Origin of the sequence: Mycolicibacterium brisbanense, assembly GCF_001570425.1 — a bacterium.
In the GTDB taxonomy this organism is placed as follows: domain Bacteria; phylum Actinomycetota; class Actinomycetes; order Mycobacteriales; family Mycobacteriaceae; genus Mycobacterium; species Mycobacterium brisbanense.
The window spans coordinates 57,672-113,116 of record NZ_BCSX01000034.1; the positions used below are offsets into that span (position 1 = coordinate 57,672).

Consider the following 55,445-nt stretch of genomic DNA (forward strand, 5'->3'; position numbering starts at 1 on the left):
CGTGACTGACATGCGTGGCGCCGGGGCAGGGCTCAACCTTGTCGACTCGGTGTACGAGCGACTGCTCTCCGAGCGGATCATCTTCCTGGGCTCCCAAGTTGACGACGACATTGCCAACCGGCTGTGCGCGCAGATTCTGCTGCTGTCGGCGGAGGATCCGACCAAGGACATCCACCTGTACATCAACTCGCCCGGCGGCTCCATCAGCGCCGGCATGGCGATCTACGACACCATGGTGCTGGCGCCGTGCGACATCGCGACCTACGCGATGGGCATGGCCGCGTCGATGGGGGAGTTCCTCCTCGCCGCGGGTACCAAGGGCAAGCGTTACGCGCTGCCGCACGCCCGCATCCTGATGCACCAGCCGCTCGGCGGTGTGACCGGTAGCGCGGCCGACATCGCGATCCAGGCCGAGCAGTTCACGGTCATCAAGAAGGAGATGTTCCGCCTCAACGCTGAGTTCACCGGGCAGACGATCGAGCGCATCGAGGCCGACTCCGACCGCGACCGCTGGTTCACCGCGCCGGAAGCCCTGGAGTATGGGTTCGTCGACCACATCATCACCAGCGCCAACGTCAACGGCACCGGACCGGGAGCAGGACTAGACAAATGACCGACCACACTGATCCCCGCCTGCAGCCGCAGGCCCGCTACATCCTGCCGTCCTTCATCGAGCACAGCAGCTTCGGTGTCAAGGAATCGAACCCGTACAACAAGCTGTTCGAGGAACGCATCATCTTCCTCGGTGTCCAGGTGGACGACGCGTCGGCCAACGACATCATGGCGCAGCTGCTGGTGCTGGAGTCGCTGGATCCCGACCGCGACATCACCATGTACATCAACTCGCCGGGTGGCTCGTTCACCTCGCTGATGGCGATCTACGACACCATGCAGTACGTGCGGGCCGACATCCAGACCGTGTGCCTGGGTCAGGCCGCGTCGGCCGCAGCGGTGCTGCTCGCCGCCGGAACCCCCGGCAAGCGTCTGGCACTGCCCAACGCCCGGGTGCTCATCCACCAGCCCTCGCTGGGTGGCGTCATCCAGGGCCAGTTCTCCGATCTGGAGATCCAGGCCGCCGAGATCGAGCGCATGCGCACCTTGATGGAGACCACGCTGGCGCGCCACACCGGCAAGGATCCCGAGGTCATCCGCAAGGACACCGACCGCGACAAGATCCTCACCGCCGAGCAGGCCAAGGATTACGGCATCATCGACACGGTGCTGGAGTACCGGAAGTTGTCGGCGCAGAAGTCGTAAGCCCGACCGATCGTCTCCGGCAGCGACACGCCCGCATAACAGTCAGCGCACTGACGGGTGGTGAGCGGCCGGAGACGATATGTTCTCCTGCACAGGTAAATATCACCGACGCGATTCGGCTTTATCGGTCGCACCGCGGAGGAGCGAACGGGTAGCGTCGGGTTTAACGCCCGGGGAAACCCTCGAAATGGCGAAACGACCGACCGTGAACAGGAAGTAGGACCCCCCGAATGGCGCGCATCGGAGACGGCGGTGACCTGCTGAAGTGCTCGTTCTGTGGAAAGAGCCAAAAGCAGGTCAAGAAGCTCATCGCGGGTCCCGGCGTCTATATCTGCGATGAGTGCATAGACCTGTGCAACGAGATCATCGAGGAGGAGCTCGCCGACGCTGACGACGTCAAGCTTGACGAGCTGCCCAAACCCGCGGAGATCCGTGAGTTCCTCGAGGGCTACGTGATCGGCCAGGACACCGCGAAGCGAACCTTGGCGGTGGCTGTATACAACCACTACAAGCGCATCCAGGCCGGCGAGAAGTCCCGCGACTCCCGCTCGGAGCCGGTGGAGCTGACCAAGTCGAACATCCTCATGCTGGGGCCCACCGGCTGCGGTAAGACCTATCTCGCGCAGACGCTGGCCAAGATGCTCAACGTCCCGTTCGCCATCGCCGACGCGACGGCGCTCACCGAGGCGGGGTACGTCGGCGAGGACGTCGAGAACATTCTGCTCAAGCTGATCCAGGCCGCGGACTACGACGTCAAGCGGGCCGAGACCGGCATCATCTACATCGACGAGGTCGACAAGATCGCCCGCAAGAGCGAGAACCCGTCGATCACGCGCGACGTCTCCGGCGAGGGTGTGCAGCAGGCGCTGCTGAAGATCCTCGAAGGCACGCAGGCCTCGGTGCCCCCGCAGGGTGGTCGCAAGCATCCGCATCAGGAATTCATCCAGATCGACACCACCAACGTGCTGTTCATCGTCGCGGGTGCGTTCGCCGGTCTGGAGAAGATCGTCTCCGACCGGGTCGGCAAGCGCGGCCTGGGCTTCGGCGCCGAGGTGCGGTCCAAGGCGGAGATCGACACCCAGGACCACTTCGCCGAGGTCATGCCCGAGGACCTGATCAAGTTCGGGCTCATCCCCGAGTTCATCGGCCGGCTGCCTGTTGTGGCGTCGGTGACCAACCTCGACAAGGAGTCGTTGGTCAAGATCCTCTCCGAGCCCAAGAACGCGCTGGTCAAGCAGTACGTGCGGCTGTTCGAGATGGACGGCGTCGAGTTGGAGTTCACCGACGAGGCACTCGAAGCCATCGCCGACCAGGCGATCCACCGCGGCACCGGTGCCCGTGGCCTCCGCGCCATCATGGAAGAGGTGCTGCTGCCGGTCATGTACGACATCCCCAGCCGCGACGATGTCGCCAAGGTGGTTGTCACCAAGGAGACCGTGCAGGACAACGTGCTGCCGACCATCGTGCCGCGCAAGCCCACGCGTGCCGAGCGCCGCGACAAGAGCGCCTAACCGACATAAAAGCGAAAAAGCCCCGCTACGGCGGGGCTTTTTGCATGTGCGGGCCATCCGCGCGGGGGTTACCCAATCTCGGCGAGCAGACGCTGCGGTACCCGACACGCGGCGTTTCAGGTGCCGCAGTGTCTGCTCGGCCAATGGACTGCATGTTGCCTCGAACATCAAACGAACAGAAAATCGAACAAATATCTTGACTCTGAACATATGGACAGTGAGACTGTTCACCACAGATGTTCAACCGAACACTGGTCCTGTGAGTCTGGAGGCCAGATGGCAAGTACGGATGTGAAGGTCGTGCACACCGATCTGCGAAGAGGGTCGATCGGCCTCGCCGGCGTGCTGATGCAGTCGATCGCGCAGATCTCGCCGACGCTGGGCATCTTCTACACGATCGGTTTCGCCACGAGCCAAGCCGGTGTGTCCGCTCCGCTGACCTACCTCGCCGCATTCCTGGTCTGCTCCACCATCGCCGTGCCGATCACCGGTCTGGCGCGTCACCTGCCGTCGGCGGGTGGCTTCTACACGTACATCTCGCACGGCATCGGGCCGCGCTGGGGTTTCCTCACCGGCTGGCTGTACGCCGTCATGGTGACCGTCGTACCCGCCGCCCTCGCCGCGTTCACCGGAGCGGTACTGCACGACGAGCTCGCGGCCAAGTACGGCATCGGTCTGCCGTGGTGGGTCTACGCCCTGGTGATCCTGGCTGTCTGTTTCGCCTGCGCCTACCGCGGCATCGTGATCTCCATCCGATTCCTGGTGGTCATGACGATCTTCGAAATCGCTGTCGGTCTGGGACTTTCGCTCACCGGTGTGATCAACCCCGGACCTGGCGGGGTCAATCTGGATGGCTTCAACCCCGCGCACATCGGCGCCGGCTCCGGGTTCTTCCTGGCGATTGTGTTGTCGATCTTCGCTTTCACGGGCTTCGAATCCGCGGCCGCGGTCGGCGAGGAGTCCCGTGACCCCAAGCGGCTGGTGCCGATGGCCATCGGCGGCTCGCTGGCCTTGATCGGTCTGTTCTATGTGATCTGCGCCTGGGGCCTGCAGATCGGGTGGGGCACCGACAACCTTGCCGCACTTGCTGATTCGCCGACCGCTCCGGCATTCGTCCTGGCGGACCGGCTCTGGCACGGCGGCTCGGTGATCGTGCTGATCGCGTTGGTGAACTCTGGTCTCGGGGTGTGCATCGCATGCACGACCAGCGCGACCCGGACGATCTTCGGCATGGCCCGCACCGGTGCGTTGCCCGAATCGCTGGCCCGCGTCAGCAAGTCCTACGGCACCCCGGTGTCGGCCGTCTACCTCGCCACGATCGTCGCGGTCGTCATCACAGTGTTCGTGGGTCTGCCGCTGGGCCCCTACAACCTGTTCAACATGCTGGGCACCACCGGGACCTTCGTCTACATCCCCATCTTCATCCTCGCCAACATCGCGGCTTTCCTGTTCTTCCGCCGCAAGCATCCCGAGGAGTTCAAGGTCGTGCCCTTCGTGGTGTGCCCAGTGATTTCGACTGCCGCGCTCCTGACCATCGGCTACAAGAGCATCGTCCCGCTGCCGGACCCGCCTGTGGCGTATGCGCCCTTCATCGCGGTGGTCTACCTGTTGCTCGGTGTCGCCGTGCTGTACGGCCGTAATCTGCGACCGGGGCGGCGCGACTGGATGGCCAACGCCGGTGAGCTGCCTGACGTCAACTGACGGCCACGACACGAAGGACGATATGCGATGAATGCGACCGAACGTCAGCAGCGCATCCTGGAACTGCTCGACAACCGCGGACGGGTCACCATCGCGGAGCTGAGCACGCGGTTCTCGGTGTCGGACATGACGATTCGGCGTGACCTGGCCCAACTCGAGGATGACGGGCTGTTGCGTCGCACGCATGGCGGCGCGGTACGCACGCTGAGCGGCAATTTCGAGCCTCCCTTCGCCATGCGCGCCCGGCTCAACGCGGACACCAAACGGGCGATTGCGGTCAGCGTCGCCGCGGCCCTGTCCGACGGGGAGACGGTGATCCTCGACGGCGGCACCACCGGGGTGGCCATCGCCGAGGAACTCGTCGGCCGCAACCTCACGGTGTGTGCGCTCAACACCCGCGTCGCCGAGATTTTGGTGGCCTCGCCCGCGACCCGGGTCATGGTGCCGGGTGGCCTGATTCGTCACGGGGAGCAGTCCCTGGTCGGCCCGGCCACGGAGCGCACGTTGGCCGACTACCGGTTCGACACCTACGTCATGACGGTGTCCGCTGTCGACATCACCGCGGGCTTCACCGAGTGGAACGAGGACGACGCCGCCGTGAAACGGGCCGCGTTGCACGCCGCGACGCGGTGCGTGGCCGCGTGCGATTCCACCAAATTCGGTCAGACGGCGTTCGCCAGGATCGCCGCCGTGGACGCCGCAGATCAGATCCACACCGATGCCAACTTGCCCGAGGACCTGCGCGAGCAACTCGCCGTCGCCGGCATCGCCCCACATATCGCTTAGATCGGAGTACATGCATGAGCAAGACCCTGCCGGCCGAGGTCGACATCGTCGTCGTCGGCGGCGGCACCGGAGGCGCCGCATGCGCCGGCATGCTGGCCGCAGCAGGTTCGGAGTCGGTTCTACTGCTGGAGGCCGGACCCGACTACGGGAGCTATGCCGACGGTGGCTGGCCGGCTGACATGCTGAGCGCCAAGGAGATTCCGCTGTCGCATGACTGGGTGCTTCGGTCTCCTGACGGTTCTGAGCTCGATCTGCCCAGGGCTCGCGTCATCGGCGGGTGCTCGTCGCACAACGGCTGCACCGTGGCCCGCGGCGCCCGAGCGGATTACGACGGCTGGGCCAAACAGGGCAACGCCGGGTGGGAGTCCGATCTTGTTGTGTCGCTGCTGGATTGGGGCCACGAGCGGTTTCGGGTACGCCGCTACCGCACCGATGAATTGACCAGTGCTCAGAGGGCTTTCGTCGCGGCCGGGGTGCGTGCCGGGCTGCCGTGGGCCGACGACCTGGACGACATCGCCGCCGGCCCGGGTATCGGTCCGATGCCGGTGAACATCGTCGACGGCATCCGGTGGAACGCCGCGTTCGCCTTTCTCGACCCGGTGCGCCACCTGGACCGGTTGACGATCGCCGGCGACAGCCCGGTGCGCCGGATCCTGTTCGACGGCAATCGCGCCGGCGGTGTGGAGCTCACCACCGGCGAGGTGGTGCGGGCCGGCCGGATCGTGCTCGCGGGTGGCGCGATCCACTCGCCGGCGATCCTGCAGCGGTCCGGGGTGGGGGCTGCCGACGCGTTGCGCGCGGTCGGTGTGGCTCCGGTGCTGGATCTGCCGGGAGTGGGGGAGCACCTGCTCGACCACGCCTGTGTGCAACTGGACTTCCACGGTAAAGCGGGGCTGCTCGACGATCTGGCCGAGCTGGAGTGGAATCCCGATGAGCAGAGCCTGGGCCGCGCCAGGTCGTCGCGGTGTGACAACGGGCCCTACGACATCCATGTGTTCATGGTTGCCGGCGCCAACAGTGGTCACCCGGGATTGCCGCCGATCAGCCTGTACGGCGGTGCGATGCGCGCCAAATCTCAAGGCGTGGTGAAGATCTCGGGCCCTGATCCCGACGCTGCGCTGCGCATCGACCACCGGTACGCCACCGACCCGGACGGTCATGACAAGGTGGTGCTCGGCGAGGCGCTGGAACTGTTGCGCACGATGACCGCCGACAGCGAACTGGCTGCGGTGTTGGGCCCACCGGCCAATGACGACCGTGATCCGCTGGCGCACATCGCCAGTTACTGCCATCCCGCCGGGACATGCAAGATGGGGCCGAGCTGCGACGCGGATGCCGTCGTCGACGGCAGCGGCGCGGTGCACGGTGTCGACGGCCTGTACGTCGCGGACGCCTCGGTGATGCCCGATATCACCCGCGGAAACATCAACCTGCCGACCGCGATGATCGGCGCCCGGATTGCGGCAGGCCTGCTCGGCCTACACCCGGCCGACGCGGTCGCCCGTTACCTCGACACCACCAGCTAGGAGCACACATGACGCCGTTCGAATCCGATATCGCCGACCAGCCCGACGCCTTGCGGGCATTTCTGGCCGGGGCCGAGCCCGACGGATTGGCTGCCGCGCTGACCCGTGGCCACGACCGAATCATCTTGACCGGCATGGGTTCTTCGCACTACGCCGCGTTGCCCACTTGGCGCCGAATCGTGGCGACCGGGCGGCCCGCGTGGTGGGTGGACAGCGGTCAGTTGCTCGATTCGCCCCAGCTCGTCACCGGCGACTCGCTGCTCGTCATGACGTCGCAATCCGGAGCCAGCGGCGAGGTGGTGGCGCTGCTCGACGAATGCCGCCCCGCCACCTTGATCGGCGTCACCAACGACACCGACAGTCCGCTCGCCCGGTCGGCGGATGTCGTGGTCGCATTGCGCAGCGGTGCTGAAGCCACCGTCAGTACCAAGAGCTACCTGAACACCCTTGCCGCACACCAAGTATTGGCTGATGCGATGACCTCGACGCCGCCGGTCATGGGCCTCGATACGGTGACCGCGGTGGAACGCTTCGTGGTTCCCGGCTTCTTCGGCGACGTCGCTGAGAGCATCGCGGATCGCGACGGCCGGCTGGTATACGTCGGCTTCGCCGATCATGCGGCCACCGCGCTGTACGCCGGTCTGATCACCAAGGAGGGAGCCAAGATTCCCGCCGACGGTTACATCGGTGGCCAATTCCGGCACGGCCCGCTGGAACTCGCCGGGCCGCGGCTGACCGCGGTGCTGTTCAACGGCGACACCGAGAACGCCTCGCTGAGCCAACTCGCGGCCGATCTGCTGGCCACCGGATCGACGGTCATCACCGTCGGCGCCGCAAAACCTCTCGGCCATCACATTCCCGGCCCGGCCGGCGTGCTGTCACAGTTGGCGCACGGTGCGCTTGTCGCACAACACCTTACGGTGGCCGTTGCCAGGGCGCGGAGCATTGTTCCGGGTGCCTTCGCCTATGGCAGCAAGATCACCGCATCGCTATGAGTCGCTACCTCGGGGTCGACTTGGGCGGCACCGGAACCCGCGTCGTTGCCATCGACGACGACGGACGGGTGCTCACCGAGATCACCACCCCCACTGCGCGGGATGTGCGTGGCGGGGAAGCCGTTGCTGCGCTGGTTGCCACGCTCTCCGGCGTGGCGGCCGGGGCGCCGATCGGAGGTGTCGGGATCGGCGCGAGTGGGCCGGTCGATCCGACGGGCGTGATCCGCAATCCGGCGACCTTACCGGCCTACACCGGAATACGGCTGACCCGTTTGGTGGGCGAGCGACTCGGTGTGCCGTGCATGATCGACAACGATGCCGTCACCGCGGCGATCGGCGAACACCGGTTCGGCGCGGGTACCGGGTGCGCCTCGATGCTGATGGTCACTCTGGGTACCGGCATCGGCGTGGCCATGCTGGAAGCGGGGCAGCCGTACCGTGCTGCCGACGGCGGCCATCCCGAGATGGGGCATATGAGTGTGAAGGGCGCTGCAGCACAATGCTATTGCGGTCTGACCAGCTGTTGGGAGCAGGTGGCATCACGGTCCGCGCTGGACGAGCTGACCGGTGGACGCAACGCCGAACTGGCTGCCGCTGCCCGCTCGGGCGATGGTGCCGCGCGCACGGTTTTCCACACCTACGGCGCACAGGTGGGCCTCGGGATGGCGACCCTGCTCGGCATGTTCCGGCCCGAACTGGTGGTGGTCGGCGGGTCTGCCGCGCAGTATCTGGACCTGTTCGGCGACGGCTTGCGGGCGCAGCTCAGGCGGTCGCCGGAATTCGCGTGGAACGCGAACGTCATTGCTGCCCGGCTGGGAAACCTCGCGGGCGCGATCGGTGCGGCCGCGATGATGCTCCCGTCATCTGCCGTCGGCGGTCAGGCGATCACCCGGTCAGGGCGGGTGTAGACGTTCATCGAGTCGCCCCGCAAGAACGCGACCAGCGTCAGGCCGGATTGACTCGCGAGGTCGACGGCCAGCGAGGATGGCGCCGACACCGCGGCCAACACCGGGATGCCAGCCATCACGGACTTCTGGGTGAGTTCGAACGAGGCCCGGCCGCTGACCAGCAGCACGGTGCCCGTCAGCGGTATCCGGTTCTGCTCGAGTGCCCAGCCGATCACCTTGTCGACGGCGTTGTGCCTGCCGATGTCTTCGCGGACCACCAGCATGGTGCCGTCGCTGGTGAACAGGGCGGCCCCGTGCAGCCCGCCGGTGCTGGCGAACACCTTCTGTGCTTCCCGCAGCCGCGGCGGCATGGCCGAGAGGGTGTCGGCGGCGACGGTCGACGGGTCATCGCCCGGACAGTAACGGCTGATCAGCCGCACCGCCTCCAGCGACGCCTTGCCGCACACCCCGCAGGAGGATGTGGTGTAGAAATTGCGGGTCACATCGACGTCGGGCACCGGCACGTCGGGGGCCAACGTCACGTCGAGGACGTTGTAGGTGTTGGTGCCGTTCTCGGTGGCGCCCCGGCAGTACCGCACGGTCAGCACGTCATCACGGGTGCCGATGACACCCTCGGTCAGCAGAAAGCCCTGGGCCAGCTCGACATCTGAGCCCGGTGTGCGCATGGTGACGGTGATCGGCGTGCCGTTGACCCGGATTTCCAGCGGTTCTTCGACGACGAGCGTCTCGGCCCGCTTCTCGGCGCCGGTCGCGTCCAGATGGGTGGCCCGGCGTCGCGTCGTCACCCGGCCCACGGTTGCCGCCTCCCGGTCATGACTCCAACTTAGTCCGTTGCTCGGCCATCGGTTCACTGGCGGATGACTACGACCGTTACCAGCGTTAACGCCGGTATTGCGCCCTTGACGCGCAGGTAACACTTCCGCCATCGAGCTTTCCTACTGTGGGCCGGTCACGCACATGTAGCGATAGGGAAGTCCATTGAGCGGAAATGCGGCCCGTCTGCAGGCCATCACCAGTGTCGAGGCCTACGTACCGCCGGCGATCAGTTTCGTCCCAGGTGAGGCGCCCGGCTCGATCTTCGGCGCCAACGTGTTCACCAAGGCCGAGATGCAGGCACGGCTGCCGAAATCGGTGTACAAGTCTGTCGTCGCGACCATCGAGAAGGGGGCCAAGCTCGATCCGTCGGTGGCCGATGCAGTTGCCGCGGCGATGAAGGACTGGGCGATGGAGATGGGTGCCACCCATTACGCGCACGTCTTCTATCCCATGACGGGGCTCACCGCCGAGAAGCACGACTCCTTCCTCGAGCCGGTCTCCGACGGACAGACCTTGGCAGAATTCGCCGGCAAGACCCTCATCCAGGGTGAGCCCGACGCGTCGAGCTTCCCGTCGGGCGGCTTGCGCAGCACCTTTGAGGCCCGCGGGTACACGGGCTGGGACGTCACCAGCCCGGCCTACATCTTGGAGAACCCGAACGGCAACACGCTTTGTATCCCAACGGTTTTCGTGTCGATGACCGGTGAGGCCCTGGACTACAAGACCCCGCTGCTGCGCAGCCAGCAGGCCATGGGTGTGCACGCCGAGCGCATCCTGAGGCTGTTCGGCCACGAGAACCTGGGCAAGGTCGTCTCGTTCTGCGGTCCCGAGCAGGAGTACTTCCTGGTGGACCGGCACTTCTTCCTGGCTCGACCCGACCTCATCAACGCCGGCCGTACGCTGTTCGGCGCCAAGCCGCCCAAGGGACAGGAATTCGACGACCACTACTTCGGTGCGGTTCCCGAGCGGGTGCTGGGATTCATGATGGACACCGAGCGGGAGTTGTTCAAGCTGGGCATCCCCGCCAAGACCCGGCACAACGAGGTGGCACCGGGACAGTTCGAGGTGGCGCCGATGTTCGAGCGGGCCAACCTCGCTTCCGACCACCAGCAGCTGCTGATGACGGTGTTCAAGGCCGTCGCCAAGAAACACGGGATGGAATGCCTGTTCCATGAGAAGCCGTTCGCGGGCGTCAACGGGTCCGGCAAGCATGTGAACTTCTCGATGGGCAACGCCGAACTCGGATCGCTGTTGGTGCCCGGTGACACCCCGCACGAGAACGCCCAGTTCCTGGTGTTCTGCGCGGCGGTCATCCGCGCGGTGCACAAATATGCCGGGCTGCTGCGTGTTTCGGTCGCGTCGGCCACCAACGACCACCGGCTGGGTGCCAACGAGGCGCCGCCGGCCATCATCTCGATCTTCCTCGGAGACCAGCTGGCCGACGTGTTCGAGCAGATCGCCAAGGGTGCAGCGACGTCGTCAAAAGGCAAGGGCTCGATGATCATCGGTGTTGACACCCTGCCGGTCCTGCCGACCGATCCCGGCGACCGCAACCGCACGAGCCCGTTTGCCTTCACGGGCAACCGTTTCGAATTCCGGGCTCCGGGTTCGGGGCAGACCGTCGCGGTGCCGATGATCATCCTCAACACCATCATGGCCGACTCGTTCGACCATATCGCCACGCTGCTGGAGCAGGCGGTGGCCGACGGGGAGGACTTCGACACCGCGGTACAGAAGCTGCTCACCGACATCATCACCGAACACGGTGCGGTGGTGTTCAACGGCGACGGTTACTCCGAGAACTGGCAGATCGAGGCCGCCACCCGCGGCCTGCCCAACTTCAAGACCACGCTGGACGCGTTGCCTGCGCTGATCGCACCGGAGTCGGTCGAATTGTTCGAGAAGTACGGGGTGTTCAACGAACGCGAGTTGCACAGCCGCTACGAGGTCCGGTTGGAGCAGTACGCGCTGACGATCGGGGTCGAGGCCAAGCTGACACTCGAACTCGGGTCGACCGTGATCCTGCCGGCCGCCATCCGGTACCAGACCGAGCTGGCCCAGAATGTCGCGACCCTCAAGGCCGCCGGTGTCGAACCGGATATGACATTGCTGCAGCAGGTTTCGGAGCCGATCAGCGCGTTGTCGGCCGCCTTGGCCACTCTGAAGGCAGGGCTGTCCCACGACGGCGCCACTGCGCTGGAGGAGGCAGGCAACGCGCGCGATACGCTGCTGCCCGCGATGGCGCAGGTGCGCGCCGCGGCGGATGAGTTGGAGGGTGTGGTGGCCGACGACCTGTGGCCGTTGCCGACCTACCAGGAAATGCTCTACATCCTCTGAGGTGGTCGTCGCCGGGTGTGGGGTTGGTCCCGTCCGGGACCCCGGTAACCGCAGCCCCACATCCGGCGATCCGCCGGGTCAGAGCACCGAACGCGCAGAGTCGGCCGCCAGTTTGAGCGCTTCGCGAACCGGCAGCTTTCGGAATGGGGCCGACAGGATCTCCACCCCCCACGGACCGTCGAAACCGCGGTCGCGTAACACCGCCACCAGGCCGGCAAGGTCGAATGTGCCTTCGCCGCAGAGCAGCCGGCGCTCGACGGTGTCCTCGAACAATGATCCGACAACGGTGGCGGCGGCATCGTCGAGCTCGACCCCGAACACCATCCCGGGTGACAAGGCGCTGCGCAGCTCGTCCAGGGACGTGCCCGCGCGGAACACGTGCCAGGCGTCCACCAGCAGCCCGACGCCGGGATGGGCTGCGGCCGTGACGATGTCGGCTCCCATTGGCACCGTCGAGATGAGCGAGAACGGCATGGTCTCGATGGCGATGCGAGTGCCGTGTTCGGCCGCTTGATCGGCGAGTTCCCGAAGCGGGTCGATCAGCGCCTCGGGATGTGCTGTGCGGGAGCCGAGTTCGGAGCCGATCTTGATGAATGCCGGGCCGAGCGTGTCAGCGGCCTCGAACAACAGCTCGCGGACGTCGTAGAAATCGCCGGCCGTCCCGCGGGGCAGCCACCACCGCTCGAGCAGTTCGATCTCGATGTGGGTGAGCCCCGCCTCGGCGATCAGATCACGAAGACCCGGGTAGCCCAACGTATCCCGGATCACACGCAAATCGTCGGCAATGAGGCCGAGGCCGGTGTACCCGGCTTCGGCCGCGGCCGCGACGCGTTCGGCGATGGGCACGGGGCTCGTCGCGGGACTGTGCATCGGTGAGGTGTCGCCGGCGCTGGTCCATGCCGTTGCCACCAAGCGCGCTTGTGTCACTGTCGTCTCCCGTGAGTGTGCGCAAAATGCCGACCGCAAGCGGCGTGTCGGGGGACAGACACGCACGCTCGCGGTGCAGGGGTGCAGGGGTGGGGGCTAGGCGCCGGGGATGGAGGCGCGGTCGACCATGGACACGTCGACCGGCTGGCCGGACTGCAGGGATTCGACGCCTGCGGCGCAGACCGCGGCAGCGGCATAACCGTCCCATGCGCTCGGGCCGTCGGTGTAGTCCCCGGTGGCTTGCCCGCGCCGCACCGCGTTGACCCATCGCTGGAACTCGGTGTCGTAGGCCCGGCCGAACCGCTCCCGGAAGCCGGGCGTGATCTGGCCACCCCACGTGCCGGGGCCTGCCTGTCCTCCTTTGCGGATCAGCCCGACGTCGAGTCCGATGAACGCCGAACCCATTTCACCGACCAACTCGGTGCGCACCTCGTAGGCCACGCCGGTGGTGACGAACAGTTCGACGTCGACGTGCTTGCCTGACGTGGTTCGCATGATCGCGATTTGGGGATCCTGAATGCCTTGCGGTGCACCGGGATTGGTCGCTGGCTTGATGATCTGGATCGAGGCGATCTCCTCGTCGAACAGGAACCGCGTCACGTCGACCTCGTGGACCAGCGAATCCTTGACCACCATCGAACTGTCGAAACTCGGCGGCACGGCCGGGTTGCGGTGCACGCAGTGCAGCACCAGGGGCTGCCCGAACTCGCCGGCGTCCATCAGCGCTTTCAGCTGCATGTACTCGTCGTCGAAGCGGCGCATGAAGCCGACCTGGATCAGTCGCCTACCCAGTTCGGCTTCGCGCTTGACGACCTCCAGCGACGATTCCACGTCGGTGGTCAACGGCTTTTCACACAACACCGGCTTGACGTGATCCAGGCATGCCAGCAGTTGCTTGTCGTGCGTGGGCCCGGGGGTGGCCAACACCACCGCATCCACGTCGGGATCGGCGATCGCATCCAATGGGTCCCCGACGGCCCGGCAGCCGGGGACGCCCGCGGCGACGGCTTCGGCCTTCTCGGTGAGGAAGTCGTTCACCACCGTGACGCGGGCACCGGAGATGCGCGTGGCCAGCCGTTCGACGTGGTCGGCACCCATGATGCCCACACCGAGCACGGCGATACGCAGGTCGGACATTGTTCTCCTAGCGGAATTTCACAGACGGAATACCACACGACCCCAGGTAGGACTGGGTTCGCTTGGCGATGGGCAGGGGTGCGTCGACCTCGCAGGGATACATGTCCTGCTCGACGATCGCGAATACGTCGATGCCGAGCTTCTCGATTTCGGCGAGCAGTGGCGGCATTTCCGGGATGCCCAGTGGCGGCTCGGTCATCGCGCCCAGCTTGACGGCCTCGCCGAACGGCAGGTCCTCGGCCTCGACCTTGGCGCGCACCTCGGGGTCGACCTGCTTGAGGTGCAGGTAGCCGATGCGGTCGGGGGCCCGGCGGATGATTGCGATGTTGTCGCCGCCGCAGTAGCTGATGTGGCCGGTGTCCAGACACAGGTTGACGAACTCGCCGTCGGTGCCGTCGAGGAAGCGGTAGACGTTCTCCTCGGTGTCGACGTGGCTGTCGGCATGCGGATGGTATTGCGCACGCACACCGTACTTTTCGAACATCGCCTTGCCGAGTTCGTTCATGCCCTGGGTCTTCTTGCGCCACTGCTCGGCGGTGAGGTTCCGATCCTCGAGCACCGCGCCGGTGGCGGGGTCGCGCCACATCTCGGGGATGACGACGACGTGCTTGCCGCCCACGGCGGCGGTGAGTCGTGCGACGTCCTCGATCTGGGTCCAGACGGCATCCCACGAGTTGTCTTGATGCAGGTGCTCGAAGACGGTTCCGGCCGACAGCTTCAGATTGCGCTTGGCCAGTTCGTCGGAGAGCTGCTGCGGATCGGTGGGCAGATAGCCGAACGGCCCCAGTTCGATCCACTCGTAACCGGATTCGGCGACCTCGTCGAGGAAGCGCGGGTATGGGGTCTGCTTGGGATCGTCGGGAAACCAGACGCCCCAGGAGTCGGGGGCCGAACCAACGAGGATCTTGCTCACTATGGGCTTCCTTCTAACGATCTGACGGGTTGATAAGGGGCCGTTGAACTTTCTTCCAGTCCGCATACCGCTCGTAGGCGGTCTGGGTGGACTCCAGCGTGGAGACCTGCGAAACCGGGACGTCCCACCAGGACTGGCTGTCGGGCGCGTAGATCAGCGGATCGGTTTCGACGTGGATGACGGTGATGTGGTCGGCGGCCTTGGCGACCTTGACCGCGTCGGTGAACTCGGCTGCGGTACCGACCTTGATGACATCGGCGCCGAGGCTCGCCGCATTGGCAGCCAGGTCGACCGGCAGCAATTCACCGTCGAGCCGGCCGTCCGCGCCGCGGTAGCGGTAGGAGGTGCCGAAGCGCTGTGAGCCCAGCGATTCGGAAAGCCCTCCGATGGAAGCGAATCCGTGGTTCTGGACCAGCACCGGGATCACCTTGACGCCTTCCTGCACGGCGGTGACGATCTCGGTGGCCATCATGAGGTACGAACCGTCGCCGACCATGATGAACACATCGCGGTCAGGGGCGGCCATCCGCACACCGATACCGCCCGCGATCTCGTAGCCCATGCAGGAGTAGCCGTATTCGACGTGATAGCCCTTGCGGTCGCGCGTGCGCCACAGCTTGTGCAGGTCGCCCGGCATCGAGCCGGCGGCACACACCACCACGTCCCGCGGATCAGACAGCGTGTTCACCAGACCGATGACCTGGTTCTGGTTGAGCGCGGCGCCATCGTCGGAGGTGGCGTACACCGAGGACACGGTGTCCTCCCATTCCTTCGCCAGTTCGCTTACCCGCGAGCGGTATTCGTTGCTGACGGTGTAGTCGCCGAGTGCCGGCCCCAGAGCCTCGATGGCCTCCCGCGCGTCGGAGACGACGCTGACGCCGCCCTGCTTGACCGAATCCAGCGACGCCACATTGATGTTGACGAATCGGACGTCGGGATTGTTGAAGGCGGTGCGCGACGCCGACGTGAAATCGCTGTAGCGGGTGCCGATGCCGACGATCACATCGGCTTCGGCGGCCAGGGCGTTGGCGGCCGTGGTTCCGGTGGAGCCGACGGCGCCGACCGACTGGGGATGGTCGTAGCGCAGCGACCCCTTACCGGCCTGGCTCTCCGCCACCGGGATACCGGTCTGCGCGCACAGCGCGGCCAGTGCCTCCTCGGCGAACGAGTAGTGCACACCGCCGCCGGCGATGATCAGCGGCTTGCGCGCCGACCGGATCACCTCGGCGGCACGCTCGATGACGGAGCGTTCGGGCAGCGGGCAGGCGACATGCCAGGTGCGTTCGGCGAACAGAGATTCCGGCCAGTCATGCGCCTCGGCCTGCACATCCTGCGGAATCGCCACCGTGGCGGCCCCGGTTTCCACGGGGTCGGTGAGCACCCGCATGGCACCCAGCAGGGCTGCGGGCAGCTGCTCGGGCCGCCACACCCGGTCGAAATACCGGGACAACGGCTTGAATGCGTCGTTGACCGTGACGTCCCCGGAGGACGGCAGCTCGAGTTCCTGCAGCACGGGCGCGCTGACCCGGGTGGCGAAGGTGTCGGCGGGAAGCAGCAGCACCGGCAGACGGTTGATGGTGGCCAGCGCCGCGCCGGTGAGCATGTTGGTGGCACCGGGGCCGACGCTGGCGGTGACGGCCCACGCCTGCAGCCGATCCTTCTGGCGGGCGTAGGCGACGGCGCTGTGCACCATGGCCTGCTCGTTGCGGCCCAGCACATACTTCAGGGCGGGTTCGTGCCCGGCTTCGTGTGCCTGCAGCTCCTCCTGCAACAGCGCCTGGCCCAGCCCGGCCACGTTGCCGTGGCCGAAGATACCGAAGCAGCCGGCGAAGAACTTGGTGCGCTCGCCGGCGCGTTCGACGTACTGGTTGGCGAGGAAGCGGATGGTCGCCTGCGCCACGGTGAGGCGCACGGTGGGTTCGGTGTCGGCGTACTTCTCGGTCGACTTGGGTGCGGTCGAAACCATGGTCAGGCTCCTTCGTAGGCGGTGAAGGGTAGGCGCGGGTCGACGGACTGGTGCTCCCAGCTGCTGCGCAGCCAGGTGTGATCGGGGTCGTCGCAGATCCTCCACGCGCGCTCGGGACCCGACCCGGCCATCACGTTGAGGTAGTACATGTGGTGCCCCGGTGCGGCGATGGACGGACCGTGGTAGCCGTGTGGCACCAGGACGACATCACCCGAACGCACCTCCTCGAGCACCTCGATCGGACGCTGCGGTGTGCCGTAGACGCGGTGATAGCCGAAACCCGGTGTCCCGGCGGGGCTGTCGTCGATCTCGAAGTAGTAGATCTCCTCCAGCTGCGTCTCCACGTCGGTGTTCTCGTCATGCTTGTGCGCGGGGTAGCTCGACCAGTTGCCGCCCGGGGTGATCACCTCGCATGCGATGAGCGAGTCGGCCTCGAACGCCGTCGCCGTGCCGAAGTTGTGCACCTGACGGCTGCAGTTGCCCGCACCACGCAGCTCCACCGCGACGTCGGCGGCGGCGACGCGCCGGTTGGGGTAGGAGCGGGCGGCGCGAGCCCCGCAGATCGCCACGCGGCCATGGCCGCGCAACGTGTACGTCTGACCGGTACCGAGATAGACCATGTCGGCAGGGCCGTCGAACACCGATGCGCGGGGCGACAATTCGAACGTCTCGTCGCCGCAATCCACGGCACCGCCGCCAGCGAGCGGCAGGATCATCACTTCGGTGTCGCCGGTGCTGCGCGTGATCGACTCGGTGCGGTCGAGGTCCACCACGTGCAGGCTGGACTCCGCCCACCCTGCCGATTCCGGCGTGATGTCGACGGTGTACGGGGCGGTGGCACTGTTGGCGGGGATATACAACTTGCCGCGCACGCGAGGAGCACTGGAAATCTCGTGCATATCAGCGCACCATCTTGACGGCTGTCGCGACGGCGCCGCTGACGTCGTCGTCGTTGGGGTACAACAGGGTCCGGCCCACCACCAGGCCCCGCACAGAGGGCAGCCCGAGGGCTTTCTCCCAGGATGCGAACGCCTCGTCGGGATCGGCGGGATCGCCGCCGAGCAGCAGCGTCGGCAGGGTGGTGGATTCCATCACGCGGTCCATCTCGGGGACCACCGGCAGTTTCATCCAGGTGTAGGCCGAAGTCGATCCGAGTCCCTGACCGATGTGAACCGATTTGATCACCGCATCGGGGGACAGGTCGTTGCGGACCTTGCCGTCGACGCGGGCCGACATGAACGGTTCGAGCATCGCGATCAGACCGTGTGCGGCCAGATCATCGATCGCCTGGGCGCACGCCGTGAGGGTGGACACCGTACCGGGATCATCAAGAGCGATGCGGCACAGCATCTTTCCACCGTTCATCCGGGCGGCGGCGGTCGATGCCGCGGTGGCGCCGGTCATCCGGTCGTCCAACTCGAACGATGCGCCCGCGAGGCCTCCGCGGTTGAACGAGGAGAACACGACCTTGTCCTCGAGCGCGCCCAGCAGCACCAGGTCGTCGAGGATGTCGGAGCTCGCCAGCACGCCGTCGACGCCCGGGACGGCCAGGGCCGCCCGCAGCCGGTCCAGCAGATCGGTGCGGCTGTTCATCGCCGTGGGCCGCGACCCGACGCCGAGTGCGCCGCGCGCCGGGTGGTCGGCGGCGACGATCATCAGCCTGCCGTCGCCACGTGTGGTCGGGCGGGTCGTACGTTCCTGCCAGGCTTTCGCGACGGCACCCGGCTCGGTGGCCCGAAGCTGGGTCACTTCGGCATAGTCTCGGCATTTAGACATTGACGGCCTCCACGGCGGTTTGTTCGGCGAGATCGGCCACCTCGGTGGCAGTCGGCATCGCGGTTGAGCATTCGAGCCGGGACGCCACGATGGCACCGGCGGCGTTGGCGTAACGCAGCGTCTTCTCCAGCGGCCAACCGTGCAGCAGCCCGTGAATCAGGCTGCCGCCGAAGGCATCTCCTGCGCCGAGCCCGTTGACGACGTCGACCTGGTTCGGCGGCACGGTGACCGCACTGTGCCTGGTCTTGCCCAGCACGCCCCGCGGTCCCTGCTTGACGATGGCGAGCTCGACACCGAGGTCGAGCAGCGCATCGGCGGCCTTGTGCGGGTTGGTCTCGCCGACGGCGATCTCGCATTCCTCGCGGTTGCCGACAGCGACGGTGACGTACTGCAGGGCACGTTGCACCTGCTCGGTGGCGGCCGCAGGTGTGGCCCAGAACATCGGCCGGTAGTCGAGATCGAGCACGGTCAGCGGTTTGCGGGCTGTGTCATTCCCCGTCGCTGCGCTCGCCCCCCGGGCCTCCCACGCCGCGAAATGAGCACCGCGGCTGGGCTCTTCGGAGAGCCCGGTGACCGTCGACCAATACAGCCGAGCGTTGCCGATGGCGTCCAGGTCGAGCTCGTCGGCGCGGACCTGCAGATCGGGTGCGGACGGCTTGCGGTAGAAGTACAGCGGAAAATCGTCGGGCGGGAAGATCTCGCAGAATGTCACGGGCGTCGGGTACTCGCCGTGGGTGGTGACGAAGCGGTTGTCGACGCCGAGCCTCGCGAGTTCGTTACGGACGAAGCGGCCGAAGGGGTCGTCGCCCACACCGGAGATCAGCGCCGCGCGGTTGCCCAACCGGGCCGCGGCCACCGACACGTTGGCGGCGCTGCCGCCGAGAAACTTGCCGAACGATTCGACGTGCTCCAAACCGACTCCGACCTGGAGGGGATACACGTCGACGCCGCAGCGGCCGATGGCGACGACATCGAAGGCCTGGTTGGTATCGGTCACGAGGGAACTCCCGAGTGTGGTGTGGGCATATGCGGTTTCGGCGGGACGGCGCGCACGACGATCGGTTGCGTCTGCCGTCGGTGTCGACTGTGCGCCCCGTCACCGCGTGCTGTCAAGACTTTGTTCGGACATTCTTACTTTCCGTCATTTGCAGGTAGTCTGTGTAGTCACTCCAGCGAACCCGCGCGGAGGCCCCGAGGATCGGAGCGAGAGTGACCCCGACGCTGTCCGTCGAACTCGACCGTTCGAGTCCGATACCGCTGTACTTTCAGGTGGCCCAGGTCTTCGAAAAAGCCATTCTGGACGGGCAACTCAAGCCGGGGGACCGCTTCGAGAACGAACTTGCACTCGCCAGCCGGCTCAATCTGTCGCGGCCCACGACGCGGCGTGCCATCCAGGAGCTGGTGGACAAGGGCTTGCTGGTACGCAAGCGCGGGGTCGGCACCCAGGTGGTGCAGACGCCCGTGCACCGGCCGGTCGAGTTGACCAGCCTGTACGACGACCTGGCCCGGGCGGGTCAGGAGCCGGCCACCAGGGTGCTGGACTATGTGTCCGCTCCCGCCGCCGACGACATCGCCGAACGGCTGAATCTCGCGCCCGGCAGCGAGGTGGTGATGATGCGTCGCCTTCGCAGTTCCGGCGGTCAACCCCTGGCGCTCATGACCAACTATCTGCCTGCCGCGGTCGCCCCCGACAGGGCTGACCTGGAGCACTCCGGGCTGTACCAGTCGCTGCGTGCGCGAGGCGTTCACATCCGGTTGGCCCGTCAGCGCATCGGTGCGAAGGCTGCCGACCGCGACGAGGCGCGGCTGCTCGACGAGAAGCCGAAGGCGCCGCTGCTGGTCATGGAACGCACGGCGTTCGACGACTCCGGTCGCATCGTCGAATACGGCAGCCACGTGTATCGCGCGTCGCGGTACTACTTCGACACCACGCTGGTGGACCGCTAGAACGTCGCCAGATCGATTATCTGCCAGTGCTTTTCGCGTCAAGCCCGGTCGCCGCAGCGGCGTCGGGCGGCTTTGCCGTACCCTGACCGGCATTTGATATGCAGTCCTAATGTCCGAACAAAGTATTGACTTTCAGATGTGAGCGGTATTACATCATGGGCGAGACCGTGTCGCTTGCCACTGGAGTCCAGGCGCACAAGCCCGCGGTGATGTCGAGGACGAGGAGAAGCAATGAGGTTCAGTCGGCTCATCGCGGCGGCCGGGGCGAGCGTGCTCGTGCTCGGCGCCAGCGCATGTTCGAGCACCGGCGGTAAGCCTGCCAGCAACGGCGGAGGCATGGGCTCGGGCACGGCCGACACCCCGCGGGCGACCATCGCGATGATCACCCACGAGGTGCCGGGTGACTCGTTCTGGGACCTGGTCCGCAAGGGTGCCGAGACGGCCGCCAAGAAAGACAACATCGAACTGCGTTACTCCAACGACCCGGAGGCCCCCAACCAGGCGAACCTCGTGCAGACCGCCGTGGACAGCGGCGTCAAGGGCATTGCGGTGACGCTGGCCAAGCCTGACGCCATGAAGGGCGCGATCGAGAATGCCACGGCCAAGGGCATTCCGGTGGTGGCGTTCAACGCAGGCGCCGACGCCTGGCAGGCCATGGGCGTCAAGGAGTTCTTCGGGCAGGACGAGTACATCTCGGGTCAGGGTGCCGGCAAGCGCGTCGCCGCCGAAGGCGCCAAGAAGGCCATCTGCGTCATTCAGGAGCAAGGCCACGTCGGGCTCGAATCCCGTTGTGCCGGTGTGAAGAACACGTTCCCCGGCGCTGAGGTGCTCAACGTCAACGGCAAGGACATGCCGTCGGTCGAGTCCACCATCACCGCCAAACTGCAACAGGACCCGAGCATCGACTACGTGATCACCCTCGGTGCGCCGTTTGCCATGACCGCGGTGCAATCGGTGAAGAACGCCAACAGCAAGGCCAAGGTCGGCACCTTCGACACCAACGCCGCCCTGGTCGGTGCGATCCAGAACGGCGATGTGCAGTGGGCCATCGACCAGCAGCCGTTCCTGCAGGGCTACTTGTCGGTCGACTCGCTGTGGCTTTACCTCAACAACGGCAACATCATCGGCGGCGGTCAGCCGACGCTGACCGGGCCGTCGTTCATCGACAAGTCGAACATCGACGCCGTTGCCGAATACGCGAAGAACGGGACACGCTAGACATGAGTACCCAGGCAGATCTCAATCTCGAGACCCACAAGGTCGTCCGCGACGAACGGGTGAAGGAACAGAACCGGCTGCAGCGGTTACTGATCCGCCCCGAGATGGGTGCCTTCGTCGGCGCCGTCGGAATCTTCGTGCTGTTCCTCATCGTGGCTCCGCCGTTCCGCACCCCCGAGGCGCTGGCCACCGTGCTGTACGCGAGCTCGACCATCGGGATCATGGCGGTCGGTGTCGGCGTGCTGATGATCGGCGGCGAGTTCGACCTGTCCTCGGGCGTCGCGGTCACCACCTCGTCACTGGCCGCGTCGATGCTCAGCTACAACCTGCACCTGAACCTGTGGACCGGCGCGGCGCTGTCGCTGGTGATCGCATTGTCCGTCGGGTTCTTCAACGGCTACATGGTGATGCGGACCAAGATTCCGTCCTTCCTCATCACGCTCAGTTCGTTCTTCATGCTCACCGGTATCAACCTGGCCGTAACCAAGCTGCTGTCGGGACAGGTCGCCACCCCCAGTGTGTCGGACATGCAGGGATTCGATTCCGGGCGAGCGGTTTTCGCGTCGTCGTTCACGCTGTTCGGGGTGTCGGTACGCATCACGGTGATCTGGTGGATCCTGTTCACCGTCATCGCCACGTACGTGTTGTTCAAAACCCGGATCGGCAACTGGATCTTCGCGGTCGGCGGCAATCAGGACAGTGCGCGTGCGGTCGGTGTCCCGGTCACCAAGGTCAAGATCGGTCTGTTCATGCTGGTCAGCTTCTGCGCCTGGTTCGTGGGCATGCATCTGCTGTTCGCGTTCAACACCGTGCAATCCGGTCAGGGCATCGGCAACGAGTTCTTCTACATCATCGCCGCGGTCGTCGGTGGCTGCCTGCTCACCGGCGGATACGGCACCGCGGTCGGCACCCTGATCGGCGCATTCATCTTCGGCATGACCAACCAGGGCATCGTCTATGCCGGCTGGAACCCGGACTGGTTCAAGTTCTTCCTGGGCGCAATGCTGCTGTTCGCGGTGATCGCCAACAACGTCGTCCGTAACTACGCAGCGAAAAGGTAAGTAGATGAGCACAACTGCTGAGGCCCCGATCGCCGAGACGCCGTCGGGTGGCGAGGTACCGCTGGTCGAGCTCAAGCACGTCGGCAAGAGCTACGGAAACATCATCGCGCTCAAGGACATCAACCTGCGGGTGGGTGCCGGTGAGGTGACGGGCGTGCTCGGAGACAACGGTGCGGGCAAGTCCACATTGATCAAGATCATCGCCGGGTTGCACAAGCCCACCGAGGGCGAACTGCTCATCGACGGCAAGCCCACGGTGTTCGAGTCGCCCAAGGACTCGCTGAAGTCCGGCATCGCCACGGTGTACCAGGACCTGGCCGTGGTGTCGCTGATGCCGGTGTGGCGCAACTTCTTTCTCGGCAACGAACTGCGGAAGAAGGGCTTGCTGAAGTCACTGGACATCAGTGCGATGCGGGCGACCACCATCTCCGAACTGCACAAGATGGGCATCGACCTGCCTGACGTGGACGCGCCGATCGGGTCCCTGTCCGGCGGCCAGCGTCAGTGTGTGGCGATCGCGCGGGCCGTCTTCTTCGGTGCGCGTGTGCTGATTCTCGACGAGCCCACCGCCGCGCTGGGCGTCAAGCAGTCCGGCATGGTGCTGCGCTACATCACCGCTGCCAAGGAACAGGGGTTCGGGGTCATCTTCATCACCCACAACCCACACCACGCCCACATGGTGGGCGACCACTTCGTGCTGCTCAACCGCGGTCGGCAGAAGCTGGACTGCACCTACGACGAAATCACCCTCGAGCACCTCACCCAGCAGATGGCCGGTGGCGACGAACTAGAGGCGCTCAGCCACGAGCTGGGCCGCAAGTAGCCTGCCACCGCGCGCGCCCAGCACCTCGGCCCTGCACCGCGAGCGTGCGTGTCTGCCGGCTGACACGCCGTGTCCAGCCAGCAGTTCACGCACGCTCGCGCGGCTGGACTAGCGCGGGCCGGACTAGCCGGGTCGAACTAACGGGGCCGGACTAGCGCAGGTCGGACTGACGCCGGGTCAGCGCGAACACCCGCAGCGCGCGGTCGGTGCGGTTCTGGTACGCGCTATACATGGGATAGCTGAGGAAGCGTTTCAGCGCCCCTTCGCGGTCCGCCCCATCCAGCACGGTCGCCTGCACCGGGATCTCCTCACCGGCTATCGAGACCGAGGCGTGCGGGTTGGCGATCAAATTGGCCGACCACGACGGATGATGCTCCTGGCCGAAGTTACTGCCCAACAACAGCAACCGGTGACCGTCGTGGATATAGCTGAGGACGGTGGTCCGCTGCTGGCCTGACTTCCGACCGGTGGTGGTCAACAACAGTTCCGGCAGCGCCATCGGCCCGAACAGTGAGTATCGGCCTTTGCTGCGGTCCAGGAGTAGCTCGTCGAGCGGAACGAGTGCGCGGATCACCTTCGATCCGAATGACGACGCCGCAAATGCGAACACCGGCTTGAACACGGGCGACGGCTTCTCGCGCCCCCAACTGCTGTGCGGGAAGGATGCTTCGGCCATCCCGACATTGTGCGCAGCCGACCGCGGAGGCGGGGCGGAATCGCGCTTCACGCCGTCACGGGAACCCCGTGGCTTCGGTCGCCGAACCCACCGCGCGTAACTGTGCGGCATCCTGACCCGGTGGGGTGCCGAACATCCTGCGGTATTCGCGATTGAACTGCGACGGGCTGTCATAACCCACTCGGTGCCCGACGCCGGCGATGTCACCGGGTTGCGTCAACAGCAGTGATCGGGCGTTCTGCAGCCGAATTCGCTTCTGGAACTGCAGTGGGCTCATCGCGGTGACGCCCCGGAACTGACGATGAAACGCCGACGCGCTCATCCCGGCCATCTTGGCCAGCTGTTCGATCCGAACCGGCTCGGCGTAGTTGTCGCGCATCCAGGCGATGGCGCGATTGATGTGCGCCAAATAGCTGTCGGCGGTGCCGATCTGCCGAACCGTGGATCCGTGCCGACCGGTCAGCAAGCGCCACAGGATCTCTTGTTCGATCAGCGGGCCGAGCACGGGTGCGTCGGCGGGGTGCTCCAGAAGCCGCAACATCCGCGCGACGGCGTCAAGCAACTCGGGACAGGCATCGCCAGTGGCGATCGCCGGAGCTGCTGCACGCGACACGGATTCGGCAGGCGCCTGCAACATCAACGTCGACAACACGGCCGGCCGCAGCACCAATCCCATCGCCAACGACGGATGCGATGCGGTGGTGTCGAGGTAGTGCCCCGTCACCGGAACGCTGGCGGCCACGATCAGGTATTGCGCCGAACGGTATTCGAAAACCTCGTCACCGAGCAGCAATCGCTTGCCGCCCTGCGCCATCACGACCAGCAGCGGTTCGGTCAGTGAGTAATCCGGGCTGTGAGCTCCGGCGACCTTCGACAACAGCAACCCGGCGACGGACGAACCCAGATCAGGCCGGGCGTGCGTGTCGATCAACCGGCGCATCTCGGTGAGTGAATCCGGTCCGTTGGGCATGGCCTCAGATAACCACGCCCAAGCGACGCCGATGATCATATCCCGCAGAGTCGAGCAGGATCGTGCAAGAGCCCGCGCGGATCGATCTACCCGTTTCAGTCGTCCAGGTCTTCGATGGAGGTATCCAATTCACCGCGTAAAGGAGCAATTTCATGGCACTCGACAGCTACGTCACTCTCGGACGGTCCGGTTTGCGCGTCAGCCCATTCGCACTCGGGGCGATGACGTTCGGAGAGGATCCCGGTGCGGCGGGAACCAGCGTCGAGGAATCTGAGCGCATCCTCGCCACCTACCTCGATCGCGGCGGCAACTTCATCGACACCGCCAATTTCTACACCAACGGGCATTCCGAGAAGATTCTCGGCGACTTCTTCGCCCTCAGCCCGGGCCGTCGCCAGCGTGTGGTGCTCGCCTCGAAATTCTTCACCAATCTGTTCCCCGGCGACCCCAACGGCGGGGGAGCCGGCCGGTCGTCGATCATCGCGCAGCTGCACGAATCCCTGCGCCGGCTGCACACCGACTACCTCGATGTGTACTGGCTGCACAACTGGGACCGGCACACCCCGATCGAGGAAACCATGCGCACGCTCGATGACCTGGTCCGCGCGGGCACCGTCCGCTACCTCGGGTTTTCCAATACGCCGGCCTGGGTCACCGCGCAGGCTCAGACCATGGCACTGCTGCGAGGCTGGACCCCGCTGATCGCACTGCAGGTCGAGTACTCGCTGCTGGCCCGCACGGTCGAAGGCGAACTGGCACCGTTGGCGGCCGATCAGGGAATGGCCCTGGTGCCGTGGAGCCCGCTGAAGAATGGCTTTCTCTCGGGCAAGTACCGCCGAGGCGCCGAGGTGGTCGACTCCGCGCGGGCGGCCTACGTCGGTGGTCCGGACGACGCGCAGTACGACGTCATCGAGACCGTCGCCGATATCGCCGACGAACTCGAAACATCCTCGGCTGCAGTGGCACTCGCGTGGTTGCGGGCCCGCACTGGAACCGTGGTCCCGATCATCGGGGCCCGACGGCTGGCTCACCTGGAATCGAACCTGGCGGGGCTCGATGTCGTTCTGCGGCCAGATCAGCTCACGCGCCTCGACAAGGTGTCCGCGCCGACGCTCGACTACCCCGCGGATCTCAACGGCGCGATGCGGGCGATGCTTCAGTTCGCCGGGACCACCGTCGACGGGCAGACTTCCGGGGTCTACCCGCCGCTGCTGGCCAGCGATGTGCGGTACTGACCAGACAACGCGTCAGTTCGTTTTCGGGACGACCTTCGAGTCGGCGTGGTGCAGTACCACTTTCGCCAACTCGTCGCGGTCGGTGACGTCGAGTTTGGTACACGCGCGATAGAGATGTCCTTCGACGGTGCGCACCGACAGCGTCAGGCGTTTCGCGATTTCGCGGTTCGACAACCCTTCGGCAACCAGCGCGACGATCTCGCGCTCGCGGGATGTCACCGGCAGTGGATGCGCCGCCGATCTGATCGCAGGCGTTGTGGCCCCACCACATTCGGCTGCCAGATGCAGGGCCCGCGCGGCCGATTCGGTGCCTTGCCGCCGTTGCCCGGCGCGGTCGTGCAGGGGCGCGGCCTGCGCGGCGGAATCCGCGGCCGACAACAGCAGTCCGGCCTTCTCGAATTCCGCGCTGACCGCATCGAGCGCCTGCCCGTCGGAGGCAGCGACCGCCGCGGCGTGGCGGGCGTAGATGGCTGCCACCGGGCCGTCGACGCGTTGTGCCAGTGCGGCAAGGCGCCTCGCGACCGTGCGGTCGCCAAAGCGTGCCGCATGGTGCAGCGCTTCGGCAGCAGCGGCGTACTGGCCCGAGTTCTCTGCGAGATCAGCAGCGGCGCAAGCTAATTCGATCGCTGCACGGTCATGGCCCTTAGCCGCGGCCAGCCACGATCGCGCAACAAGCCGTTGCGGCTCATGCAGTGCCATGAACGCCCCGGAGTGCTCTGTCGCGTCGTCCAGCACCCGTTCGGTCTGCTGTGACCTGCCCAGCGCGGCGTAGGCCCGGGCCAACAGCAGCCGTGCAGGTAGTCGCCAGGGCAACGAGGCCTCGGTGGTGAGCGCTGCCAACGCCTGTTCGATGGACGAAATGGCTTGCGGGAAGTGCCCGCGGTACGTGGCGACCAATCCCGCGATGATCTTCGCGATCGCCCACCCCGCGAACTGGCCCGGTGACGAGAAGTCGACGTATTCGGCTGCCCGGCGGTCGGCCAGATCCAGCTGACCGACGTAGGTCAACGCCAGCACGTCGCAGTACCGAACCATGATGCGGATCATGCCGTCGGTGGCCTTCTGTTCGGCGCGGCACCTGGCAGCGATCGGTTCGAAGTCGCCTCCGCGCCCGGCGACCGGCATGGCCAGTCCCGCACTGAAAGCGGCGAATTCGAATGCCTGGTCGGGTGCGCTGGTATCGGCGAGGATGCGCTCGGCTGCGGCCAACCCATCGGCAATTCGGTTCTCGTGCACTGCCAATGCCGATGCGGTCGCATCGACGATCAGTCTGAGGCTGGGATGGGTGACTCGCTCGCACAGCACGTCGAGCACTTCATGCGCCCGGGTGACATCGCCCATCGACCAGAAGAGCAGGGAGAGACGGGGAATGCCCCACTGGACGAGTTGCAATTCGTCCAGACTCGCGGGGTCGAAGCGAGCGAGGATCTCGTCGGCCTGCATCGGGTGGCCTTGCCACAGCAGCGCCCGCGACAAGAGCGCGGCCGCCCGTAGACCGCCACCGCATTCGAGCGCGGTGCGGGCCAGCTCTTGACCGAGCGGCAGGTTGGACAGGAACATCGCGTCCTTGGCCGCGGCGACGACAAGGTCGGTGTCCACGGGCTGATCGCTGTCGACGTAGAGCTGCGCCAGTCGAATGCGGCTGACGGGCGTGTCCAGTTTGCGGTCGCGAAGGACCTGCACGAGGCGGCCTCTGAGCTTGCGTGCCACCCCGGTTCGCACGTGACAGCGGATGACGTCTCCGTACAGCGGGTGGCTGAACCGGGCGTTGACGATTCGTGCGCCGTCGGGGGCGAGTCGGATCAGCCCTTGCGCCTCGGCGGCGTCCACGGCCTGCTCGCCGGCCAGCTCGTAGAGCGCGTCGATGTCGAGTGGCTCGCACAGTGCCAACAGCGTCAACGCATTGACAACATCGGCGCCCGCGTGATCGAGCCTCGACTTCATCAGCGCGGCCAAGCCCGACGGCACCACTGTGCGGCCGCGCCATTGCCACACGCCGTTGACCTCGGCCAAGGTACCGGCCTCCAACGCGCCTTCGACCAGATGCCTTAGGAATAGCGGATTTCCGCCCGATGCCTCCCACATCACGTCGGCGCTCAAGCCCTCCAGCGTCCCACCGAGGACCGATTCCACGAGCGCGATGCTCTGCTGCTTGGAGAACGGTAGGAGCTCGAAGCGTTCCAGGTAACCGTCTTTCCACAGTGAGGTGACAGCGTCTGGCACCGGCTCGCCGCTGCGGACGATCGCCACGATGTGTCCAGCCCGATCGACGGCGATCTGGTGGAGCAGCATCGCCGATAGTTGATCGAGCAAATGCGCGTCGTCGACGCCGATTACGGTGCTTTCACCGTCGAGGACGGAGGCCCGGGCCGACGCGATGAGGGCAACCGGATCGCGTGAGGCCAGTGGGTTCACGCATGACGCGAAGGCGCCGAGGGGGATGTTCCGTGAGGATTCGGTGCATGCGGCCCAGCGGACATTCGAACGCAACGACGTCGTGACGGTGCGGGCCAGCGTCGTCTTACCGACCCCTGCCGCGCCCACGAGGACGACGCCACAGGTGTCGGTGGCGGTCAGCGCCGATCTGATCGCATCGTGTTCGGCACGGCGCTCCAGTAGCTGCCAATGGCGTGCCACGTTAAAAGTGTAGGCGTCAATATCACCGGCCACGCGAGAAGAAGCGCAACGCAGCCCGACCGTCAGCAATTCCGGATCGGGTGCATGCCGCGCGACCAAAGCTGCCGATAAGCTGTGATGTAGCTGAAGAATTCGCTGATCGACTCGTACCGTCGGCAACTATTCGTCGGTACCCCTGCGGGCTTCGGTGGTTCGGCACCCATACGAGTAGTGACTACTCGCGATTCTCGTCGTTCGCAGCCATACGTTGCGAGGGTATCGACCGATACGAACCACTTCACCAAGGAGAAAAGTGACATGTCTACCTTTCTGTCGGGATCCGCCGGGATCACCCGCGGCGCGTCCACCGTGGCGAGCCGAGCTAAAACCGGAATGGTCGGAATGGCGGCTCTGCCGTTGACGATGTTCGGATTGGCACTTGGCGCGCCGTATGCGCACGCGCAAACCCAAACGGAGATCGATCAACACGTCAAGGAGTCACTGGTCTACATCTCGACCGAGTACTCCGGGCAGGTCTACGTCCCGGCGTCGGCCACCACCGACGGCCACGGCTTCTGGTCGAAAGTGATCAAGGCCGACTTCTCCTGCTCGGGGGTGATCGTGGATCCGGCCGGATACATCGCCACCGCGGGCCACTGTGTCGATCCCAACAACGCAGAGGTCAAGCAATCCATACTCACTCAGCTGTACTTGGATTCGGGCGAAGACATCGACACCGCAACCAAGGACGCGGACAACGCCTTTTCCGAGGAATGGCAGATCGAGGGACAGCAGCCGGGTTCGCCCATCGATCGCAGCGTCGAGGTGATCCAGCCTGAAGGGCAGGGCCGCGTCATCGACCACTTCGTGACCGCCCAGGTCGTCGACTTCCAGAAGTTCGACGACGGGGACAACGCGTTGATCAAGGTCGCCAACCAGCCCGCGCTGCCTGCGTTGCCCGTCGCCGACAAGGCCCCCGCTCCGGGCACCGGCCTGACCTCGGCCGGATTCCCCGGTGACATCGGCGAGAACATGGACCCGTCGCGTCTGCAGGAACCCAGCTTCAAGGACGGCTCGGCCTCGAGCCAGCAGGTGACCCCGAGCGGCGCGGCGCGAACCGAGATCAGCGCCGCCATCTCCGGGGGCATGAGCGGGGGTCCGACAGTCGACAACACGACCGGCCAGGTGGTGGGGCTCAACGACTTCAGCCTCTCGGGGGAGAACCAGCCGTTCAACTTCGTCACCGATGCCGCCGCGCTCCGGGCCTTCCTCGTCAAGAACAGTGTGCAGTTGGTGACCCCGGCCGCACCGGCGAAACCCTTCCCCTGGCTGTGGGTCGGGATCGGTGGCGGACTGGCGGCGGTACTGCTCGTCGTCGCACCGGTGCTACTGGTGTTGCGGCGCAGGGCAAAACGACGCAACGTGCCGCCGGTCGACGCCGGCCAGATGCCGCAACCGGCACCGCAGCAGGCCGTCGCGCCCATGCCTCCGGTGGTCGCTGTCACCGAACCGCAAGTGGTCAGCCACAACCACGACCACGCGGCGTAACCAGGTGTGAACCAGAGGACGCGCGCCGAAACTACGCTTTGTGGCCCGATTAGGGCAGCACGACGTCACAAAGCGTAGTTTCGGCGTGTCAGGTGAAGGCCGCGCGGAACGCTTCCAGCGCTACGACGCTGTCCCCGGACGCGTAGGCCTCCATGCCGATGGTTCCGGTATATCCGATGTCCCGCAATGCTTTTGCCACGGCAGGGTAATGAATCTCGCCGGTGCCCGGCTCGCACCGTCCGGGCACGTCGGCCACCTGGACCTCTCCGATCGCGGTGCCGGCCCTGCGGACGAGCTCGACGAGATTACCCTCGCCGATCTGGGCGTGATAGAGGTCGAGCATCATCTTGACATTGGGGTGCCCGACCGCTTCGATCAGGGCCAGCGTGTCCTTGGCGCGTGCCAGGGGTACCCCCGGATGGTCGACCACGGTGTTGAGGTTCTCCAGGCAGAAGGTCACGCCGGCGTCCCTGCCGAGTTCGCCGAGCGCTTCCAGGCCACGCTGCGCGGCGAGCCACATCTGACCGGTTGGGCGGTGCTGCGGGCGGGCGGCTCGGCCGTCGACGAGCTCGCCGGGGTGCACCACCAGAAGCGGAACGCCAAGCACCGCTGCGGTTTTGATGGCTTGCTCGGCGGTCCGCACCACTTCGCGAGCTCCCTCGCGATCGTAGAGATCGCCGTGCAGGTACCCCGTCATCGACGAGAACCGGGCGCCCGTGGCGGCGAGCGCGTCGAGATCCTTGTCGTGAAAGCTCCAGATCTCCACGGCGAAACCGAGGTCCGCGATGCGTCGGGCACGCTCGGCGATGCCGAGATCGGTGAACACCATCTCGGCGCATACGGCCAGTTCGAAACTCATGCGGTGACCGCCTCGGTGAGTGCCACGGGGGCGCCGGTGCGTACGGATTCTGCTGCTGCCAAAGCGGTTTCGAGTGCGACACGGGCGTCGTGGCCGGTGACGGAGGGGGCGGCGCCTGCGGCGATGCTGTCGACGAAGTGGGCGAATTGAGCGACGTAGGCATCGTGGAAGAGCTCGGTGTTGAGCTTGCCTGCCTGGGCCGGCTCGCGCCCGGCCAGCAGTACGCCGTTGGAGCCGAAGATCTCTCCGCGCACGTCGTAGCCGTACACCGCCTGGAAACTGGCCTCGGCAATGCCGAACGCGCCGTTGTCGAAACGCAGCTGGACCACCGAAGTGTCCAGGAACCCGGCGTCGGCGAACTGTGGATGGATCAGCGCGGCGGCCTGTGCGTACACCTCGGTGACCCGGGCGCCGGGATTGAGCCAGCACAGCGTGTCGAAGTCGTGGATCAGGGTCTCGTTGAAGATCGTCCACGGTTTCACCCGCGCCGCCACGTCGGCGGTGATTCCGGGGTCGCGGGTCAGTGAACGCAGCAACTGTGGTGTGCCGATGTCGCCCGCCGTGACGGCCTCGTGGGCGGTGGCGAAGTCGCTTGCGAAGCGACGGTTGAACCCCACCTGCAGTGCCACGCCGGCGGTCTCGGCGGCGCGGATCGCCCGGTCGGCGTCATCGAGGGTCAGTGCCATCGGCTTCTCGCAGAACACGTGCTTGCCGGCCTGCGCGGTGGCGACCACGAGATCGGTGTGGGTGGCGGCGGGGGAGCTGATGACGATGGCGTCGATGGTCGGGTCGGCGATCAGCTCGGTCGGGTCGGCGTAGGTCCGTGGCGCTCCAATCGACTGTGCCGCTTGGATGTTCGGATCGGCGACGGCGACCAGGGACGCGCCGGGTACCCGGCAGGCAAGTGACTCGGCGTGAAACCGCCCGATCCATCCGGTGCCGATCAGGCCGAAGCGAATGGGGTTTGACATGGTGGACTCCTGAGCGACTAGAACGTTCTAGAACTGTGACGAGTAAAACCTGTGTCGGCAGGTTCGTCAAGAAATTGCTAGAACGTTCTAGACTGTCGCCATGCGGGATCGACCCACGTTGCAGGACGTCGCCGAGCGGGCCGGGGTATCCCGGGCCCTGGTGTCCATCGTGATGCGCGACGTGCCGGGTGCGAGCGAGGCCACCCGGGCTCGGGTGCGTCAGGCTGCCGACGAGATCGGGTACCGACCGGATCCGCGGGCCCGGTTGCTGCGCTCGCAGCGCTCCAACCTGCTCGGCGTGGTGTTCACTGCGGGACAGGAATTCCATGCCGGGCTGGTCGACGGGGTGTACTGCGCTGCCGAGGCGCACGGTTACGACGTGCTGCTCAGCTGTGTCACCCCGCACCACGGGGAAGCCAAGGCCGTCGGGACGCTGCTCGACGACCGCTGCGAGGCACTTCTTTTGATCGGCAGCGAGTTGCCTGTGCGCGACCTCTCCGATCTCGATGACCGGCTGCCGGTGGTGGCGTTGGCGCGCAAGGTGCGCGGCGTGGACGCGGTGCGCAGCGATGACGTGGTAGGCGCCGGCCTGGCGGTGGATCACCTCGCCGAATTCGGGCATATCGCCATCACCTACCTCGACGGTGGCCGGGCGCCCGGGGCTGCCGAACGGCGTAAGGGTGTCCGCCGAGCGGCTGCGGCGGCCGGTGTCACGGTCACGACCGTCGAAGGTGGCATCACCGAACAAGCTGGAGCAGCCGCCGCGACGGCCCTCCTCGGCGCTGGATCACTGCTACCCACAGCGGTTTTCGCGTTCAACGATCGCTGCGCGCTCGGCTTCGTCGACGTCGCCATACGCGCGGGTATATCAGTGCCGCAAGAGGTTTCGGTCGTCGGCTACGACGACAGCCCGTTGGCCGGCCTGGCCCACGTGGACCTGACCACCGTCGGGCAGGACACCGCTCAACTTGCCGAACTCGCCGTGAGCCGCGCGGTCGAACGCATTGACACGACGAGCGACCGAGTCGACATGGTATGTGAGCCCAAGCTGGTCGTGCGCGGCTCCACTGCACCGCCGCGGTGAGCTGGCGGGGCTTCCGGGCCCGCGCAGCTGACGCGCGCACACCGCAGTGGCTCCATGTTCCGAGTCTGGGTTGACAAAACTATACTCAGCGGGTGATGGTGTTCTGACACGCACCGGCACCGGAGGGCAGCATGGCATCGCTCGACGACATCGTGAATGCAACTGGCGGACTTGACTGTTGGCAAGCCGGCCAACGGGTGCTGGGCACGCTGCGTTTCACCGACCTGCGCGCGACATCCCGTGACTCCTCGACCGCGGCGCGATAACTCAGCCAATCCGATGGCTTTACTCAAAGGAGAATCCCGTGCAGCATCTGGTACTGACCGAATTCGGAGAGCCCGAGGAGTCCGTTCAGCTGGTCGACGGCGCTGATCCGGCTCCGGGGCCGGGGGACGTGGTGGTGCGGATGGAAGCCGCGGCGATCAATCCCTCGGATCTGCTGTTGATTGCGGGACGCTACCTGGCGCGCCCCGCCCTGCCCGCCACCGTCGGCGCCGAGGGTGTTGGCATCGTCGAGGCGACGGGGCCAGGCGTGGACGGCGCTCTCGTCGGACGGCGGGTCATCGTCCTGCCCACCTTCAAGTACGGCACATGGTCGCAGAAAGTGGTTGCGGCCCAGGATGATGTCGTCGTGGTGCCGGGGCAGGATCCTGCACAATTGGCGATGTTGTCCATCAACCCGGTGACCGCCCACCTGTTGCTGGAGAAGATCACCAGCCTGGAGATCGGGGACTGGGTGGGGCAGACCGCCGCCAACTCCGCAGTCGGTCAGCACGTGATCACGCTGGCCAAGCGCCGTGGCATCAAGACACTCAACGTCGTTCGGCGCGCCGATGCCGTCGACGACGTCCGCCGCGCCGGCGCAGATGTCGTGTTGGTCAGCGGACCGGATCTAGCGGCAGACATCACCAGGGAACTGGGCGAGGAGAAGCTGCGCCTGGTACTCGACCCACTGGGTGGTACGGCCGTGGCCCCGCTGACCTCCGCGCTGGGATTCGGCGGGTCCGTCGTCAGCTACGGCAGCCTGACCGGAGCGCCGGCGGGTTTGACGTCGGCCGACCTGTTTCAGCGCGAACTCCGCCACACCGGGTTCTGGCTCGGCAACTGGTATTTCCGGTCACCGACCCGAGAGATCAGGGCCGTGCTGGGCCACTTGGCCACCCTGGTGGCCGACGGCCAACTCCACGTTCCCGTCGAAGCGACTTACCAGCTGAGCGACTATCGCAAAGCCTTTCAGCACGCTCAGACAACGCAACGCGGCGGGAAAGTCCTGTTCGCGTTCAACTGACACGGCACCATCACGACGAGAGGAACACACCTTGACCGCCACCACGGGAACGGCCAACCCGATCCTTGTCACCGGCGCCACCGGGCGTCACGGCAACACCGGGGAACACCTGGTACGCCGACTCCGCGAGGCGGGCCACCCGGTCCGGATCCTGGCCCGCCGGCGCACCGAGCGAACCGAGCAGCTCGCGGCGTTGGGCGCCGAGATCGCGGTGGGCGACCTCCATGATCGCCGCACCCTGGTACCGGCCCTCGCCGATGTCGACTTGGCCTACTTCACCTATCCGATCGACTCCGGCGTGGTCACCGCGGCGTCGAACTACGCTGCCGCCGTGCGGGAAGTGGGCCGCTCACCGCGCACCGTGGTGATGTCGATGGGGGCCGCACATCCGGACAGCCCGTCGAATCTGGGTCGCGCCCAGTGGCTGGCCGAGCAAGTTCTGGACTGGGCCGGCCTCGATCTGTTGATCCTGCGGGTCGCGGCCTTGTTCCACGAGAATCTGGTTGTCCTGCACAGTCGTTCGGTCCGGGAGGACGGGGTCATCCGCAACTCGTTCGGCACGGGGAAGATCCCGTGGATCAGCGGGGCTGACGCCGCGGAGCTGGCGCTGGCCGCCCTACTGCACCCTGAACGGTTCACCGACACCGTCTACTTGGCGAAAGGCTCCGAGGAGCACAGTCACGTCGAGATCGCCGATCTGCTCACCGAATCCTCGGCAGGCACGATCCGCTACGAGCCCATCAGCCAGGACCAGTGGCGTGACGAACTGCTGGCGCTGTCCCGAACAGCGGATGCCGGCGCGGTCAATACCGCTATGGCGCAGCATATTTCGGCGGTGGGTCAGATGGTGGCCCAGAGCGGCCGGAGCCTTCCGGCCGATCCGGATGCTCTCCGTGCGCTCACCGGTCGGGAGCCGGCCACCATACGGGAATTCCTGCTGAGCAATCGGGAGGCGTTCGCGACCACCTAGCGCACCGGCAAGCCCGCCGCCCGGTACACCGCATCGACAGTAGCCATATTGGCCACCGCGTCGTCGGTGCCGAACGGCAATGGTGTGCCGTGCTCGACGTGCGCGGTGAACGCTTCCAATTGGTAGCTGTAACTCGGCCGGGTGCCCAGATGCTTCACGGTGGTGCCGGCGGCGGTGGTGACCGACAGTCGGTCGTCTTCGGCGGGATGGATGAAATCGTGCACAAACGCGTCACCGTCGGTGCCGGTGATGCGCAACGTGAACGAATAGTTCTCGGCCACCATCGAATTCGTCGACAGGCCACGGGCGCCGCCCGGGAACGAAAACTCGGCGGCGCAGCGCGCGTCGACGCCGGGACAGCGCTGCTCGGCGTGTGCCTGCACCACCGAGGGCGCACCCGCCACGCCAGGCACGCCAAGGCGCCCGAGGGTCCGCATGATGTGCACGGCGTAGCAGCCCAGGTCCATGACCGCCCCACCGGCCAGCTCCAGGGACCAACGCGGGTCGTCGGGAGTTGGCGCCGGCATCGCCATCCGGACCTCGACGGAGCGGATCTCGCCGAGCGTGCCGTCGGCCGCCAGGCCGAACGCGGTTTGCGTCACCGGGTGGAACGCGTAGTGAAATCCCTCCAGCACGGGGATCCCGGCCGCCTGTGCAGCGTCGGCGACCCACCGTGCCTCGGCCTGGTTGCGGGCGAACGGCTTTTCGCTGAGCACCGGCTTGCCTGCCGCGATCGCCGCCAGATTCCACGGTGCGTGTAACGCGTTGGCCAGCGGGTTGTAGATCATGTCGACCTCGGCGTCGTCGATCACGTCCTTGTACGAGTCGAGTGTGCGTTCGACGCCGTACTTGTCGGCGAAGGCCTCGGCGCGGCCGCGGTCCCGGGCAGCCACGGCCACCAGCCGGTGACCGAGTTCGGCCGCGGGACCGACGATCGCCAACTCCGCGATCCGGGAAGCGCCCAGAACGCCGATCCTCATGCCGTCACGGATTTGAGGTACGCGACGCTGGTGCGCACATCGCGGACCGGTCCCTCGTCGGTCGGTTCGCCGTCGAGGATGGTGTCCTGCTCCATGACGAACCAGCCGTCGAACCCGTTGTTCCGCAACACCGAAACGATTCCGGCGATGTCGATGTCCCCGGTGCCCAACGGCGTGTACATGCCTGCGCGCACCGCGTCGGTGTAGGTGAGCTCGCCCGATTGCACGCGGGCGGCCAGGGCGGCGTCGACATCCTTGAGGTGCGTGTGCTTGACGCGGTGCGGCACGGATTTCGCCAACTCGAGCGGGTCGGTTCCGCCGATCAGCAGATGGCCCGTGTCCAAGCACAGCGGGATGGCTGAGCCGGCGAGCACGCGGTCGACGTCGCTGCGGGTCTCCACCATGGTCCCGACATGCGGGTGCAGCACCGCGAGCAGGCCTGCCGCGGCAGCCAGGTCCGAGAGCCGGTCCAGATTGGCCAGCAGGGTGGCCCACTGGTCGTCGTCGAGTACCGGTCGCGAGTCGTAGCCGTCGGCTCCGGTGGCAGCGGCCAGCACCACGACACCCGCACCGGCCGCCCGCAAGGAGGCCACCGGCCCGGCCAGATCGTCTGCCGGGTCGTGGCTCGCGTCGTGCAGCACCACGGGGACGAATCCGCCGACGCACGAAAGGCCCTGTGCATCAAGGACAGCGGTCAGCTCGGCCGGATCGGCGGGCAGAAATCCGTCGGGTCCCAGCTCCGTCGCGCTCAGCCCGGCGCCGCGCATCTCGGCCAACACCCGGTCGCGGTGCAGCTGATGGCCCCATCCGGGAACCTCGCAGACGCCCCACGAGATCGGCGCTCCCGCTACTTTGATCCCCCGGTTGCTTCGCTCCTGCCCGCCGGTCTTGATCGCGCTCATGCGTTCCGAACCTCCTCGATGCGCACCGGAACCCCTCGCCGCAACGATTCGGTGGCCGCTTCCGCGAGCCAGGCGACCTCGACGGCGTCGGCCACGGTGGCTCCGGGAATCGCTGCGCCGTTGACCACCGAGACGAAAGCGGCCAGCTCGGCACGGAACGCGTCGGTGAAGCGGTCCATGAAGAAATGATGGTAGGGGCCGGTCGGAAAGTCGTTGTGGGGGTCGGTGTTCCGCATCGGCACACCCTGATCCCAGCCGGCCACGACGGTGTCGTGGAAGCCGTGCACCTCCAGCCTGCAGTCATAGCCGCGCGCGTTGTACCGCGCCGCAGAGACGATGCCCATGGCCCCGCCATCGAACGTCACCACCACCGCGGCGGTGTCGACGTCGCCGTACTGAGTGAACCGCGGGTCGCCCTGATTGGTTCCGGTGGCATACACCTGCACAGCGTTCTGGCCGGTGATCCAGCGCAGCACGTCGAAATCGTGTACCGCGCAATCGCGGAAGATGCCACCGGATCCGGCGATGTACTCCATCGGCGGCGGGGCCGGATCCATGGTGGTGCTGCGCACGGTGTGCAGGGGGCCCAGAGAGCCGGAATCCACCGCCTGTTTGGCCGCGGCGAACGCAGCGTCGAACCGCCGCTGGTAGCCCACCTGGACCGGAACCCCGGACTTGGCGATCACGTCGGCCACGTGCGCGCTCTCGGCGGCCGTTGCGGCTATGGGCTTTTCGCAGAAGGTCGGCAGGCCTCGGTGCACGGCGGCCAGGGTCAGCTCGGCATGCGCCGGTGTCGCGGCGGCGACGACCACGCCGTCGACACCGGAATCGAGCAGGTCTTCCACTGAATCAGCAGGCGTCGCACCGTGTTTGGCGGCTACGGCAGCCACCACATCGGGCCGCTCGTCGGCGACGACCAGCCGGTCGATGCCGTCGAGGCTCGACAGCGTGTCGACGTGGAAGGCGCCGATGCGACCCAGTCCGATCACACCGAGTGTGGTCATGGGATTCTCCGTTCGTTCTGTGCGGCGAGGATGGTGTCGAGTTCGTCGGCGTCGAGATCGTCGGCCAGCGCGGCCAGCACGGTGTCGACCTGGCTGGGTGGGGCCAGACTGCCGATGGGTTGATCGTGGTCGAGATTGGTGGGGAAGGCGTAGCCCTCGGCCGTGGCGTTGACGACGTTGGCCAGCTCCTGCTCCGAGCGCCCGGACTTCTTCATGGCCAGCAGCGCCGGGTACACCGCGCGGACCATCGCGGTGCGGTCCAGCGATTCCATCGCCCGGCCGAACGGGGACGAGATCTGCAGCAGGTTGGCCATCCGCCGGATGTCCGGCGAGGTGTTGGCACCGGCCCCGTGATAGAGCGCGGGGTTGAAGAACACCGCGTCCCCCTTGGCCAACGGAATCTGCACCTGGTGCGCGGCAAAGAAGTCGATGAACTCCGGCCGGTAGAACGCGATGTAGCCGGCCTCGAAGCGTTGCGAGTACGGCAGCAGCATGGTCGGGCCGCTCGCCAGGGGCATGTCACAGTGAGCCACCGCACCTTGCAGGGTCAGCGCGGGCGAGAGCCGGTGCAGGTGGGCCGGATAGTTGGCCAGCTGGTCGGGGCTGACGAATCCCAGGTGGTAGTCGCGGTGCGGAACCTGTGCTGCCCCACCGGGATTGACGACGTTGACCTGGGAGGTCACCTGATAGCGCGGACCCAGCCAGGCTTGCGACACCAGCGCGAGCGTGTCGTTGGCGTAGTACTCGGCGAACACAGTGGGGGAGTGCAATGCCAGCTTCTGCGCTGCGTTCCAGATGCGGTCGTTGGCGCCGGCCTTGCCGAAATGGTCGCCCGCGGCGGCGCCCTCGGCGTGCTGGGCTTCGATCAATTCCGTGAATGCGGCGCTTGCGGCGTCGATCACCGCGTGGTCGAACGCGTCGGTGAACACGACCACACCGGGACCGTCGGTGAGCGCTTGGATCAGCTCGGACTGCGGGGCCTTACGGTCGGTGGGTGCGGATGCCGCGTACACCGGCACGTTCGCGCGGATGTCCACGGCGTGCGGGTAATCGGCGGGATCGGTTTCGCGGGACACCTGCTCACGGAAATCGTCGAGCGAACAATCGGATTCGGTGATCCACGGGCGATGGACGGTGGTCAGTCGAGCGGCCATGACAGACAGTCTTGCGGTGTTCTGTGACACAATCAACGGCAAAAAGCCATCAAAAAACCATCACCTTTCCCGGCGAGCAGACACTGGGGTCCGCGAAGGGCGGCGTGTCGCGTACCGCAACGACTGCTCGCGAGAAGAAGGAAGCGAGAGGCCCACATGGCACACCGGTACAAGGTGCGCGAGATCGCGCAACAGTGCGGGCTGAGCGAGGCCACCGTCGACCGCGTCCTCAACGACCGGCCGGGAGTGCGGGAGAACACGCGCGCCGAGGTCCGGCAGGCGATCGCGGATCTGGACAAGCAGCGGGCACAGCTGCGGCTCAACGGACGGCGTTTCCTGATCGACGTGATCATGCATACGCCGCAACGGTTTTCCGATGCCTTCCGGGCGGCGGTCGAGGCCGAACTGCCGGCGTTCGCCCCGGCGCTGGTGCGTGCGCGGTTTCACCTGTGGGAATCGGGGACGACGGCGCAGATGGTCGATGCGCTGACGCGCGTCCGCGCCAGCCACGGGGTCATCCTCAAGGCGCAGGACGAATCCGCCGTGGCCGAGGCGATCGACCGGCTCGTCGGCTCCGGCGTACCGGTGGTCACCTACGCCACCGACGTGCCGACGAGCATGCGGTGCGGTTACGTCGGGATCGACAATCACGGCGCCGGGCTTACGGCGGCCTATCTGGTGGATCAGTGGCTCGGCGGCGCCGCATCGGACGTGTTGATCACCGTGAGCCGCACGGTGTTCCGCGGCGATGGTGAGCGCGAGATGGGGTTCAGGTCGGGCCTGCGGGCGTCGGGTCGGGCCGTCGTCGAGGTCACCGACAGTGACGGTATCGACGTGACGACTGAACGCCTGGTGTTTGACGCGCTGCAGCGGCACCCGTCGGTCCGCGCGGTGTACTCGCCAGGGGGCGGCAACACCGCGACCCTGGCGGCTTTCGACAGGCTCGGCCGCGATTGCAGCGTCTTCATCGCCCACGATCTCGATGCGGACAACCGGCGGCTGCTGCGCGACGGCAGGATCTCGGCGGTGCTGCACAACGACCTGCGTGCCGATGCCCGCACCGCCGTGCGGCTGATCCTGCAGCAGCACGGCGCTCTACCGGCCGAACCCGCCAAGCCGACGCCCATCCAGATCATCACGCCGTACAACCTGCCGTGATCATCGAATTGTTCAGCTCACAGTCCGTCCCGCTAACATTTCGCCCCACGGCCACGCACGTGCGCCCAGACCATATAGACCAGCCCGGGGGAGATCCGCTCGATGTCGAAACAGCTCGTCCCGGGCGTGACCGTGCTGGGGAACCTGGCGATCGACGTCATCGACGGCGCGCCGCCCAGTCCGGGTGGTTGTGCGTCATTCGCCGGGGTGGCCCTCGAGTCGGCCGCAGGCATGCGGCACATCGTGGCGATGGGTGCCGAGGCAGACCATGAGCTGTTCGACGGCGTGCTGGACCGCTTCGGGTCGATGGTGCGGTTCCTTCCCGCGGACCGGACGAGCGGCTTCCGCCTCGATTACGACGACACCGATCACCGGCACATGTCGGTCGACGCGGTCGGACCGGTGTGGACGCCTGCCGACATCGACGCCGACGATCCGCAGACCACCTGGATTCACCTGGCCCCGCTGCTGCGCACCGATTTCCCGGCGGACACGCTCGCGCACCTCGCTGCCCGCGGGCACCGTATCGCCTATGACGGCCAGGGGCTGGTCCGCGCAGACAAGCTGGGCCCGCTGATCCAGGACCGGAACTTCTCGCCCGATCTGCTGCGTCATCTCGATGTGCTCAAACTGGCCGAGGACGAGGCCGTGATCGTCGCCGACGGACCGTTCGACGCAGCGGTCGCCGAACAGCTCGGTGTGCCGGAAATCGTGGTCACCTACGGCTCCGAGGGCTGTGACATCTATACCGACGGCACAGTGGTCCGCGTGCCCGCGGCCTGGCGAGTGATGGGTGTGCAGACCACCGGGGCCGGCGACATGTTCACCGCGTGTTACGTCGCCAACCGGGCGGCGGGGGCAGGCCCCTGCCGCGCCGCCGAACTGGCCAGTGAGCTCGTGGCCCGCGAGCTCGACAAGCGTGTTCAGGTGGCGCCCGAACTGTAGGGACGGCGCGCCGGCCAAGTGCTAGCCTACAGCTACTCATCGGTAGCTTTTCCTTAGAGAATGACATTCTCCTCGACGTGACGAATACCACAATTCTGTCTCACTTCAGCGAGGTCACGTCACTGAACAGCACCTTCGTTCAATGATCGCCCGCGTGTCGGGCTACGCCGTGGTAAAGGCCAACCTAAGAGCAGTGCAATAATCGGTACTGCTAGTGACATCAAAATTTGGGTGCGCGCCGAACCGACGGCGCACCACTGAGGACAGTGCCGTTTGAAGCTAATGAGTGAGGCGGCCAACAGCGTGAAAGGCGGGAGCCGTGGGTGACAACGGCAACGGCACCGGAGCCGCGCCGAGGCAGAAGCTGGAGAAAGTCGTCATCCGGTTCGCCGGTGACTCCGGCGACGGTATGCAGCTGACCGGTGACCGCTTCACCTCCGAAGCGGCGCTCTTCGGCAATGACCTTGCCACGCAACCGAATTACCCCGCCGAGATCCGCGCGCCACAGGGCACGCTGCCCGGTGTGTCGTCGTTCCAGATCCAGATCGCCGACTACGACATCCTCACCGCCGGTGACCGCCCCGACGTGCTGGTCGCCATGAATCCGGCCGCTCTCAAGGCCAATGTCTCCGACTTGCCTCGCGGTGGCCTGATCATCGCCAACTCCGATGAGTTCACCAAGCGCAACCTGGCCAAGGTCGGCTATGACAGCAACCCGCTGGAAACCGACGAGCTGTCCGACTACGTCGTGCAGTCGGTTGCGATGACCACGCTGACGCTCGGAGCGGTCGAGGCGATCGGCGCGACCAAGAAGGACGGTCAGCGCGCGAAGAACATGTTCGCGCTCGGGCTGCTGTCGTGGATGTACGGCCGCGAGCTGGAGCACAGCGAGACCTTCATCCGGGAGAAGTTCTCCCGTAAGCCCGAGATCGCCGAGGCCAATGTGCTGGCGCTGAAGGCGGGCTGGAATTACGGCGAGACCACCGAGGCTTTCGCGACCACCTACGAGGTGTCGCCGGCCAAGCTCGACTCCGGCGAGTACCGGCAGATCTCTGGCAACACCGCGCTCGCCTACGGCATCGTCACCGCGGGACAGCTGGCCGGCATCCAGGTGGTGCTGGGCACGTATCCGATCACGCCGGCGTCGGACATCCTGCACGAGCTGTCCAAGCACAAGAACTTCAACGTCCTCACCTTCCAGGCCGAGGACGAGATCGCCGGCATCGGCGCGGCCATCGGTGCCTCCTATGGCGGTGCGCTCGGCGTCACCAGCACCTCGGGCCCGGGCATCTCGCTCAAGTCCGAGGCCATCGGTCTCGCGGTGATGACCGAACTGCCGCTGATCGTCATCGATGTGCAGCGTGGTGGCCCGTCGACAGGTCTGCCCACCAAGACCGAGCAGGCCGACCTGCTCCAGGCGCTCTTCGGACGCAACGGCGAGTCGCCCGTTGCGGTTCTGGCACCGCGGTCACCGTCGGACTGCTTCGAGATCGCGGTCGAGGCCGCGCGCATCGCGGTGAACTACCACACCCCGGTGATCATCCTGTCCGACGGCGCGGTGGCCAACGGCTCGGAGCCGTGGCGCATCCCCGACGTGACCAGCTACCCGCCGATCGAGCACACCTTCGCCGAGGAAGGCGAGCCGTTCCAGCCCTACGCCCGCGACCCGGAGACCTTGGCGCGGCAGTTCGCCGTCCCGGGCACCCCCGGCCTCGAACACCGCATCGGCGGCCTCGAGGCTGCCAACGGTTCGGGCAACATCTCTTACGAACCGAAGAACCACGACCTGATGGTTCGGCTGCGCCAGGAGAAGGTCGCCGGTATCGCGGTGCCCGATCTCGAAGTCGACGATCCGAGCGGCGACGCCGACCTGCTCATGCTGGGCTGGGGGAGCAGCTACGGGCCGATCGGTGAAGCCTGCCGGCGCGCGCGGCGCAAGGGCATCAAAGTTGCCCAGGCGCATCTGCGTTACCTCAACCCGTTCCCGGCCAACCTCGCTGAGGTGCTCAAGCGCTACCCCAAGGTCGTGCTGCCGGAGATGAACCTGGGCCAGCTTGCCCTGCTGCTGCGCGGCAAGTACCTGGTCGACGTCCAATCGGTGACGAAGGTCGAGGGCATGGCCTTCCTGGCCGACGAGGTCGAGGGCATCATCGATGCCGCGCTGGACGGCACATTGAGCGAGAAGGAAAGTGACAAGGCCAAGTTCGCGCGGTTGGCGGCGGCCACTGTCGAGTCTGTGGGAGCGAGCGCATGACAACAGCGAGAAGCGAAGCGGATCGCGCGTCGAACCAGTTTGTTGGCACGGACCTGGGATTGACGGCCGGCCTGACCAAGACCGCCCTGGTGCCCACCACGGACACCCCGCAGAAGGGCAAGGACTTCACCAGCGACCAGGAGGTCCGCTGGTGCCCCGGATGCGGTGACTACGTCATCCTCAACACCATCCGCAACTTCCTGCCCGAGCTGGGGCTGCGGCGCGAGAACATCGCGTTCATCAGTGGCATCGGCTGCTCCAGCCGCTTCCCGTACTACCTGGAGACCTACGGTTTCCACTCCATCCACGGCCGTGCCCCGACCATCGCGACCGGTCTGGCGCTGGCCCGGCCGGACCTGTCGGTCTGGGTGGTGACCGGTGACGGCGACGCGCTGTCGATCGGTGGCAACCACCTGATCCACGCGCTGCGCCGCAACATGAATCTCACGATCCTGCTGTTCAACAACCGGATCTACGGTCTGACCAAGGGTCAGTACTCACCGACGTCCGAGACCGGCAAGGTCACCAAGTCGACACCGATGGGCTCGCTGGACTACCCGTTCAATCCGGTCTCGCTGGCGCTGGGCGCCGAGGCGACATTCGTCGGGCGCGCGCTGGACTCCGACCGCAAGGGCCTGTCCGAGGTGCTGCGTGCCGCCGCCGCCCACCGCGGCGCGGCGCTGGTCGAGATCATGCAGGACTGCCCGATCTTCAATGACGGTTCTTTCGACGCGCTGCGCAAGGAGGGCGCCGAGGACCGGCTGATCAACCTGCGCCACGGCGAGCCGATCACCTTCGGTGCCGACGGCGAGTACTGCGTGGTCCAGTCGGGCTACGGCCTCGAAGTGGCCAAGACCGCCGACGTGTCCGCCGAGCAGATCGTGGTGCACAACGCCCAGATCGAGGATCCGGCGTATGCGTTCGCGCTGTCGCGGCTGTCCGAGCAGAACCTCGAGCACATGGTGATGGGCATCTTCCGGCAGGTCGCCAAGCCGACCTACGACGACGCCGCCCGCGCACAGATCAGCTCGGCGCGCGAGGCCAAGGCTCACGACACGGCTGCCCTGCAGGCGCTGTTGCGCGGTAAGGACACCTGGACGGTCGACTGACCGTCTAACCTGCTCCTCGCGTGCGCCCGTCTTGAGCGCTCCTCGCGTGCGCGTGCGCTAACGTCACGGGCGTGACATCGCCCGTGCCGTTGGCTGCAGTGGTCCTCGCGGGTGGAGCGTCCCGCCGCATGGGCCGCGACAAGGCCACACTCCCGTTCGAGGGTTCGACGCTGGTAGAGCGCGTGGTCGCCGCGGTCAGCGTGCGCTGTTCACCCGTGTTCGTCATCGCCGCCCCCGGCCAGCCGCTACCCGATCTGCCCGCAGAGGTGCTGCGCGACGAGATTCGCGGCGTCGGTCCGCTGGTCGCGACCGGGCGTGGGCTGCGCGCGGCTGCCGACGCCGGCCGGGAGCTGGCCTTCGTCTGTGCGGTCGACATGCCGTATCTGTCTGCCGAACTCATCGATGAGCTGGTCGCCCCGGCTGTCCGGCTCCATGCCGACATCGTCCTGCCGTGGGACGGTCGCGATCACTACCTCGCGGGCATCTACCGAAGTGCGCTCACCGACCGCATCGCCCAGTTGGTGGCGGCCGGAGAACGCAGTATGCGGGCACTGGCGGAATCAGTCGACACTCAGAGGGTGGTCTTCGACGGCGAGCAGCCCGCCCTGACCAACGTGAACACCACCGCAGACCTGCCGTGACGGGTCCCGCACCGAGTGGTCTGCAGGTCAGCAAATAACGAATTAGCACGCTTATATTGCTGAATTTATCGTTTCGATATTTTTCATAAATTTTCTGTTCATATTCGATGCGCACCTTTTGCGAATGGCAATGGGTCTCTTGATCGGCGGTTGATCTGGAGGCGCATGAAAGTTGTTGTACCGCTGACGATTCGGGCTACTTGACGCGATCTCCTCAAGCTAGCTGCCAAGGGCAGGTTGCCCAAAACGGTCGAAAAAGGCCCGTTGACCGTGCTGTCTAAGAGACTCTGAGAATCAGGGGCGTGGCTGCGTGCCGCGTGAACCTTGCCAGCGCGGTCGAAATGACTGCAGCATAAGGTCTTAACCCTGTAGCTCGAGCATCGCCCGATCGTGCGCCGGCGCGGTGTGATGCCGAAATCGCTGTGCCGCAACGAGTTCCGCGGCCGATTGGCCAGCGCTGCCTGCGTGCCCGCAGCGAACAAATTCGAGTGCCCGACGTTTGTAACACTCGTCAATGGCACTGACCAGTCGTTTTGCGTCCATCCCATGGGTGCGCGGTCGGTTTTCCTGCGGTTTTCCCGTGGCTCAGGTCACAAAATACCGGTGATATGCGTCACTTTGTGCTGGTAGAAGGTTTACCGGACGAACTCGGAGAAATGCAGAGTTGACCTGCATAAACGAATCTCTCATCGTCCCGTGATCTGACCGTTATCTTTCCGCGATCGGTTCTAGATCGATATGACTTCGCTTCGAGACCTTTGTACGGTCCCTAGCGGCTCCAAAACGGAGCAAACAATTCCAAAACCAAGAACCTGCGTGTGAGCGGGGCCGCGGCGGCGAGAGCGCCCATGCGGAGGTCAGGTGTCACACCGGCCGGGCGTTTCGGCCCCCCCTTTCGTGCCCGACCGAGACGGCACGAACCAACTCCTCCGGCCTGTCACAGGCTGCCGCACCCGCGTGAGCGGGTGTGGGTGGCGCGCGCTTGGCGAAAGGAACGAAGTGAAGAACATCCGCAAGACGTTCGGAATGGCCGCTATCGCCGGAGCCCTCGCAGTGGCTCCGATGGCGCTGGCCTCCGGCACCGCCAATGCGGACAGTGTCAACTGGGACGCCGTTGCAGCCTGCGAATCGGGCGGTAACTGGTCGACCAACACCGGCAACGGGTACTACGGCGGCCTGCAGTTCACGATGAGCACGTGGCGCGCCAACGGTGGCTCCGGCTCGCCTCACAACGCGTCGCGCTCGGAGCAGATCCGCGTCGCCGAGAACGTGCTGCACTCCCAGGGCATCGGCGCATGGCCGGTGTGCGGCCGTCGCGGCTGATAACGCGCACGCCAGACGCTTCACCAGGAGCGGTGCCCGGAATCATCCCGGCACCGCTCCTTTTTGCTCAGCAGGCCCTCCGGTTGCTCTGGCCTCAGAAAAATCTTCAGCCTCCCCTGTAACGCGTGAATTTGGTCACACGATGCAAACAGTGACCGCACAGATGCAAGATCGTGACCTTGTTGGTGTGCGTCCTGGAGTCGAAGGTCGGGGAAGGACCACGATGAGCACCATCCGCAGGGCATTGATCAGGGGTTTTTGGCTCACAGTCGGCGCTGCGGGACTGATGCTCGCCGTATCCACGGCGACCGCGGCTGCCGACACCGTCAACTGGGACGCCATCGCCGCATGCGAATCGGGCGGCAACTGGTCCACCGACACCGGGAACGGCGCGTACGGCGGACTGCAGTTCAAACCGGCCACCTGGGCCGCCCACGGTGGCGTCGGTTCTCCGGCCACGGCGTCGCGCGAGGAGCAGATCCGGGTCGCCGAGAACGTGCTGGCCACGCAGGGCCTGGGCGCCTGGCCGAAATGCGGCGCGCAAGCCGGAGCACCCGCCGACTGGGGTGCCCCGGCGCCCGCGGCCACCAGCGGATGTGCAGCCGTCCGGCCCGGGTCGGTGCTGGGGATCCTGGACCTGCGCCGGCTCTGCTCGACCCTGCTCGATCCGCTGGCCTCGCTCGGCGCACCCCGCTGAGGCCTCAGCGCGCGGAGATGAATGCCGAGCGTGCCGCGATGGTCGCCAGGTGCCGGCTGAGCACGAATTCGGGGACCAGCACACTGGCCCGGGTCGCGGCCGCGCTCAGGACCGGCGGGCGCAGATTCACGATCCGCCCGATCAGCCGCGACTCGCGCACGATCCTCTGTACGCGGCGGCGACGGTGCGTCGTGAACTGCGCGAAGGCCGTCGGCAGGTCCGGAGCCCGGCCCGCCAGCTCGCCCAGAACCGCCGCGTCCTCGAGCCCCTGACAGCCGCCCTGGCCCAGATGCGGGCGCATCGGATGTGCGGCGTCCCCCGCGATCACCACGGGTCCGCGCGCCCAGCGCCTGGCCGGCGCGCGGTCATAGAGATCGTTGCGCAGTACCTCGGCAGGGTCCGCGGCGGCGAGCAAGGCCGGGATCGGTTCGGCCCAGGAGGAGAAGGCCCGCTGTAAATAGGCCAGCTCTCCGCCGGGGCTGGTGCGTCCCTCCGGTGCCCGCTCGGTCGCGAACCAGTAGGTGTGCTCGGAGCCCATCGGCACGTGGCCCACCTCCAATCCGGCGGCCATGGTCTCGCCCGCCATGTCCGGATCGATCCGGTGCTTCGCCACGCCGCGCCACGCGGTGTAGCCGGCATAGCGCCGAGCGAGCGGTCCGTTCAGGTGGCGCGCGACCACAGAATCGACACCGTCGGCCCCGACGACGGCTGCCGCATCGCGCGTCGACCCGTCCGACAACGTGACGCGCACACCGTCGGCGGTCATCACGAGCCCGCGCACGCCGACGCCGTACTCGACAGTGCCTGGCGACAACGCACCGGACAGGATGTCGGTGAGGTCGGCGCGCCGGATGACCACGAGCGGCTCGCCGAGCGCGCGGATGAATCGTTCGGGCTCCGGACGGCGCAGCCAGGTGCCATCGTGCCAGCGCACGGCCCCGGCCGTCACGCGCCCGCCTGCGGACCGGACCGCGTCACCGAGGCCCAACTCGTCGAGCGCGGCCAAAGCGTTGGGCCAGATGCTGATTCCCGTACCCGCCGACGTGTCGTCGCGGGCCTCCAGGACGCGAACCTCGAATCCCTGGCGTTGCAACGCGACCGCGGTGGCCAGGCCAGTGATCCCGGCTCCGACGATGAGGACGGACTGAGCCATGGCTCGAATGTAGCCACATGGGAGCGCGTCCCACGGACGTGGGATCGGTGGCGCGCCGGCACGCTGTTGCCGACCGCAGCAACAGAATGAGAGGAACAGATGAAACTCACCCGGCGCCGTCCAGAGCGTGAGCGTCAACGTCAAGAGTGATCGCAGCAGTAAGCAGGTTCGTGCCGACAGCACCGGCCAGGTCACCCAGGTGGTCTGACTCCACACGGCTACCGTGAGTGACCATGACGCCGTTTCACGATCTCGACGAGTACCTTGCATTGCCCCGGGTTTCCGGTCTCGCGGTGTCGCCGGACGGTTCGCGTGTGGTCACCACGGTCAGCGTGCTCAATGACAAGCGCACCGAATTCGTCACCGCGATCTGGGAATTGGATGCCGAGGGGAATCGGCCCGCGCGGCGACTGACCTACGGCGCCAAGGGGGAGTCCGCACCGACGTTCACCAGCATCGGTGATTTGTTGTTCCTGGCCGCGCGCCCGGCGCCGGACGGCGCCACCGACGACAACGCGCCGGCAGCGGTGTGGCGATTGCCCGCGGCCGGCGGTGAAGCAGACGAGCTGCTGAGCATGCCCGGCGGCGTGAGTGCTGTAGTCAGTGCGCGGGCCGCCGAGGTCACCGTGGTCACCGGGGCGCAGCTGGCTTCGGCCGAGAGCTTTGCCGACGACAAGGCCCTGCGGGCTCGGCGTAAGGACAACGCGGTATCGGCCGTGCTGCACACCGGTTATCCGGTCCGGTTCTGGGACCACGACCTCGGGCCCGACCAACCGCACCTGATCGATGTCGACGGGCAGGCCGATCTCACCCCGCATCCCGCGGACGCGTTGCGCGAGACGACGTTCGACCTCAGCAGTGACGGCGACTTCCTGGTCACGTCCTGGCATGTGCCCGGGCCGGGTGTGGCCAACCGGTCCGTTCTGGTCCGCATCGACCGGGCTTCCGGGACACACACCACCATCGCCGAGGAATCCGGCGCCGAACTGGAGCATCCCGTCATCGCGCCCGACGGCAGCGCCGTGGCGTTCACCAGGGAGACCCATTCGACCCCGACCGACGCGCCACGGATCACGCTGTGCTGCATGCGCTTCGGTGAAGAGCACGTCGAGATCACGGCGAACTGGGATCGCTGGCCGGCATCCGTTGCGTGGGCGGCGGATTCGTCGGCATTGATCGTCACCGCCGACGAGGCCGGCCGTCGGCCCATCTTCACCGTGGACCCGCACAGCGGCACCGTCACCAAGCTCACCGACGACGACTATGCCTACACCGACGTGTGCCCCGCCCCTGGCGGCGTCATCTACGCGCTGCGCAGTTCCTATGCCGTGCCGCCGCACCCGGTGCGGCTCGATCCCGACGGCACGATCATCGAGTTGCCGTGCGTCGAGATCCCGGAAATCCCAGGCACAGTCACCGAATTGCTCGCCACCGCAGAGGACGGGACGCCGATCCGCTCATGGTTGACACTGCCCGAGGGCGACGAGCCGGCCGAACTGGTGCTGTGGATCCACGGCGGGCCGTTGGGCAGCTGGAACACCTGGCACTGGCGGTGGAACCCGTGGCTGCTCACCGCTCACGGCTACGCGGTGCTGATGCCGGATCCGGGCCTGTCCACGGGCTACGGTCAGCAGTTCATCCAACGAGGTTGGGGCGCTTGGGGAGCCGAGCCGTACACAGACCTGATGGCCGCGGTCGACGCGGCATGTGAGCACCCGCGGATCGACGATTCACGCACCGCGGCGATGGGCGGTTCGTTCGGCGGCTACATGGCCAACTGGATCGCGGGGCAGACCGACCGGTTCGACGCGATCGTCACGCACGCCAGCCTGTGGGCGCTCGACCAGTTCGGGCCGACCACCGACAGCGCGTTCTGGTGGGCCCGCGAGATGACACCCGAAATGACACAACGCAATTCGCCGCATCAATACGTCGGAAAGATCCATACGCCGATGCTGGTGATCAACGGGGACAAGGACTATCGCGTACCGATCGGCGAAGGCCTGCGGCTGTGGTACGAGCTGTTGTCGGCCTCGGGACTGCCCGCCGACGAGAACGGCCAGAGTCCGCATCGCTTCCTGTACTACCCGACGGAGAACCACTGGGTGCTCGCGCCGCAACACGCCAAGATCTGGTACCAGGTGGTGACGGCATTCCTCGGCCAGCACCTGCGCGACGAAGACTCTCAGCTGCCTGATCTGCTCGGGTAGCGTCGGCGTGATGACGCAGCGTGAGTTCGATCTGGTGCTGTACGGGGCGACGGGTTTCGCCGGCAAGCTCACCGCCGAATACCTGGCCCGGGCCGGTGCCGCGGCCCGGATCGCCCTGGCAGGCCGGTCGGAGGACCGGTTGCGGGCGGTCCGCGACAGCCTCGGTGTGGCCGCGCAGGATTGGCCGCTGCTCACCGCCGACGCATCGGCGCCGTCCACTCTGCAGGCGATGGCCGCCCGCACGCAGGTGGTGGTGACCACCGTCGGGCCGTACACGAAATACGGGCTGCCGTTGGTGGCGGCGTGTGCCGCGGCCGGAACCGACTATGCCGATCTCACCGGCGAGACGATGTTCATCCGCGAGAGCATCGACCAGTTTCACAAGCAGGCCATCGACACCGGTGCCCGGATCGTGCATTCGTGCGGATTCGATTCCGTGCCATCGGATCTCACCACCTATGCGCTGTACCGGCGGGCTGCGGCCGACGGTGCGGGTCAGCTCGGCGACACCGATCTGGTGGTGCGTACATTGGCCGGAGGCGTGTCGGGCGGCACGGTGGCCTCGACGATGGAGTTCATGCGGACATCGTCGCGGGATCCGCACGCCCGGCGGCTGATGAACGACCCGTACACGCTGAGCCCCGACCGTGCTGCCGAGCCGGAACTCGGTGGGCAGCCCGACGTGCGGTGGCGCCGCGGCAGCGAGATCGCACCCGAGCTGGCGGGCTATTGGACGGGCGCCTTCGCGATGGCGGGGCCGAACACCCGAATCGTGCGGCGCAGCAACGCGCTCCTCGACTATGCCTACGGCCGCCGGTTCGCCTACAGCGAGCAGATCAGCCTGGGCCGCTCCCTGGCTGCACCGCTCGCGGCCGCCGTGGTCACCGGATCCAGTGCGGTGGCCCTCGGGCTGGGCGGCCGCTATTTCGACCGGCTGCCCGCCACCCTGGTCGAACGGTTGGCGCCCAAGCCGGGCACCGGCCCCAGCGAACAAACCCGCATGCGTGGGCGCTACCGCGTCGAGACGTACACGACGACGTCGTCGGGTGCGCGCTACGTGGCGTCGATGGCCCAGCAGGGCGACCCCGGATACCAGGCCACCGCGGTGCTGCTCGGCGAATGCGGGCTGGCGTTGGCGCTCGATCGCGACAAGCTGTCCGACCTGCGTGGGGTGCTCACCCCTGCGGTCGCGATGGGCGATGCCCTGCTGGTCCGATTCCCTGCTGCCGACGTGCAATTGGAGACCACCGCGCTGACGTGAGCCGAATTGATCGGGGCGCGCGGAACACCTGTGTAACAAGATCAATTCGACTAGGGTCGTCGGCGAGGATTTCATCAAAGCCAGCAACGAAGGTGGGGACAATATGGCCGATCTGAACGATCTCTTCGCACAGATTCCCGTCGCGGAGATTGCGAGCAAGCTGGGCGCCGATGAAGGCGAGGTGAACAACGCCATCAAGACGCTGGTTCCCGCGCTCGTCGGCGGCGTGCAGCACAACGTGCAAGCCGACAACATCGACTCGAGCAACCTGGAGTCCGCCGTCACCGCGCAGGGTGCCAGCGGTCTGCTCGACGGCGGCGTGAAGGTCGACGACGTCGACCAGAAGGAGGGCGACCAGATGGTCGCCCACATCTTCGGCGGCAACGACAGCGGGCAGGTGGCCTCGGCGCTGGCCGGCACAGGCGCCGGCGGTGGCGACCTCATCAAGAAGCTGCTGCCGATCCTGACCCCGATCGTGCTCGCCTACATCGGCAAGCAGTTCGCTCAGAAGAACGCGCCCGCCGAGCCGGCTGCCCAGGCATCCGGTGGCGGCCTCGGTGACATCCTCGGCAGCATCCTAGGCGGGGCGAACGCCGGCGGCGGAGGCGGTGCCGCCAACAATCCGCTGGGCAGCATCCTCGGCAGCGTGCTCGGTGGCGGCGGAGGCCAGGGCAACGCCATCGGCGAGATCCTCGGCGGCCTGCTGGGCGGCAAGAAGTAGCTCCGGAGATCGCTTTCCGCGCAAGCCCCCGTCGCCAGCGAATACAGCGGCGTCGGGGGCTTTAGCGTATCCGGGTCACTCCTTCCTAGAATGGCGCGGTGACCTCCACCCCTGACAACCGCGCCGACGCCCTCCCCAAGTCCTGGGAGCCGGGTGCGGTAGAAGCCGAGCTGTACCAGGGCTGGGTGGATGCCGGTTACTTCACCGCCGACGCCACGAGTGACAAGCCTGCCTACTCGATCGTGCTACCGCCGCCGAACGTGACCGGCAGCCTGCACATGGGCCATGCCCTCGACCACACCCTCATGGACGTGCTGACCCGGCGTAAGCGGATGCAGGGTTACGAAGTGCTGTGGCTGCCCGGCATGGACCACGCCGGCATCGCCACCCAGACCCTGGTCGAGAAGCAGCTCGCCACCGACGGCAAGACGAAGGAAGACTTCGGCCGCGAACAGTTCATCGAGAAGGTGTGGGACTGGAAGCGCGAGTCCGGCGGCACCATCGGCGCACAGATGCGCCGGCTCGGTGACGGCGTCGACTGGAGCCGGGACCGGTTCACCATGGACGACGGCCTGTCCCGTGCGGTCCGCACCATCTTCAAGCGTCTGTTCGACGCCGGGCTGATCTACCAGGCTGAGCGGCTCGTCAACTGGTCGCCGGTGCTGGAGACCGCGATCAGTGATCTCGAGGTGAAGTACGAGGACGTCGAAGGCGAACTCGTGTCGTTCCGGTACGGCTCGATGAGCGATGACGAGCCGCACATCGTGGTGGCCACCACCCGCGTCGAAACCATGCTGGGCGACACCGCGATTGCCGTGCACCCCGACGACGAGCGCTACCGCCATCTGGTCGGCACCACATTGCCGCACCCGTTCACCGACCGAGAAATGATCATCGTCGCCGACACCCACGTCGATCCCGAATTCGGTACGGGCGCAGTGAAAGTCACCCCGGCGCACGATCCGAACGACTTCGAGATCGGGTTGCGGCACCAGCTGCCGATGCCGACCATCATGGACACCAAGGGCCGGATTGCCGACACCGGAACGCAATTCGACGGGATGGACCGGTTCGAGGCGCGCGTCAAGGTGCGTGAGGCGTTGGCCGAGCAGGGCCGAATCGTCGCCGAGAAGCGGCCCTACCTGCACAGCGTGGGGCACTCGGAGCGCAGCGGCGAGCCCATCGAACCGCGCCTGTCGCTGCAGTGGTGGGTCAAGGTGGAGAGCCTGGCCAAGGCCGCCGGGGACGCGGTGCGCAGCGGCGACACCGTGATTCACCCGCCGAGCCTCGAGCCGCGGTGGTTCGCGTGGGTCGACGACATGCACGACTGGTGTATCTCGCGGCAGCTGTGGTGGGGCCACCGCATCCCCATCTGGCACGGCCCGAACGGCGAGACGGTGTGCGTCGGTCCCGACGAGACCCCGCCGGAGGGCTGGGAGCAGGACCCCGACGTGCTGGACACCTGGTTCTCGTCGGCCCTGTGGCCGTTCTCGACCATGGGGTGGCCCGACCATACGGCCGAGCTGGCCAAGTTCTATCCCACCAGCGTGCTGGTCACCGGCTACGACATCCTGTTCTTCTGGGTGGCCCGGATGATGATGTTCGGCACGTTCGTCGGCGACGATCCGGCGATCACCCTGGAGGGCAAGCGTGGCCGGCAGGTGCCCTTCGAAAATGTGTTCCTGCACGGCCTGATTCGCGACGAGTTCGGCCGCAAGATGAGCAAGTCGCGGGGCAATGGCATCGATCCGCTGGAGTGGGTGGAGAAGTTCGGCGCCGACGCGTTGCGGTTCACCCTCGCGCGCGGTGCGAGCCCCGGCGGCGATCTGTCCATCGGCGAGGATCACGCCCGTGCCTCACGCAACTTCGCCACCAAGCTCTTCAATGCGACCCGGTTCGCGCTGATGAACGGGGCCGCCCCGGCCCCGCTGCCGCCGGCGGCCGAGCTGACCGACGCCGACCGCTGGATTCTGGGCCGGTTGGAAGAGGTCCGCGCCGAGGTCGACGAAGCGCTCGACGCGTACCAGTTCAGCCGGGCCTGCGAGGCGCTTTACCACTTCGCGTGGGACGAGTTCTGCGACTGGTACGTGGAGCTGGCCAAGGTGCAGATC

48 protein-coding genes are annotated in these 55,445 nt (G+C 66.4%); 30 read left to right on the forward strand and 18 right to left on the reverse strand.

The window, feature by feature from the left end:
* Window positions 1-10: 10 nt before the first annotated feature.
* The 8 genes from RMCB_RS18700 (at window position 11) to RMCB_RS18735 (ending at window position 8,684) form a co-directional block, all read left to right on the forward strand.
* Window positions 11-613 carry an ATP-dependent Clp protease proteolytic subunit gene (locus RMCB_RS18700; protein WP_029372950.1) on the forward strand — a complete coding sequence of 201 codons (603 nt, stop codon included), beginning with the start codon at window positions 11-13 and terminating at the stop codon, window positions 611-613.
* The gene (clpP2, locus tag RMCB_RS18705; RefSeq protein ID WP_029372951.1) at window positions 610-1,257 is read left to right on the forward strand and encodes an ATP-dependent CLP protease proteolytic subunit ClpP2; all 648 of its coding nucleotides are present in this window, start codon (window positions 610-612) and stop codon (window positions 1,255-1,257) included. Before RMCB_RS18700 ends, clpP2 begins: the two co-directional genes overlap by 4 nt.
* Before the next feature lie 230 nt (window positions 1,258-1,487).
* Entirely contained in the window at window positions 1,488-2,768 is a 1,281-nt protein-coding gene (gene clpX / locus RMCB_RS18710; RefSeq protein WP_029372952.1) for an ATP-dependent Clp protease ATP-binding subunit ClpX, read from the forward strand.
* 276 nt (window positions 2,769-3,044) lie between these two features.
* The gene (locus RMCB_RS18715) at window positions 3,045-4,469 is read left to right on the forward strand and encodes an APC family permease (protein ID WP_062829984.1); all 1,425 of its coding nucleotides are present in this window, start codon (window positions 3,045-3,047) and stop codon (window positions 4,467-4,469) included.
* Between the two features lie 27 nt (window positions 4,470-4,496).
* Complete coding sequence (locus tag RMCB_RS18720; protein ID WP_062829985.1) at window positions 4,497-5,255, forward strand: DeoR/GlpR family DNA-binding transcription regulator; 759 nt, start codon at window positions 4,497-4,499, stop codon at window positions 5,253-5,255.
* 14 nt (window positions 5,256-5,269) lie between these two features.
* Window positions 5,270-6,781 (forward strand): GMC family oxidoreductase, encoded by a 1,512-nt coding sequence (locus tag RMCB_RS18725; protein ID WP_062829986.1) that lies wholly within the window; start codon window positions 5,270-5,272, stop codon window positions 6,779-6,781.
* Window positions 6,782-6,789: 8 nt separating this feature from the next.
* Complete coding sequence (locus RMCB_RS18730) at window positions 6,790-7,776, forward strand: SIS domain-containing protein (protein WP_062829987.1); 987 nt, start codon at window positions 6,790-6,792, stop codon at window positions 7,774-7,776.
* Window positions 7,773-8,684, forward strand: a complete 912-nt coding sequence (locus tag RMCB_RS18735) for an ROK family protein (protein ID WP_062829988.1) — start codon at window positions 7,773-7,775, stop codon at window positions 8,682-8,684. The genes RMCB_RS18730 and RMCB_RS18735 overlap by 4 nt, the downstream gene beginning before the upstream one ends.
* On the opposite strand, the gene fdhD is transcribed toward RMCB_RS18735, so the two are convergent.
* On the reverse strand, window positions 8,654-9,478 hold the full coding sequence (gene fdhD / locus RMCB_RS18740; RefSeq protein ID WP_062829989.1) for a formate dehydrogenase accessory sulfurtransferase FdhD: 825 nt from the start codon (window positions 9,476-9,478) through the stop codon (window positions 8,654-8,656). The genes RMCB_RS18735 and fdhD overlap by 31 nt on opposite strands.
* 184 nt (window positions 9,479-9,662) lie before the next feature.
* Between fdhD and RMCB_RS18745 the strand changes: the two genes are divergently transcribed.
* Window positions 9,663-11,837 (forward strand): glutamine synthetase III family protein, encoded by a 2,175-nt coding sequence (locus RMCB_RS18745; RefSeq protein WP_062829990.1) that lies wholly within the window; start codon window positions 9,663-9,665, stop codon window positions 11,835-11,837.
* Window positions 11,838-11,915: 78 nt separating this feature from the next.
* Here the strand turns inward: RMCB_RS18745 and RMCB_RS18750 are convergent, their stop codons facing one another.
* From RMCB_RS18750 to iolC, 7 genes are all read right to left on the reverse strand, one after another.
* Window positions 11,916-12,764 (reverse strand): sugar phosphate isomerase/epimerase family protein, encoded by an 849-nt coding sequence (locus RMCB_RS18750; protein WP_234792174.1) that lies wholly within the window; start codon window positions 12,762-12,764, stop codon window positions 11,916-11,918.
* A gap of 96 nt (window positions 12,765-12,860) precedes the next feature.
* Window positions 12,861-13,901 carry a Gfo/Idh/MocA family protein gene (locus tag RMCB_RS18755; protein WP_062829992.1) on the reverse strand — a complete coding sequence of 347 codons (1,041 nt, stop codon included), beginning with the start codon at window positions 13,899-13,901 and terminating at the stop codon, window positions 12,861-12,863.
* 7 nt (window positions 13,902-13,908) lie between these two features.
* A complete protein-coding gene (locus RMCB_RS18760; RefSeq protein WP_062829993.1) occupies window positions 13,909-14,814 on the reverse strand; it encodes a sugar phosphate isomerase/epimerase family protein in 906 nt (301 codons plus the stop codon).
* A gap of 13 nt (window positions 14,815-14,827) precedes the next feature.
* On the reverse strand, window positions 14,828-16,780 hold the full coding sequence (gene iolD, locus RMCB_RS18765; protein ID WP_062829994.1) for a 3D-(3,5/4)-trihydroxycyclohexane-1,2-dione acylhydrolase (decyclizing): 1,953 nt from the start codon (window positions 16,778-16,780) through the stop codon (window positions 14,828-14,830).
* A gap of 2 nt (window positions 16,781-16,782) precedes the next feature.
* Window positions 16,783-17,652 carry a 5-deoxy-glucuronate isomerase gene (gene iolB, locus RMCB_RS18770; RefSeq protein ID WP_062830022.1) on the reverse strand — a complete coding sequence of 290 codons (870 nt, stop codon included), beginning with the start codon at window positions 17,650-17,652 and terminating at the stop codon, window positions 16,783-16,785.
* Window positions 17,653-17,680: 28 nt separating this feature from the next.
* On the reverse strand, window positions 17,681-18,556 hold the full coding sequence (locus RMCB_RS18775) for a Cgl0159 family (beta/alpha)8-fold protein (RefSeq protein ID WP_062829995.1): 876 nt from the start codon (window positions 18,554-18,556) through the stop codon (window positions 17,681-17,683).
* Window positions 18,549-19,553 carry a 5-dehydro-2-deoxygluconokinase gene (gene iolC / locus RMCB_RS18780; protein ID WP_029372961.1) on the reverse strand — a complete coding sequence of 335 codons (1,005 nt, stop codon included), beginning with the start codon at window positions 19,551-19,553 and terminating at the stop codon, window positions 18,549-18,551. The genes RMCB_RS18775 and iolC overlap by 8 nt, the downstream gene beginning before the upstream one ends.
* A 212-nt stretch (window positions 19,554-19,765) precedes the next feature.
* Here iolC and RMCB_RS18785 point away from each other — a divergent pair, with 212 nt between their 5' ends.
* The 4 genes from RMCB_RS18785 (at window position 19,766) to RMCB_RS18800 (ending at window position 23,605) form a co-directional block, all read left to right on the forward strand.
* Complete coding sequence (locus RMCB_RS18785; RefSeq protein ID WP_029372962.1) at window positions 19,766-20,503, forward strand: GntR family transcriptional regulator; 738 nt, start codon at window positions 19,766-19,768, stop codon at window positions 20,501-20,503.
* Between the two features lie 231 nt (window positions 20,504-20,734).
* Window positions 20,735-21,721, forward strand: a complete 987-nt coding sequence (locus tag RMCB_RS18790; RefSeq protein ID WP_029372963.1) for a sugar ABC transporter substrate-binding protein — start codon at window positions 20,735-20,737, stop codon at window positions 21,719-21,721.
* 2 nt (window positions 21,722-21,723) lie between these two features.
* A complete protein-coding gene (locus RMCB_RS18795; protein WP_029372964.1) occupies window positions 21,724-22,782 on the forward strand; it encodes an ABC transporter permease in 1,059 nt (352 codons plus the stop codon).
* 4 nt (window positions 22,783-22,786) lie between these two features.
* Window positions 22,787-23,605: an ATP-binding cassette domain-containing protein gene (locus tag RMCB_RS18800; protein WP_029372965.1), complete on the forward strand. Its 819-nt coding sequence runs from the start codon at window positions 22,787-22,789 to the stop codon at window positions 23,603-23,605.
* A gap of 151 nt (window positions 23,606-23,756) precedes the next feature.
* Here RMCB_RS18800 and RMCB_RS18805 read toward each other — a convergent pair whose 3' ends face one another.
* Window positions 23,757-24,281: a nitroreductase family deazaflavin-dependent oxidoreductase gene (locus RMCB_RS18805; RefSeq protein WP_062829996.1), complete on the reverse strand. Its 525-nt coding sequence runs from the start codon at window positions 24,279-24,281 to the stop codon at window positions 23,757-23,759.
* A 55-nt stretch (window positions 24,282-24,336) separates the two neighbouring features.
* The gene (locus tag RMCB_RS18810) at window positions 24,337-25,290 is read right to left on the reverse strand and encodes an AraC family transcriptional regulator (RefSeq protein ID WP_234792177.1); all 954 of its coding nucleotides are present in this window, start codon (window positions 25,288-25,290) and stop codon (window positions 24,337-24,339) included.
* A 113-nt stretch (window positions 25,291-25,403) separates the two neighbouring features.
* Here RMCB_RS18810 and RMCB_RS18815 point away from each other — a divergent pair, with 113 nt between their 5' ends.
* A complete protein-coding gene (locus tag RMCB_RS18815; protein ID WP_062829997.1) occupies window positions 25,404-26,486 on the forward strand; it encodes an aldo/keto reductase in 1,083 nt (360 codons plus the stop codon).
* A gap of 12 nt (window positions 26,487-26,498) precedes the next feature.
* On the opposite strand, the gene RMCB_RS18820 is transcribed toward RMCB_RS18815, so the two are convergent.
* Window positions 26,499-29,123, reverse strand: a complete 2,625-nt coding sequence (locus RMCB_RS18820; RefSeq protein ID WP_062829998.1) for a helix-turn-helix transcriptional regulator — start codon at window positions 29,121-29,123, stop codon at window positions 26,499-26,501.
* Between the two features lie 297 nt (window positions 29,124-29,420).
* On the opposite strand from RMCB_RS18820, the gene RMCB_RS18825 reads away from it, so the two are divergent.
* Window positions 29,421-30,650: a S1 family peptidase gene (locus tag RMCB_RS18825; protein WP_084388548.1), complete on the forward strand. Its 1,230-nt coding sequence runs from the start codon at window positions 29,421-29,423 to the stop codon at window positions 30,648-30,650.
* A gap of 88 nt (window positions 30,651-30,738) precedes the next feature.
* Here the strand turns inward: RMCB_RS18825 and RMCB_RS18830 are convergent, their stop codons facing one another.
* Window positions 30,739-31,509 (reverse strand): TIM barrel protein, encoded by a 771-nt coding sequence (locus RMCB_RS18830; protein WP_062830000.1) that lies wholly within the window; start codon window positions 31,507-31,509, stop codon window positions 30,739-30,741.
* On the reverse strand, window positions 31,506-32,480 hold the full coding sequence (locus RMCB_RS18835; RefSeq protein WP_062830001.1) for a Gfo/Idh/MocA family oxidoreductase: 975 nt from the start codon (window positions 32,478-32,480) through the stop codon (window positions 31,506-31,508). The genes RMCB_RS18830 and RMCB_RS18835 overlap by 4 nt, the downstream gene beginning before the upstream one ends.
* A 100-nt stretch (window positions 32,481-32,580) precedes the next feature.
* On the opposite strand from RMCB_RS18835, the gene RMCB_RS18840 reads away from it, so the two are divergent.
* The 4 genes from RMCB_RS18840 (at window position 32,581) to RMCB_RS18850 (ending at window position 35,822) form a co-directional block, all read left to right on the forward strand.
* On the forward strand, window positions 32,581-33,564 hold the full coding sequence (locus RMCB_RS18840) for a LacI family DNA-binding transcriptional regulator (protein ID WP_062830002.1): 984 nt from the start codon (window positions 32,581-32,583) through the stop codon (window positions 33,562-33,564).
* Between the two features lie 131 nt (window positions 33,565-33,695).
* Window positions 33,696-33,830 carry a hypothetical protein gene (locus RMCB_RS36850; protein ID WP_264028647.1) on the forward strand — a complete coding sequence of 45 codons (135 nt, stop codon included), beginning with the start codon at window positions 33,696-33,698 and terminating at the stop codon, window positions 33,828-33,830.
* Between the two features lie 38 nt (window positions 33,831-33,868).
* Window positions 33,869-34,852, forward strand: a complete 984-nt coding sequence (locus tag RMCB_RS18845) for a zinc-dependent alcohol dehydrogenase family protein (RefSeq protein ID WP_029367344.1) — start codon at window positions 33,869-33,871, stop codon at window positions 34,850-34,852.
* Between the two features lie 31 nt (window positions 34,853-34,883).
* Window positions 34,884-35,822, forward strand: coding sequence for an NmrA family NAD(P)-binding protein (locus RMCB_RS18850; protein ID WP_062830003.1), 939 nt, complete (start codon window positions 34,884-34,886; stop codon window positions 35,820-35,822).
* Here RMCB_RS18850 and RMCB_RS18855 read toward each other — a convergent pair.
* The 4 genes from RMCB_RS18855 to RMCB_RS18870 are packed head-to-tail and all read right to left on the reverse strand — an operon-like array spanning window position 35,819 to window position 39,862.
* Window positions 35,819-36,802 carry a Gfo/Idh/MocA family protein gene (locus tag RMCB_RS18855; RefSeq protein WP_062830004.1) on the reverse strand — a complete coding sequence of 328 codons (984 nt, stop codon included), beginning with the start codon at window positions 36,800-36,802 and terminating at the stop codon, window positions 35,819-35,821. The genes RMCB_RS18850 and RMCB_RS18855 overlap by 4 nt on opposite strands.
* On the reverse strand, window positions 36,799-37,704 hold the full coding sequence (locus RMCB_RS18860) for a sugar phosphate isomerase/epimerase family protein (protein WP_062830005.1): 906 nt from the start codon (window positions 37,702-37,704) through the stop codon (window positions 36,799-36,801). Before RMCB_RS18860 ends, RMCB_RS18855 begins: the two co-directional genes overlap by 4 nt.
* Window positions 37,701-38,708: a Gfo/Idh/MocA family protein gene (locus tag RMCB_RS18865; RefSeq protein ID WP_062830006.1), complete on the reverse strand. Its 1,008-nt coding sequence runs from the start codon at window positions 38,706-38,708 to the stop codon at window positions 37,701-37,703. The genes RMCB_RS18860 and RMCB_RS18865 overlap by 4 nt, the downstream gene beginning before the upstream one ends.
* Window positions 38,705-39,862 carry a phytanoyl-CoA dioxygenase family protein gene (locus RMCB_RS18870; RefSeq protein ID WP_062830007.1) on the reverse strand — a complete coding sequence of 386 codons (1,158 nt, stop codon included), beginning with the start codon at window positions 39,860-39,862 and terminating at the stop codon, window positions 38,705-38,707. The genes RMCB_RS18865 and RMCB_RS18870 overlap by 4 nt, the downstream gene beginning before the upstream one ends.
* A 156-nt stretch (window positions 39,863-40,018) precedes the next feature.
* Here RMCB_RS18870 and RMCB_RS18875 point away from each other — a divergent pair, with 156 nt between their 5' ends.
* The 7 genes from RMCB_RS18875 to RMCB_RS18905 all read left to right on the forward strand — a co-directional run bounded on the left by RMCB_RS18875 (window position 40,019) and on the right by RMCB_RS18905 (window position 47,989).
* On the forward strand, window positions 40,019-41,020 hold the full coding sequence (locus tag RMCB_RS18875; RefSeq protein WP_062830008.1) for a LacI family DNA-binding transcriptional regulator: 1,002 nt from the start codon (window positions 40,019-40,021) through the stop codon (window positions 41,018-41,020).
* Window positions 41,021-41,122: 102 nt separating this feature from the next.
* Window positions 41,123-41,965: a carbohydrate kinase family protein gene (locus tag RMCB_RS18880; RefSeq protein WP_234792180.1), complete on the forward strand. Its 843-nt coding sequence runs from the start codon at window positions 41,123-41,125 to the stop codon at window positions 41,963-41,965.
* 319 nt (window positions 41,966-42,284) lie between these two features.
* Window positions 42,285-44,219: a 2-oxoacid:acceptor oxidoreductase subunit alpha gene (locus tag RMCB_RS18885; RefSeq protein WP_062830010.1), complete on the forward strand. Its 1,935-nt coding sequence runs from the start codon at window positions 42,285-42,287 to the stop codon at window positions 44,217-44,219.
* Complete coding sequence (locus RMCB_RS18890; protein ID WP_029367333.1) at window positions 44,216-45,328, forward strand: 2-oxoacid:ferredoxin oxidoreductase subunit beta; 1,113 nt, start codon at window positions 44,216-44,218, stop codon at window positions 45,326-45,328. The genes RMCB_RS18885 and RMCB_RS18890 overlap by 4 nt, the downstream gene beginning before the upstream one ends.
* Before the next feature lie 71 nt (window positions 45,329-45,399).
* Window positions 45,400-45,969, forward strand: coding sequence for a molybdenum cofactor guanylyltransferase (gene mobA, locus RMCB_RS18895; protein ID WP_072278499.1), 570 nt, complete (start codon window positions 45,400-45,402; stop codon window positions 45,967-45,969).
* A 999-nt stretch (window positions 45,970-46,968) separates the two neighbouring features.
* On the forward strand, window positions 46,969-47,292 hold the full coding sequence (locus RMCB_RS18900) for a transglycosylase family protein (RefSeq protein ID WP_062830011.1): 324 nt from the start codon (window positions 46,969-46,971) through the stop codon (window positions 47,290-47,292).
* 223 nt (window positions 47,293-47,515) lie between these two features.
* Window positions 47,516-47,989 carry a transglycosylase family protein gene (locus tag RMCB_RS18905; RefSeq protein WP_062830012.1) on the forward strand — a complete coding sequence of 158 codons (474 nt, stop codon included), beginning with the start codon at window positions 47,516-47,518 and terminating at the stop codon, window positions 47,987-47,989.
* 4 nt (window positions 47,990-47,993) lie between these two features.
* Here RMCB_RS18905 and RMCB_RS18910 read toward each other — a convergent pair whose 3' ends face one another.
* The gene (locus tag RMCB_RS18910; RefSeq protein ID WP_062830013.1) at window positions 47,994-49,142 is read right to left on the reverse strand and encodes an FAD-dependent oxidoreductase; all 1,149 of its coding nucleotides are present in this window, start codon (window positions 49,140-49,142) and stop codon (window positions 47,994-47,996) included.
* A gap of 233 nt (window positions 49,143-49,375) precedes the next feature.
* Between RMCB_RS18910 and RMCB_RS18915 the strand changes: the two genes are divergently transcribed.
* The 4 genes from RMCB_RS18915 to RMCB_RS18930 form a co-directional block, all read left to right on the forward strand.
* Complete coding sequence (locus RMCB_RS18915; protein ID WP_062830014.1) at window positions 49,376-51,352, forward strand: S9 family peptidase; 1,977 nt, start codon at window positions 49,376-49,378, stop codon at window positions 51,350-51,352.
* A 10-nt stretch (window positions 51,353-51,362) separates the two neighbouring features.
* Window positions 51,363-52,613: a saccharopine dehydrogenase family protein gene (locus RMCB_RS18920; protein WP_062830015.1), complete on the forward strand. Its 1,251-nt coding sequence runs from the start codon at window positions 51,363-51,365 to the stop codon at window positions 52,611-52,613.
* A gap of 103 nt (window positions 52,614-52,716) precedes the next feature.
* A complete protein-coding gene (locus tag RMCB_RS18925) occupies window positions 52,717-53,334 on the forward strand; it encodes a DUF937 domain-containing protein (RefSeq protein ID WP_029367326.1) in 618 nt (205 codons plus the stop codon).
* Window positions 53,335-53,432: 98 nt separating this feature from the next.
* The coding region (locus tag RMCB_RS18930; RefSeq protein WP_062830016.1) for a valine--tRNA ligase at window positions 53,433-55,445 on the forward strand (2,013 nt) is incomplete at its 3' end.

What these genes read in the sequence shown, in the direction of transcription:
- RMCB_RS18700 (WP_029372950.1), top strand. Translation starts at nt 11, where the DNA reads ATGCGTGGCGCCGGGGCAGGGCTCAACCTTGTCGACTCGGTGTACGAG.
- clpP2 (WP_029372951.1), top strand. Translation starts at nt 610, where the DNA reads ATGACCGACCACACTGATCCCCGCCTGCAGCCGCAGGCCCGCTACATC.
- clpX (WP_029372952.1), top strand. Translation starts at nt 1,488, where the DNA reads ATGGCGCGCATCGGAGACGGCGGTGACCTGCTGAAGTGCTCGTTCTGT.
- RMCB_RS18715 (WP_062829984.1), top strand. Translation starts at nt 3,045, where the DNA reads ATGGCAAGTACGGATGTGAAGGTCGTGCACACCGATCTGCGAAGAGGG.
- RMCB_RS18720 (WP_062829985.1), top strand. Translation starts at nt 4,497, where the DNA reads ATGAATGCGACCGAACGTCAGCAGCGCATCCTGGAACTGCTCGACAAC.
- RMCB_RS18725 (WP_062829986.1), top strand. Translation starts at nt 5,270, where the DNA reads ATGAGCAAGACCCTGCCGGCCGAGGTCGACATCGTCGTCGTCGGCGGC.
- RMCB_RS18730 (WP_062829987.1), top strand. Translation starts at nt 6,790, where the DNA reads ATGACGCCGTTCGAATCCGATATCGCCGACCAGCCCGACGCCTTGCGG.
- RMCB_RS18735 (WP_062829988.1), top strand. Translation starts at nt 7,773, where the DNA reads ATGAGTCGCTACCTCGGGGTCGACTTGGGCGGCACCGGAACCCGCGTC.
- RMCB_RS18755 (WP_062829992.1), bottom strand. Translation starts at nt 13,901, where the DNA reads ATGTCCGACCTGCGTATCGCCGTGCTCGGTGTGGGCATCATGGGTGCC.
- iolD (WP_062829994.1), bottom strand. Translation starts at nt 16,780, where the DNA reads ATGGTTTCGACCGCACCCAAGTCGACCGAGAAGTACGCCGACACCGAA.
- RMCB_RS18775 (WP_062829995.1), bottom strand. Translation starts at nt 18,556, where the DNA reads ATGTCTAAATGCCGAGACTATGCCGAAGTGACCCAGCTTCGGGCCACC.
- RMCB_RS18790 (WP_029372963.1), top strand. Translation starts at nt 20,735, where the DNA reads ATGAGGTTCAGTCGGCTCATCGCGGCGGCCGGGGCGAGCGTGCTCGTG.
- RMCB_RS18795 (WP_029372964.1), top strand. Translation starts at nt 21,724, where the DNA reads ATGAGTACCCAGGCAGATCTCAATCTCGAGACCCACAAGGTCGTCCGC.
- RMCB_RS18800 (WP_029372965.1), top strand. Translation starts at nt 22,787, where the DNA reads ATGAGCACAACTGCTGAGGCCCCGATCGCCGAGACGCCGTCGGGTGGC.
- RMCB_RS18805 (WP_062829996.1), bottom strand. Translation starts at nt 24,281, where the DNA reads ATGGCCGAAGCATCCTTCCCGCACAGCAGTTGGGGGCGCGAGAAGCCG.
- RMCB_RS18810 (WP_234792177.1), bottom strand. Translation starts at nt 25,290, where the DNA reads ATGATCATCGGCGTCGCTTGGGCGTGGTTATCTGAGGCCATGCCCAAC.
- RMCB_RS18815 (WP_062829997.1), top strand. Translation starts at nt 25,404, where the DNA reads ATGGCACTCGACAGCTACGTCACTCTCGGACGGTCCGGTTTGCGCGTC.
- RMCB_RS18825 (WP_084388548.1), top strand. Translation starts at nt 29,421, where the DNA reads ATGTCTACCTTTCTGTCGGGATCCGCCGGGATCACCCGCGGCGCGTCC.
- RMCB_RS18830 (WP_062830000.1), bottom strand. Translation starts at nt 31,509, where the DNA reads ATGAGTTTCGAACTGGCCGTATGCGCCGAGATGGTGTTCACCGATCTC.
- RMCB_RS18835 (WP_062830001.1), bottom strand. Translation starts at nt 32,480, where the DNA reads ATGTCAAACCCCATTCGCTTCGGCCTGATCGGCACCGGATGGATCGGG.
- RMCB_RS18840 (WP_062830002.1), top strand. Translation starts at nt 32,581, where the DNA reads ATGCGGGATCGACCCACGTTGCAGGACGTCGCCGAGCGGGCCGGGGTA.
- RMCB_RS36850 (WP_264028647.1), top strand. Translation starts at nt 33,696, where the DNA reads ATGGCATCGCTCGACGACATCGTGAATGCAACTGGCGGACTTGACTGT.
- RMCB_RS18855 (WP_062830004.1), bottom strand. Translation starts at nt 36,802, where the DNA reads ATGAGGATCGGCGTTCTGGGCGCTTCCCGGATCGCGGAGTTGGCGATC.
- RMCB_RS18860 (WP_062830005.1), bottom strand. Translation starts at nt 37,704, where the DNA reads ATGAGCGCGATCAAGACCGGCGGGCAGGAGCGAAGCAACCGGGGGATC.
- RMCB_RS18865 (WP_062830006.1), bottom strand. Translation starts at nt 38,708, where the DNA reads ATGACCACACTCGGTGTGATCGGACTGGGTCGCATCGGCGCCTTCCAC.
- RMCB_RS18870 (WP_062830007.1), bottom strand. Translation starts at nt 39,862, where the DNA reads ATGGCCGCTCGACTGACCACCGTCCATCGCCCGTGGATCACCGAATCC.
- RMCB_RS18875 (WP_062830008.1), top strand. Translation starts at nt 40,019, where the DNA reads ATGGCACACCGGTACAAGGTGCGCGAGATCGCGCAACAGTGCGGGCTG.
- RMCB_RS18880 (WP_234792180.1), top strand. Translation starts at nt 41,123, where the DNA reads ATGTCGAAACAGCTCGTCCCGGGCGTGACCGTGCTGGGGAACCTGGCG.
- RMCB_RS18890 (WP_029367333.1), top strand. Translation starts at nt 44,216, where the DNA reads ATGACAACAGCGAGAAGCGAAGCGGATCGCGCGTCGAACCAGTTTGTT.
- RMCB_RS18905 (WP_062830012.1), top strand. Translation starts at nt 47,516, where the DNA reads ATGAGCACCATCCGCAGGGCATTGATCAGGGGTTTTTGGCTCACAGTC.
- RMCB_RS18910 (WP_062830013.1), bottom strand. Translation starts at nt 49,142, where the DNA reads ATGGCTCAGTCCGTCCTCATCGTCGGAGCCGGGATCACTGGCCTGGCC.
- RMCB_RS18915 (WP_062830014.1), top strand. Translation starts at nt 49,376, where the DNA reads ATGACGCCGTTTCACGATCTCGACGAGTACCTTGCATTGCCCCGGGTT.
- RMCB_RS18920 (WP_062830015.1), top strand. Translation starts at nt 51,363, where the DNA reads ATGACGCAGCGTGAGTTCGATCTGGTGCTGTACGGGGCGACGGGTTTC.
- RMCB_RS18925 (WP_029367326.1), top strand. Translation starts at nt 52,717, where the DNA reads ATGGCCGATCTGAACGATCTCTTCGCACAGATTCCCGTCGCGGAGATT.